The sequence below is a fragment of the Moorella humiferrea genome (genome assembly GCF_039233145.1).
Classification (GTDB): domain Bacteria; phylum Bacillota; class DSM-521; order Neomoorellales; family Neomoorellaceae; genus Neomoorella; species Neomoorella humiferrea.
Genome location: NZ_CP136419.1, coordinates 1,640,090 through 1,697,760, shown reverse-complemented (window position 1 = coordinate 1,697,760; position 57,671 = coordinate 1,640,090). Strand labels below are relative to the sequence as shown.

The following is a 57,671-nucleotide window of genomic DNA, read 5'->3' as shown; positions in this document are numbered from 1 at the left end:
AAATTGCCAAACAGCTGGGGGTAAGCCGGACACCGGTTCGGGAGGCTATTCGCAAGCTGGAGCTGGAAGGGCTGGTGGAGCATCTCCCGCGGCGGGGAGTGGTGGTTGCCCGCATGTCTGTGCGGGAGGCCTGGGAAGTTTACAGTATTCGGGCCGTTTTAGAGGGCCTGGCCGCCCGGCTGGCGGCAGAGAGAATCAATCCAATGCAATTAAAGAAGTTAAACGAGCTGGTGAGCGCCATGGAAAAGGCCTGCGATGAGGAGGATTATGTCAAACTACAGGAATTGCATCTAGAGTTTAACAGCATCATTTGCAAAGCTGCTGAAAGCCCACGCCTGCATCAGATGATTGACAACCTGGTAGATTATATAGTTGGATTTACAAAAATCGGCTACAGCGTTCCCGGGCGCACACGGGCCGCCACCAGGGAACACAGGGAGTTATTAGAAGCCCTCATGAACGGCGACGGCGAAAAGGCAGAAAAAATAGCCCGGCAGCATATAGAAAACTCCCGCCAGGCGTATTTTATGCAGCTGGCATTAAGGGATCAAAAAAATACCAATATTTAACGTAAAAGAATTTTACAACCAGCAGGAGTCTCCAAAGAAACGTCGAATAATTTAAAACGAAACCAAAAGGTATACCAAAAAGAACTTATAATCAAAACGCTTTACCTCCCAAAGTTCTATAAAATTCGACATATATTTAGTAATGACGGTGTTGCAAGAGGTTCTATTCAGCTTCCTGAAAGCATACCGTATACCATAAAAAAGGCATACCGTATACCAGAATAAAAGAACGGCGAGGGAAGCATATGCCGGTGGAAGGTATTAAACTCCGGGTTTCAGAGGGCATGGTGGAAGACGCCCGCAAAGGTATAGTCAGGGTGTTATCTGATGTAATGGAAGTATTGGAACTTCAGCCCAACGATGTAGTGGCCATAACCGGTAAAAGAACGACGGTGGCGCGGGTTATGCCTGCCTTTCAAAATGTCTGCCCGCCCGGGAATATCCAAATGGATGGAATAGTAAGGCAAAATGCCGGTGTCGGTATCGGCGAAGGCGTTACCGTTGTTAAACAGGAATGGCAGCCCGCACGTACGGTCATTCTGGCACCGGTTCTTCCGGGTTGGACACTGCCCGGAGAACACGAAATAGTTTATTTGAAAAAACACTTAATCGGCCGTCCGGTAGTGCCCGGCGATCAGGTGACCATTCCTCAATTTACCGGCGGTGATGAAGCTTTTACTGTAGAAGGGGTGGCCCCCAAAGGTGCAGTAGTCATTACGCGCGACACCGCCGTCCGTTTTAAAGGCGGTGAAGACACGGAAAGGCGGGGCCAGCGGGTTACTTATGAAGATATCGGCGGGCTGGCCAAAGAAGTACAGCGTGTTCGTGAAATAATAGAATTGCCTTTAAAATACCCGCAGCTGTTTCACCGGTTGGGCGTAGAAGCACCTAAAGGAATCTTGATGTACGGCGCGCCTGGTACGGGTAAAACCCTTATCGCCCGCGCTGTTGCTTCGGAAACTGACGCCCACTTCATCCACGTCAACGGCCCGGAAATAATGCATAAATACTACGGTGAGAGTGAAGCCCGTCTGCGGCAGGTTTTCGATGAGGCCAGGAAAAAGGCGCCGAGCATTATTTTCCTGGACGAGATCGATGCCATAGCCCCCCGCCGGGCCGACGTCCACGGCGATGTCGAAAAGCGTGTCGTTGCGCAGTTGTTAGCCTTAATGGACGGTCTGGAGTCCCGGGGCAATGTTATCGTAATTGCCGCCACCAATATTCCCGATTTAGTAGATCCTGCACTGCGGCGGCCGGGACGTTTTGACCGCGAAATCGCTATCAACGCCCCCGATCAGCGCGGCAGGAGGGAGATTTTGCAGATCCACACCCGGGGCATGTCCCTTGCTCCCGATGTTTCCCTTGATCGTTTGGCGGCTATTACCCACGGTTTTGTAGGTGCCGATCTGGCTGCTCTCTGCCGGGAAGCCGGTATGTATGCCCTCCGCCGTGGATTGGCCAATTATCAATTAAGTGAAGGTTTTGTTGACGACGATCTGCAGTTAAAAGTTACGATGCGCGACTTCCTGGATGCCCTGGCGGAAATAGAACCGTCGGCCACCCGCGAATTTGCCATGGAACTGCCGACTACCGGTTGGGACGACGTCGGCGGATTGAAAGATATTAAAGAACGCCTGCAAGCAATGGTCCAGTGGCCTTTACAGTACCCCGATCTTTTCCGCAAATTTGATCTACCAGCCCCTAAGGGTATACTCCTTTCTGGACCGCCGGGAACGGGCAAAACCCTGGTCGCCAGGGCACTGGCCCGGGAAAGCGGGATCAACTTTATTCCTGTTAACAGTTCCCTCCTCTTTTCCCACTGGTGGGGGGAGGCGGAAAAAACCTTACATGAAATTTTCCGTAAGGCGCGACAAGCCTCTCCCTGCCTGCTATTTTTTGACGAAATAGATGCTCTTCTACCTGCGCGCAGAAGCGGCGAAGGAAGTAATATGGGCAGCCGCCTGGTATCCCAGTTTTTAATGGAAATGGACGGGCTGGAAGATCTGCGCGAAGTAATCGTCCTGGGAGCAACCAATAGAATAGATATCTTAGATCCGGCGGTTTTGCGCCCGGGACGCTTTGATCAAATTCTCGAATTTCCCTACCCGGATCAAGAAGCGCGCAAAGAGATCTTTGCAATATATCTCCGTTCACGTCCGGTGGAACGAGGCGTAAATTTGGACCACTTGGCCCGGGCGGCCGAAGGCCTTGTAGGTTCGGAGATTGAGGCTGTGTGTAAAAGGGCGGCGCTGTTGGCCGTCGCCGAAATTGTGAAACATAATGGAGAAATTGAAGGAAACAACGGCGCTATTAAAGCCCGTCATTTAGAACAGGCCCTGGCGGAAATCCAGCAAGAAAAGGAGCAGTCAAGGATCGGGGCGGACAATGTGCCCAACCGTCCCGTCCGCAATAATGTTGTTTCTGGTGCAATAAGCCGAATGGGGAGGTGATATAAAAAGCGTAATACCAATAAAATACCATGGAATACGCTGGTTAAAATCAAGGGACTTTGAAAAGGCGAGAAAGGAGGAACGTCACTTGTCCACCCATGAACTTTTTGCCGAGCCCAATTTAATTCAGATTACAGTATGGGCCCGCGGCGTCGTGATGAATAAGGACGCCCGCGACATCGTGGTAGCGTTAACTGAAGCCGCCGCCAAAGAAGGTAAATATGTACAGGCATGGGAAAATTACGTCGACCTTCCCGACCGCATATACGTTCCCGTTCGCGCGTATGCCCGTATAAGCAGCGATCCTATTGAAAGCAAATATGTATACGAAAACGAAAACCCCGACATCGTCGTCGTTGTAGAAGAAACACTGGTGAAAGGCGTTCCTATTCTGAAAGGCATTAAGCCTGGAAGCACTTTGGTGGTAAATACCAGGCGCAGCATCGACACCATCTTGGAATTTTTGGGCGACACCGGCAATCTAGCCAAGATCGTGACTGTGGATGCCAACAGCATGGCCGAAGCGGTAATGACTTTATCGGGTGCTGAAGGCGCCACCGACGCCACTGGTATCGGTGCCGGGATTGCAGCGCCCATCGCCGGCGCCGTAGTCAAAGCGACCGGTATTGTTGACATTGAAAACCTATCGTCCGTCGTTAAAAATCCCACAGCCATGCGCCGGGGTTATGAAGAAGCCCAGATAAGGGAGCTGCCGGCCCATGAAGTAGTAGAAGAAGTAGCTGTAACGGCCAGGGAGCTCTTGAAGCAAATGCCCTTTGCCGGAACCGTTCCTTCGCCCCAGGTTGAAAATGAAGGGATGGTTACTGGTAACTGGCGCATCCAGCGACCCGTCCTCAACCAGGAAGCTTGTACCCAGTGTTGGACCTGCTGGATTTCTTGTCCCGATTCCTGCATTACCATGACCGACGATGGGCCGACCTTTAATCTCAAATATTGCAAGGGTTGCGGCCTGTGCACGGCGGTATGTCCCAGCGGTGCCATATCCAGGGTACCCGAATTAGATTTTAAAAATTAATCTTTTCAGGAGGTGAATAAAATGGGTAAGGTAAGAAATATTTCGGGATGTGTGGCAGTTGCCCACGGCGTTCGCCTGGCTGACGTTGACGTAATTTGTTCCTACCCCATCCGGCCATATACAGGCATCATGTCGGAATTGGCTCGTATGGTTGCCGATGGAGAACTTGATGCCGAATTCATCCACGGTGAAGGTGAGCACGCCCAGCTGAGCGTTGTTTACGGCGCTTCGGCAGCGGGAGCACGGGTATTTACCGGTAGTTCCGGTGTGGGTGTTACCTATGCCTTCGAAGTCTATTCTCCAATTTCCGGCGAGAGGTTGCCGGTGCAGATGGCCATCGCCGACCGCACCTTGGATCCTCCGGGTGACTTTGGTGAAGAACATACCGACGCGGAGTGCTGCCGGGATCAAGGATGGATCCAAGGATGGGCCTCTACACCCCAGGAAGCCCTGGACAACACCCTTATTTACTACCGGGTAGGGGAAGACCCACGGGTGCTGCTGCCTCAGTACGCCTGTCTCGACGGTTATTTCGTCAGTCATATCTTGGGACGCGTCGATATCCCCGATGAGGCCCAGGTAAAGGAATTTCTGCCGCCTTATAAGAACCATCATGTTTTAGATCCCAGGAATCCTCAGATCATCGGACCTCAAATTGAACCGGCCATGGGTCCGCCGCTACAATATCAGCGCTACCAGGCCGTTAAAAACGTACACAAAGTTTTAGAAGAAGCCTGCGATGATTTCGCCCGTATTTTTGGCCGTCGTTACGATCCTTATATTGATGAATATTTGACCGATGATGCTGAAATCATTATGTTTGGCCAGGGTGCCCACATGGAAACGGCCAAGGCCGTGGCCCGGCGCCTGCGCAACCTGGGCGAAAAGGTCGGCGTGGCAAGGCTGAGGACCTTCCGGCCCTTCCCAACGGAACAAATAAGGGAACGTCTGTCGCGCTTTAAGGCTATAGGCGTTCTTGACGTATCGGCCAACTTCGGCATCTCCTGCAGCGGCGGCGTGCTCCTGTCGGAACTCAGGGCAGCCCTGTACGACTACGGCGATAAAGTCAAGACTGTAGGCTTTGTAGCCGGACTGGGCGGCGAAGTCGTAACCCACGACGAATTCTACCGTATGTACCAGAAGCTGAAGGAAATTGCCAAGACAGGCAAGGTTGAACAAACCGCCTACTGGATCCCCTTTGAATTATAACGTTGACCTGGAAGGAGGGAAATATCTAATGCTGGAAAGGATTACATCTTTAAAAAAGGCTCCCGTTGAAGAGTATTATGTCCCCGGTCACCGGACATGCGCTGGCTGCGGTCCGGCCCTGACCTATCGTCTCGTAGCCAAAGCAGCCGGTCCCAACACCATCTTTATTGGGCCTACCGGTTGTATGTACGTGGCCAACACAAGCTACGGCTGTGGCCCCTGGCGGGTACCATGGATCCACGCCCAGATTACCAACGGCGGTGCTGTAGCTTCCGGTATTGAAGCAGCCTTTAAAGCCATGATCCGCAAGAAAAAGACCGACGCCGAATTCCCCAACATTATCGTCATGGCCGGCGACGGCGGCGCTGTGGACATCGGTTTGCAGGCCCTTTCCGCCATGCTCTACCGTGGTCATGACGTTCTCTTCATCTGTTACGACAACGAATCTTACGCCAATACCGGTATCCAGACGTCGCCAACTACGCCTTACGGCGCCCATACTACCTTTACACCGCCGGGGCCGGTAGTTCCTGAAGGTAAAAAACTATTCCCGAAGGATAACCCCAAGGTTATTGCCCACGGCCATCCGGAATTGAAGTACGTGGCCACAGCGTCTATCGGGTGGCCAGTAGATCTCATGAACAAAGTACGTAAAGGTTTGAATCAAGAGGGCCCGGCCTACATCCATATTCACGCCCCCTGTCCCAAGGGCTGGCAGTTCCCGGCCGACAAGACCATTGAAATGGCCAAACTGGCAGTACAAACGGGCATGTTCCAGCTCTACGAATATGAGAACGGCGAATACAAACTGTCGGTGAAAATCGACAAACGTAAGCCCGTCAGCGAATATTTGAAGATGCAGGGACGCTTCAGTCACTTAAAACCCGAACATATCGCCAAGATGCAAGCCTTCGTCGACGCCAGGTGCGCCGAAGTTGGTATTACGGTACCCGCAGTGGCAGGTGCTTAAAGAAGATATTATCCCGGTGTCCCATTTTACGGGACACCGGGATAATTCAAACGAGGTCGACACCAACGGAATTGCAGAAACGTTTATATATCTACAGAGCTAAATTTAGACAAATTATAAGTCAATAAATATAGCTATAATAATATCGAACATTATGGCCGCGGATGTCAGAGATATCTTCCTTGCTGCACGTAAAGAACACAATTTACCGACACCAGGAGTTATATCACCAATAAGAGCAGCCACACGTTGGTGCCCCCGTTAAAAAAATAAACCAAGGGGGAAGGAAGAATGGAAATCCCGGTCAATTTTTTTACATGGATTCTGGCTTTAACGCCAATTTTAGTTATTTTAATACTTATGGTAGGTTATAAATGGAGCGCGGCTAAAGCTGGGCCTGTTTCGTGGTTTGTGGCGCTAATTGTCAGTATTGCCGTATTTAAGGCCGATTTCAAACTACTTGCCTTTTCTAATGCCAAAGGCATGGTTATGGCTTTTTATGTGTTATACATCATCTGGGGTGCATTATTTATTTATCATGTAGTTGATGAGGTCGGCGGCATTGAAACTATAGGGGCTACTTTTATGCATATGACCCGCAATCGTGTCTTCCAGCTCATGATGATCGGCGTCGCTTTTGTAACTTTCCTTCAGGGCGTTGCTGGTTTCGGTGTACCAGTGGCCGTTGGCGCACCCCTATTAGCCAGTTTGGGATTCGATCCAGTCATCGCCGTCGCCGTACCGTTAATCGGCCATTCCTGGTCGGTAACCTTTGGCGATATGGCTTCGTCCTTTGCTTCTATCCAGAAAGCAACGGGATTGAACGGCGCTGATCTGGCGCCATGGGCGGCAACTTTCACCGGTCTTGCCGGGCTTTTCGGCGCCTTTTTTGCAGTTCATTGTTTCGGTGGATTTAAGGCCATAAAACAAAACTGGCTGGGTATCTTCATAATTGCCTTGTCCATGTCCATTACCCAATTTTTAGTCGCTTTATGGGAACCGACGCTGGCGACCTTTATTGCCGGTATTGTTGGCATGATTGTAACTGCTGTTATCGCCAAGCTGCCAATGTACAATACGCCTGAAATGCAGTATGCAGGAGAAGCGGCAACTACCGCAGAAGCGCCGGTAGGAAAAACGGTAACAGCTAAAATGGGTTTTAATTTGGCTTTTGCCGCTTATTATGCATTGATAATCATAGTTGCGGCTGTAGAATTTATTTCACCTTTAAGCCACTTTTTGAAGCGTTTACCCACTTTAGTCCTAAAATTTGACAAGTATGCTACTGGATACAATTGGGTAACTCAGGCTGGTAGTTCAACTTCTGTAGCCCTGTTTGGACATCCCGGCGCTTTGCTAATTTATGCCGGAATTGTCGGGATTATTATTTACGCTGCTGCGGGTGTTTGGAAAGGTGAACACCTGGGCAAAGTTCTCAACAAAGTTGTCAAAGATGGTGTTAATTCCAGTATAGCCACTACTTCCATGGTATTAATGGCTTTTATGATGGTAGAGTCAGGAATGACCTTCACCCTGGCCAAAGGTGTAGCTAATACATTGGGGATGATCTATCCGATTCTAACTCCCTTGGTGGGTGTGCTGGGAGCCTTTATGACCGGAAGCAATACCAACTCCAATGTAATGTTTGGCGCCTTCCAGACACAGGTGGCCAAACTCCTGGGAGTTAGCACTTTGATTATGGCTGCTGCCCAAACTGCAGGGGGTTCCATAGGCAGTATGCTGGCACCGGCGAAAGTTATTGTCGGTACTTCAACTATGGGACTAACGGGTCGAGAAGGTGAAGTTATTGGTAAGACTCTAAAATATTGTGTAATTCTAGCCCTGCTTTTGGGCATTTTAGCCTGGTTAATGCTCTTTATCTTCTTCCGCCACATTTACTAAGGGAGTGAGAAAACATGGCAGAAACCAAAGCGAGTGCCAAAAAAAGCAAAAAATTATGGTGGAACAGTACCTCACTGCTATTAATGCTTCTGGCACCGCCTGTGTTGTTGTATCCAGGTGCAAAGGGTAACCCGGGGTTAGAAATCTTAGGTTATATAATCCTGATAGGAGCGATGTTAATACCTTTGTTAAATTAAAATATTTAATCGGGCGATATTTAAATATCGCCCGATTAAATATTATCTAAAATAGGAGGAAAGCACCATGCAAATTCTAGTGGCCGGAGGCGCGGGCGATGTCGGGCGCTACCTGGTCCAGGATTTATGCTATCACGGGCATCATGTGCGGGTTCTGGACCGAGCCTTAAGTTTTCTTGATGTTCTTGCCGGAGGACAGGTAAATCTTTATGGCGGCGATCTGCGGGATAGAAACCTGGTGGCCAAGGCAGTAGAAGGTGTCGAGGCGGTTATCCACCTTGCCTGGAGTTTCAGTGACGAGCCCATGGACGTTTTTGGTGGTGACCTGGTCGGTCATATAAATTTATTGGAAGAATCCATTAAAGCAGGGGTCGGCCACTTTATCTATACCAGTACGGCTACCGTTTATGGGAGGGCTACTACCCGCCCGGTAAAAGAAGACCACCCATGCCTTATTGAAGAAGCCCGTAAACCCCTTTATGCTTTGGGAAAGTTTGCGGCTGAAAAATTGTGCCATCACTATTTTCGGGAACGAGGACTGCCGATCACAATTTTTCGCTTCTGGTGGGCATTCGGCGAGGAAATAGGAGGTCGGCATCTGCGTAACCTGGTACGGACTGCCCTGCGCGGCGAAACTATTCAGGTGCCGGCCGGGGCGGGCGGTACTTTTGTGAGCATGGCCGATCTGGCCCGGGCCTGCCGCCTGGCTATAAGCACAAAAGATTCAGCAGGACAGATATATAACCTGGGAAGTCTTTATTTGACCTGGGAAGAAATAACCGGCATGCTAGTGCAAATGGCGGGTTCCTCTTCAGAAGTACAGATAATTTCTGCAGATGAATGGACGGGACCGGCCTTTTTAAACGAAGTATGGGACCTCAGCTGGGAAAAGGCCGCCCGGGAGCTGAATTACCGGCCAAACGACACCGGAGAAAGGGGGCGACAGGCCTTTAGCAAGGCCTTGATTGCCTGTATTAACAAAGTTAGAGAAAAGGAGGGCGGCTAATTTAGAAAGGGAGGGTAAAAATTTATGTGAAGGAGTGGTATAATGGAAAGGAACGGAATGGGCATGTGGAGGCAAGGGAAAAAGTGCGCAACGAAATCGCCTTGGTTAAAAAACATTCTCTATATGATAATCTGGCCATAACACGGTATGACTATTATTTACGTTTCCTTCTTAAAGGGATTTTATCGGGCATAGTTGCCGGAATGGTAGGCGTGGCCTTCCGTCTTGTGCTGACGGAAGGGGATATGTGGCGCAACGGCCTTTTAACTTGGGCGCGAAGCGTACCCCTTTGGGGATGGCTGGTCTTACCATGGTTGGGGGCCGTTGCCGGGGCTTTTGCCGGTTGGTTGACGGGTTTGGCGCCAGAAGCTGCCGGAAGTGGTATACCCCACGTAGAAGCGGTACTTATAGGTCGAAGGGAGTTAGTATGGTGGCGGGTAATCCCGGTAAAATTTATAGCCGGGGCCCTGGCTATTGGAGCGGGACTTTCCCTGGGCCGGGAGGGGCCGACGGTACAAATGGGTGCTGCCGCCGGCCAATTGATAAGCAAATATTGCAGTCGTTCTAAAACGGAAGCACTAAATTTAATTGCCTGCGGCGCAGGGGCCGGCCTGGCGGCGGCCTTTAACGCCCCCCTGGCAGGGGTAATTTTCGTCTTGGAAGAACTGCGGCGCAATTTTTCACCATACGTACTCGGTGGGGCTTTCGCTGCCAGCATTACCGCCGATCTAATATCCCAGAAAATTCTCGGTCCCCTTCCTACCTTTCGTTTAAAGGAATTGCTGCCCGTCCCTTTAAATACACTACCGCTATTTGTGATATTGGGGATTTTGACGGGAATATTTGGCGTTTTGTTTAATCGTACCCTTAAAGGATCCCTTGCTGCGGCGGACCGGCTAAAATTGCCCCGATGGTTAAAGGCCGCTGTACTGGCTTTCATGGCGGGTATCGTTGGCTATTTTTTACCCCAGGTCCTTGGCGGCGGACATCAGCTGGCGGAAGAAGTACTCTGGGGCCGTGTCCCGGTGAATATTATTCCCCTTCTCTTTGTCGTTAAGTTTTTGCTAACTATGTTCAGTTACAGCGTTGGCGTACCGGGCGGCATCTTTCTGCCTCTTCTGGTTCTTGGGGCTTTATTAGGCTCTCTGGTGGGTCAAGTGGGCGGCCTTTTTGTTCCTTGGTACCAAGGACTAGGCCCTGCTTTCGCCGTTGTCGGCATGGCCTCTTACTTTGTAGCCATAGTTCGTTCACCTCTTACCGGTATCGTTCTTATCATTGAAATGACAGGCAGCTACCAACATATATTACCTTTACTTTTAACTTGTATGATTTCTTATTTGGTCGCTGAGGCCCTGGGATGTTTGCCGGTTTATGAAATGCTGTTGGAAAGGGATTTGGCAAAGGAAGAAGGAAAAAGCCTTGCGACAGAAAGTAAAGAGATGGTGGCCTTTGAAGTCGCCGTGGAAAGTATGGCCCGGGCCTGTGGCCTTCGGGTTAAAGACCTAAATTTACCCGATGATTGTTTGGTGGTTGCCATACGCAGGGGGAGCAGGGAACTTATACCCCGGGGCAATACCAAGCTTATTGAAGGCGATCATATAACGGTCATCGCACCGGAATATAAGGCGGCAGCGATAAACGAAGCCCTGATTAAAGCCACTCGTTGCAGGATTTAAACTAATAGAGCCGGCCTTTTACGTGAGCCGGCTTTTTTATTGCCCGAGCAGGCGGCGGATTTGGGGCAAATTGTTCCTCGTTTCTTCAACACCTGCGGCTATTAAATTGGCGAATTGGCCGACGTCCCAGGAGGCGACGGGTTTTTTAATGGGTTTAATAACCAGATCGGCATAGAGCCGGAGGGTAAGGGAAGTATTTCGCCGGCCGATAATTTCCAGACACTGAAGGAGAACTTCCCCGACATGCCGGAAATTGCGCCGGGGACTATCGCAGTCGAGATCGACGGCCACTACTATGTCGGCCCCCAGGTAGCGGGCAATATCGACCGGTACATTATCGGTCAGGCCGCCGTCGACCAATAGACGGGAGCCGATTTTATAGGGCGCAAAAAGGCCGGGGATGGAGATACTGGCCCGCACCGCCTGCCAGGCAGGCACGTCGCCGCCAATTACAATATCAGAAGGTAAAGGTTTAATCGGTCTGACAGCAGTATAGACTACTGTTTCACCGCTATTTAAATCGCAGGCTACGGCAGCCGTAAGTGGCTGGAGTTCTGAAAGTAGGCGGTTACCCAGGGCGCGTTTCAGCATTATTTCAACGGTACCGCCGTTAATCAACCCCAAGGGTAATCCGGTAAAGCGGTAGTTTTCAAATGTAAATATGTTGGCGAGGGGGAGGTTACCCATGGCAGTTACGGCGGGCAGCAGGCCCGCACCATAAAGGGCGGCGGCAATTGAACCGGCGCTGGTGCCGACGACGATGTCGGGTCTAATATTGTTTTCCTCCAGTACGCGTAAAACCCCCAGGTGGGCGGCACCCTTCAAGCCCCCTCCACCCAGGGCGAGGCCAAAACGCATATAGAAAACCTCCTCGCAAAATCCTGCAGAGTATTGTATGCTGAGAAGCCGTGTTTAGTGCCACAAAAAAGATTTAATTGATGCGGCAGGATTTCAATTTACCGCGGCGAATATTTATTATTGTAAACCATTGTTTCATAATATGAACCGGAGGTGGGTCGGTATGCAGAAGCTAAAGGTAATGCAGCGAATTATCGACTGTGGAATTGTGGCCGTAGTTCGCGCGGAAAACCCGGAACAGGCCATAAAGATTGCTGAAGCGGTAAAAGCGGGGGGAGTGGAGGCCATCGAGATCACCCTTACCGTACCGGGAGCCCTAGACGTTATTAAGGAACTGGCGGCGACGTATCGCCGGGGAGAGATTCTTATAGGCGCCGGGACGGTTCTGGATGCCGTTACGGCCAGGATGGCGATATTAGCCGGGGCCGAATTCCTTGTCAGCCCCTGTCTGGACGTGGAGATGGTGAAGACCTGCAATCGCTACCAGAAGGTCTGCATGGCAGGTGCCATGTCCGTTCGCGAAATAGTTGAAGTAATGGAAGCTGGCAGCGACTTCGTCAAACTATTCCCGGGCAGCGCCTTCGGGCCGGAAATGGTAAAAGCCATTAAAGGGCCCTTGCCCCAGGCGCCGATTATTCCTACCGGCGGAGTGAGCTTGGAAAACGTAGGCCAATGGATCAAAGCCGGCTGTGAAGCAGTAGGGGTCGGCGGTGAACTGACCAAAGGGGCCAAAACCGGCGACTACCAACTGGTAGAAGAAACGGCTCGTCAGTTCGTAGCCGCCATCCGGGCTGCCCGGCGCAATTAAATATAGAAGGGAGTTTTTCGTGTGGCAAAAGTAGTTACCTTCGGCGAGATTATGCTGCGCCTGTCGACACCGGGTTATCAGCGCATCGTCCAGGCGGATTCCTTTGACGTTACTTACGGCGGGGGGGAGGCTAACGTCGCCTGCTCCCTGGCCAATTACGGTGCGGAAGCCGTTTTCGTCACCAAAGTTCCGGCCAATCCCCTGGGTCAGGCGGCCGTCAACCACCTGCGCCGTTATGGAGTGGACACCACCCATATCCTCCGGGGCGGCGAGCGCTTGGGGATCTATTTCCTGGAAACCGGTGCCTCCCAGCGACCTTCAAAGGTGGTCTATGACCGTAAATACGCCAGCATTGCCGGGGTGCAGCCGGGCGAATTTGACTGGGCGGGGATTTTTTCCGGTGCTTCCTGGTTCCACTTTACCGGGATTACCCCCGCTTTAGGAGAAAATGTGGCCGCCGTCACCCTGGAAGCCGCCCGGACGGCGAAAGAGATGGGCCTCACCGTGAGCTGCGATCTCAATTACCGCAAGAACCTGTGGGCGCCGGAGAAGGCTCGGGAAACCATGACGCAATTAATGGATTATGTCGATATTGCCATCGGCAACGAAGAAGACGCGGAAAAGGTTTTCGGCATAAAAGCGGCAGCCTCGGACGTTACCAAAGGAGAAATCAACGAAGAAGGTTACCGGCAGGTGGCCCGGGAGCTGTTAACTCGCTTCAACCTCCAGAAGGTCGCCATAACCCTAAGGGAGAGCTTCTCCGCCTTCGACAACGGCTGGTCGGCCCTTCTCTATGACGGCCGGGAATTTTATCGCTCGCGGCGCTATCAGATCCATATCGTCGATCGTGTCGGCGGTGGCGACGCCTTTGCGGGCGGTTTAATATACGCCCTCACTGAAGGCTTCGGTCCGGGGGAAGCCCTGGAATTTGCCGTGGCCGCCTCCTGTCTGAAACATACCATCCCCGGCGACTTCAACCATGTTACCAAGGAGGAAGTAATGACCCTCATGCGCGGCGACGCCTCCGGCAGGGTGCAGCGGTGAGCAGAAATCCCTGGAGTTTTTAAAGCTCCAGGGTATGTTTTAATTTTATTTAGCTTTCAGGGGAGGAAATAAGAATGGAATTATTCCCCATTATACCGGCAGGCGGGATCCTGGCCCTGCTGGTAGCCCTCTACATGACCGGAAGTGTTTTAAAAGAAGACACCGGACCCAGGGAAATGCAGGCCATTGCCGCGGCCATCAGGGAAGGGGCCATGGCTTTCTTGAACCGCCAGTATCGCACCATTGCGGGCCTGGCCCTTATCGTAGCCGTGCTCCTGGCCCTCCTCACACGCCAGTACCACACAGCCGTCGCCTTTATTACCGGAGCCTTTGCCTCGGCCTTATCAGGTTATATCGGCATGTACGTGGCAGTCAACGCCAACCTGCGGGTGGCCGCCGGGGCGCGTAATAGCCTCAATAAAGCCCTGACTGTTGCCTTCCGCGGCGGTGCCGTTACGGGTCTGGCCGTTACCGCCCTTTCCCTCCTGGGGGTCACCTCCCTCTTCTACGCCTTTGGTGGGGCCACCAATCCCACCCGGGCTCCCCTCGATATTGTCGGCTTTGGCTTTGGTGCCAGCTTTGTCGCCCTTTTTGCCCAGCTGGGCGGTGGTATTTACACCAAGGCTGCCGACGTAGGGGCCGATTTAGTGGGTAAAGTAGAAGCCGGCATACCCGAAGACGATCCGCGCAATCCGGCCGTCATCGCTGACCTGGTGGGTGACAACGTCGGTGACTGCGCCGGCCGTGGTGCCGACCTGTTTGAATCTACGGCGGCAGAAAATATAGGAGCCATGATCCTGGGCATCGCCCTGGTGCCGGTCTTCGGGGTCAAAGGCATTATCTTTCCCCTGGTAGCCCGCGCGGCAGGGATTATTGCCTCTATAATCGGCATGTTTTTCGTCAGGGCCGAAGAAAACCAGGACCCCATGGCCGCTTTAAACCGGGGTTATATCGTTACCAGTATCCTGGCTATAATCTTTCTCTATCCTATCAGTCGCTATATGTTGAGTGGCCCGGGGGTTAACTTCATCTATTTTTACGGCGCCGGGATCATCGGAATTGTTTTGAGCTTCATCTTTGTCCTCATTACCCAGTACTATACTTCCTACGACTACCGTCCGGTCAAGGAGATCGCCCGTGCCTCTATAACCGGCCCGGCGACGAACATCATCTCCGGTGTAGCTGTGGGCTTTGAGAGTACGGCGCTGCCCGTCGTCTTTATTTCCCTGGCCATCCTGGGTGCTTACTGGCTGGGACTGAAAAGCGGCCTTCCCGGTGGCGGCCTCTATGGCACCGCCGTGGCAACCATGGGTATGCTCAGCACGGCGGCCTACATCCTGGCCATGGATACCTATGGTCCCATTACCGATAACGCCGGCGGCATTGTCGAAATGTCCGGCGCTCCGGAAGAAGTCCGGCTGCGCACCGACCGTCTGGATGCCTCCGGCAATACCACCAAGGCCCTGACCAAGGGTTATGCCATCGGCAGTGCCGCCCTGGCGACCTTCCTCCTCTTCTCGGCCTATATCGACGAAGTCAAAATAGCCCTGAATATCAAAGGCAATTTCCCCGTGGATATCGGCAAACCCGAAGTCTTTGTCGGCGCCTTCATCGCCGCCATGATGGTCCTGCTGTTCAGCTCAACCGCCATCCGTGCTGTTGGCAACGCCGCCCAGTACGTCATCCTGGAAGTCCGGCGCCAGTTTAAAGAGATTCCGGGTATTATGGAAGGTACGGCCAAGCCGGAGTATGGCGCCTGCGTGGACATAGTCACCAGGGGAGCCCTGAAGGAAATGGTCCTGCCGGGCCTGATAGTCGTCATTACTCCTATTATTGTCGGCCTGGTGCTGAAGGCCGAGGCTGCCGCTGCCTTTCTCATGGTAGGGACCATCACCGGCGTCATCGTGGCCCTCTTCCTGAACAACGGCGGCGGCGCCTGGGATAATGCCAAGAAGTACATCGAGCTGGGCAACTACGGCGGCAAGGGTTCGGAGGCCCATAAAGCTGGGGTTGTCGGCGACACCGTTGGTGATCCCTTTAAAGATACCGCTGGGCCGTCCCTGCACGTCCTGGTAAAACTTATCAGTACCATCACCCTGGTCCTGGCACGCTTGTTTATTTAAAGTTTATTTAAAGTGTGTTAATCTACCCATAAAGGAGAGAGAAAAAATGGGCACTTTTTTAAGGTTCAAGGTGAGTGAAGACCAAATATACCAGGGGATATTAGAAGATGACAGGGTATTCCCTATAGAGGGCGATATTTATACCCGTTGGACAATTGGTAAACAGGGCTTACCTCTCGATGCTATAAAAATTTTAGCACCATGTATTCCGAGTAAAGTTATCTGTGTAGGAACCAATTATCGGTCCGTTCTGGCCGCAAAAGGGCAGGCCGTTCCGCCGGAACCGGTCATTTTCCTTAAGCCCCCATCTGCTATTATCGGCCCCGGAGAAGAAATTATTTACCCTGGTGGGGTGGAAAAGCTGGGGTATGAGGTTGAATTGGCAGTGGTAATAAAAGACAAGGTAAAAGCTATACGTGCCGAAGAAGCATTAAACCATGTACTGGGTTATACAATAGCCAATGATATTACCGCTAAAGATTTTATGACTGGAGGACCATGGACCAAAGCAAAAAGTTATGATACCTTTTTGCCCCTTGGACCATGGATTGTGTCAGGGTTAGATCCGGATAATTTACACATTATGATGCGCGTTAATGGAAAAATAACTCAAGATGCCAATACCAATGATATGGTTTTTAAAGTTACCGACATTATTGCCTACGTTTCAAATATCATGACTCTGATGCCCGGCGATGTAATTATTACAGGAACACCTCCCGGAGCCGGCCTTTTGCAGCCTGGTGTTATAGTAGAGGCCAGCATTGAAGGAATCGGTACTTTGGTTAACAAAGTAGTCTTACAAAACCAAGAAAATTAAAGAGGACATGATTATATAAACAGGCCGCGACATCCTACAGGAGTGGCCTAGCTTATGGTCTGATAAATACAGCCCTGGGCATTGCTTATTAGCATTCCCGGGGCTGATGATCTAATTGAAGGCTATTTTAGTCTTTGTTAAACTTATGAACTTTGCGCGGGTATGTATGTCCTAAACTTAAAAACTTTTTAGGGTTATAGCAGGAATTATACAAAAAACGGCGAAATAGAATCTACAAACGATTGCACAATGGATTGCACAAAGGTTTGCAGCAAAGGAAGCTCGAGCATGGTCAATATCAAAGAAGTTGCCGAGAGGGCCGGGGTTTCGCCCAGCACCGTTTCCCGGGCCTTAAGCGGCCGGGTGGCGGTCAGCCCGGAAACGAAAGAAAAAGTCATGCGCGCCGTACGTGAGCTTAACTACCAGCCTAATGCCCTGGCCAAGGGTTTGAAAGAAGGGCGCTCCAGGACCATCGGCCTGATCATTCCCAATGTACGGAATTTGGTTTTCCCGGCGGCCATCAAAGGGATAACCGATGTGGCCAAAAAGTATGGCTATACCGTTATCCTGTGCAATACCGACGAAGATATAGAAACAGAGAAGGCCTATGTCGACAACCTGCGCAAGAGGCTGGTCGACGGCCTGATCTTTTCCACAGCCACGGCCGCCAGCACCCACATTTTGGAACTCAAAGAGCAGGGTTTTCCGGTAGTACTCATGATCCGCCACCTGGAAGACAAGGTGGATGCCGTCATAGTCGACAACTTCCGGGGCGGCTATGAAGCCACTAAATTCCTCATCGAGCGCGGTTACCGGCGTATCGCTTTTGTCAACGGCACTTTAGAGCTGGACCTTTACCGCCAGCGTTTCGCCGGATACCAGGCGGCCCTTGCGGAGGCCGGTATAGCCTATAACGAGGACCTGGTTGTTCACGGTACTCGGGACTGGGAAGATGGTTACCGGGCCATTCTCACTATCCTGGAGCGGGGCCAGCGGCCGGATGCCGTATTTGCCGCCAGCGATCCCAAGGCCCTGGGGGTTATCAAAGCTCTAAAGGCAAAGGGTCTGCGGGTACCGGACGATATTGCCGTCATGGGTTATGACAACCTGGACATGTCAGAACTAATGGACCCTCCCCTAACCACGATGGCCCAGCCCTTTTACGAGGTTGGCCAGAGGGCGGCGGAGCGGTTGATCAAGTTGATTAACAGCAAGCGGAAAAATAAACCTGTGGTTGAAAGGCTACCAGCCCAATTACTGGTGCGATCTTCGGTAGATTATGGACTGGCCGGCCAGGTTATTGCTACTGGCAAATAACACAGCCATCCTCTCTGTGAATGCTGGAGTATAGGTGTGGCTTTGAAAGGGGGTGTAAGTAGGGAGACAGCCAATCTGAAGGTATTTTCTCGGATAATGCATGAAAACCAAAAGCAAAAAGAAAAAAATGGAGGTACTGAAGGCATGAAAAAGTTAGTCTTGTCTTTCATGGTTCTTGTCCTGGTTTTCTTGGTGACTGCCTGCGGCCAGGGCACTTCTGCCAAGGGCAAGAGCCAGGCAGGCGGCGGAGAAAACCAGGCAAGTTCCAGTGAGGTAATTGTCATCGGCAACCTGCAGGATTTAAGTTCTACCACCTCGGTCTGGGGCAAGATGGTTACCAATGGTGCCCAGCTGGCCATCGACAAGATCAATAAAGAGGGCGGCATCAATGGTAAAAAACTGAAGCTTGTTACCTATGATACCAAAAATGACGTCCAGGAGGCAATCAACGCCTACAACCGCCTGGCTACCCAGGATAAAGCCGTGGCCATAATCGGCCCGCCGGTCAGCAATATTGGAATTGCCCTGGCACCTATTGCCGAAAACGCTAAAGTGGCTATTCTCGGAAGTTTTATTGACGAGAGGGCGACAACGAAAAACGACGGTAAACCATGGGCCTATAATTTCTTGATCCAGCCTAGTAGCGTCCAACAGGCCGAGATAGTCGCCAGTTATACCTTGGAAAAACTGAATTTGAAAAAAGTAGGGGTTCTGTACAACCAGGCCAATGCATATTCTGTATCTCTTGCCAAACCTTTTATTGACTACATTAAGAGCCATGGCGGGCAGATAGTATCCGAACAAATGTACAAGACGGGTGATAAAGATTTCAAAACCCAGCTGGCGGCAATTCAAGCGGCCGGGGCCGAAACTATTTATATCCCCAACTATATCCAGGAAGACGTCCTGGCAGTACAGCAGGCACGGCAGATAGGCATCAACGTCCCCATAACCGGCGGCCTGGATTTTGCCCCGCCCTTTGCCAGCCTGGCCGGCGAGGCCGCCAATGACATTTATTTCCCCAACAATATCGCCGCGGAAGATCCGCAGATCAAGGAGGTGGCGGCCGCTTACAAGACAGCCTATAATGACGAACCTCTGAATAAGGTTTTCATCGGCTATGACAGCATCCTGGTCATTGCCGACGCCATTAAGCGGGCCGGTGCACCTGACCCGGTCAAGGTACGGGACGCCATGGAACAGACAAAGGACGTCAAGGGAACAACGGGCAATATCAGCATATCTCCCAATACCCATCGTCCCTATGGCCTTTCTATGGTGATGATTAAAATTGAAAAGGGCCAGTATATCACCAAAGAGCGTTATATTACCAAGGAACAGCAGCAGCAATAATATGGAGGGATGCCGGGACGGGTATAGGTCTGCGGAGCCGTCCCGGCCATCCCGTAAAGGATCTTAAAGGAGCGGCAAATTATGACGGCACAATTGATAATTAACGGCATTTCCCTGGGTGCGGTATATGCTTTGATCGCCGTGGGGTTTGCCATAATATTCAATATATTGAAGTTCAGCAATTTCGCCCACGGTGGTTTCATGACCGTAACAGCCTACGTAGGTTTCCTGGCCACAAGGTTCTGGCATACATCGCTGCTCTGGACCCTGCTTATCGCTTCCCTGGCAGGGGGGATGCTGGGGATTATAGCAGAATTAGTTGCCTTCCGCCGTATTCGCAATAATAAAGGTCCTGTGATCTACTATTTCGTATCTTCTATCACCCTGGGCATGCTGCTGGAGAACCTGATGACTATCTTTTTCAGCACCAACTTTTATGCTTATCCTAATTTCTTCCCTGTGGCCACAGTGAAAGTGGGTCGGCTACTGCTGGGTGTCCCGGAACTTATCATGTTCTGCATCTCATCCTTAGCCTTGATAATCCTGGCGGTGCTGATTTACAGGACCAAGCTGGGAACCGCCCTGCGTTCCGTTTCCTATGACGTCGATACTTCCGGTTTGATGGGTATCAATGTCCTCAGAATTATCCAGCTGGCTTTTTTCCTGGCGGGTTTCCTCGGCGGAATCAGCGGCGTCTTTTTAGGCATCAGTTATACCCTCTATCCCCAACTCGGCCAATTGGTGGTCAAGGGTTTTATCGCATCAGTGATTGGTGGCCTGGGCAGTCTGCCCGGGGCGGTTATCGGCGCCTTTCTTTTAGGAATAATTGAGATTTTACTTATCCGGCTGGTCGGTTCGGGTATATCACCCGTGTTCATCTTCGTCATTATGCTACTTTTTCTCCTGGTGCGGCCGCGGGGTATTGCTGGCAGCCATATCCAGGAAAAAGCTTGATAGGGGTATGGCCATGGAACTTTTAGCTTCAGTGCTAACCTTTACAGCTATCAATGTAGTAGCCGTGACCGGCGTCTTCATTCTTACAGGGTTAACCGGCCTCTTTTCTTTGGGCCAGGGGGCTTTTATGGGTATTGGCGCCTATGTGGCCGGGTTGATGGCTGTGAAATATAATTTTTCCTTTCCTTTGGCGGCAGGCGGAGCCGTTGTTGTTGGCCTGATAGCAGCCGTGATAGTTGGCTTGCCAACCATCAGGTTACGCCGGGACTACATCTCCCTGGTAACCTTCGGCTTTGGCGAAGCCATAGCCGCCCTCCTCAACCAGTCAGTAAATATTACCGGCGGCGCCATGGGACTCTCCGGCATTCCCAAGCAGACGACGCTTCTCTTAGCAGTAACTTCAGCCGTGATCTGCCTGTTCCTGGTCTGGGGTTTTAAATGTTCGCGCTACGGCCGCCAGTGCCTGGCCTTACGAAGTGATGAACTGGCGGCCAGGTCCATGGGCATCAATGTCAACCAGGTAAAAATGGTGGCCTTCCTTTTATCGGCGGCTATTACAACCTATGCCGGCGTCCTTTATGGATTTTATACGACCTATGTCGAGCCGGTGATGTTCGGCTGGACCAAATCGGCCGAATGGATTATTATGGTGTTTTTCGGCGGCATCAACAGCCTGACCGGGGCCGTCGTCGCCAGCGCCCTGCTTACAGGTTTGCCGGAAATCTTACGGGCCGCAGCCGAGTGGCGCATCGTCGCCTACTGCGTGATTGTCTTATTAATCCTGAACTTTAAACCTACCGGTTTATTCGGTGAGTATGAAATCTCCCTCCTGTCCCTGCTACGGCGCCGGGGAAACAGGATAAGGGAGGGTGAGGGGTCGTGAATATTTTAGAAGTCAAAGGGCTTAACAAAAGGTTCGGCGGCGTCCAGGCGGTTGCGGATTTTTACCTCGACCTGCCGGAAAAGGGTATCGTAGGCATTATCGGGCCCAACGGGGCCGGCAAGACGACGATTTTTAATGTTATCTCCGGCGTTTATAAGGCCGATAGCGGCCGGGTGCTGCTGGCGGGCCGGGATATTACCAATCTGGAACAGCATAGAATAGCCGAAGCCGGGCTGGGCCGCACTTTTCAAAACATCCGCCTCTTCCGCGGCCTGAGCGTGGCGGAAAACGTCATGACAGCTATCGACCCCCTGACGAAGTATAATATTTTTTCCGCCCTCCTGTCGCTGCCGGGGAAATTTCGTGCCGAGCGGGAAGCCCGTGAAAAAGCCTTACACTACCTGGAAGTGGTGGATTTAATTGCTTACAAAGACTGGCGGCCGGAGAACCTACCTTACGGCCTCCAGCGTCGCCTGGAGATTGCCCGGGCCCTGGCGACCGGTCCCAGAGTATTGCTGTTGGATGAGCCAGCGGCAGGATTGAATCCCAAAGAAGTTATCGATCTGATTGAGCTCATCGCCAGGCTTAATAGGGATTTAGGTCTGGCCATCCTCCTGATTGAACACCGGATGGAGGTAGTAATGCAGCTCTGCCAGTACATTTATGTCCAGAATTTCGGTAGGACCCTGGCCAGCGGGCCACCGGCTGCCATTCAATGCAATGAAGAGGTCATCAAGGCCTACCTGGGGGACGAGGAATGAGATGTTGACGATTAAAAACTTGAGCGCCGGCTACGGGGCGATTATGGCCCTGCACGAGGTCAACCTTGAAGTTAAGCAGGGTCAGATTGTCAGTATAATCGGGGCCAACGGCGCCGGCAAAAGCACCCTTTTAAATACCATTGCCGGTCTGGTGCGACCGCGCCGGGGTTCGATCCTTTTTATGGGGGAAGAGTTGCCGCGGCAGCCCCACCTGGTGGTCAGGCGGGGGATAGTCCAGGTGCCGGAAGGCAGAAAAGTCTTCGCCGGCCTGACGGTGAAGGAAAACCTGCTGATGGGCGGTTACCGGCTTAACGGCCGGGAAGCGGCCAGGAATTTAGAACATATATTTACTTTGTTTCCGGTCCTCAAAGAACGCCAAAACCAGTACGCCGGCACTTTAAGCGGCGGCGAACAGCAGATGCTGGCCGTAGGGCGGGGCTTGATGTCCAACCCCAAAGTTATGCTTTTTGATGAACCTTCCCTGGGCCTGGCCCCACTGGTGGTCAACACCATTTTTAATATTATCAGCCGTATCCGGGAGGAAGGGGTTACCGTCCTGCTGGTGGAGCAAAATGCCCGCAAAGCCCTGGCCCTATGCGATCACGCCTATGTTTTAGAAAACGGCAGGATTACCATGAACGGGCCGGGCAGGGAATTGCTGGCCGATCCCCGTATTCGCAATGCTTATCTGGGCGAGCGGGTAGAGCCCCGGGTGGACAGCAAGAGGAGCAGATGAAAGAAGGGAGTAATTGTGGGTGGATTTTTTAACAGGGATAAAATTCCTTTCGTCCCTGTGGTGTATGAACATGCCGCCGCCTTAATCGGGGTAACGCCTTCAAAAATGGCCAGGAGCGCGGAACTGATCGTGAAAGGACAGCTCAGGGCTTATGAGCTGTACGGCCATGACCTGATTACGGTCGGCATAGATATCTATAACGTCGAAGCCGAAGCCCTGGGCTGCCCGGTGCAGTATTTCGACGACGAAGCCATTCCGGCCATTGCCGGCCCCATCGTTTCCTGCCCAGCCGACCTGGCCCGCCTGAGGGTACCCGATCCGGAACATGACGGTCGCCTGCCTTTACTCCTGGACGCCGCCAGCCGGGTGAGGGAGGTTATCGGCAGTGAGGTGGCCGTAGGCGCCGCTATGGTGGGACCATTTACCCTGGCCGCCCTGCTCCGGGGTTATGAAAACTTTATATTAGATTTGTTGACCGCACCGGACTTTGCCGGCGCCCTGCTGGATTTTGCCGCCGAAGTAGGCCTGGCAGTAGGCACGGCCATGATTAAACGGGGGCTAAGTATATCGATTAACGAATCCTGGATCACGCCGCCTTTGCTTTCGCCGGAACTCTACCAGCGCTTTGCTTTTCCCCGGGAAAAAGGGTTAATTGCTTCCTTAAAGGCCGCCGGGGCCGCCAGCGTTGGTTTAATTAGCGGCGGCAACACTACCCCCATTGTCGACTGGCTGGTGCAGACAGGTTCCTCCATTCTCATGGCCGACTACGGCACCGACCTGGTGGCCTATAAAGCAAAGGCCCGGGCGGCAGGTATCGTCCTGCGGGGCAGCATCCAGGCACGGGTAGTGGAAACAGGTCCCAAAGAGCTGATTGCTGCTCAGGCCAGGGAAGTCCTGGCTAAAGGAGCACCTGGCGGCGGGTTTATCCTGGGATGCGGCGTTGTCCCCTACGGAGCCCCGCCGGAAAACGTGCTCTACCTGAAACAAGTACTGGCAGCATACATGGCAGAACACGGGGGAATAGCATGAAAGCTCAAGCCTATGTTTTAGAAGCGTTTAATGAACCTCTGACGGCACGGGAAATAAACATTCCCAACCTGGAGCCGGGGCAGGTGCTGGTAAAAATAAAAGCCGCCGGTATCTGCGGCTCTGACCTGCACATCTGGCAGGGAGAGGACCCGCGCGTCAAGTTACCTATGATTTTGGGCCACGAAGGCGTTGGCGAGGTGGCCGCCATTAAAGGAAAAAAGCTAACGGTAGAAGGTGAAGAACTGAAGGAGGGCGACCTTATTTTCTGGAACCGGGGTGTTTCCTGCGGCCACTGCTACTACTGCGCCGTGTTGCGGGAACCGTCTTTATGCCCCAACCGGGTCGTCCAGGGGATTAATATTGCCACTACCGAACCGCCGTATTTAAACGGATGTTATGCCGAATATATCATTCTGCAACCCGGCGCGGACATATTCCGGGTGCCGGTGGGGGTTGACCCCGCGGTGCTGGTGGCGGCCTCCTGTTCAGGGGCTACAGCGGCCCACGGCTTCGACCTGGTGCGACCCGAACCTGGCGACACGGTGGTTGTTATCGGACCCGGGCCTTTAGGCCTGTTTGCCGTAGCCTTTGCCCGGGCCTATGGAGCAACTACAGTCATCGTGAGCGGTGGCTCTAAAACACGCCTGGAAATGGGACAGCAATTCGGGGCCACTGTTACCCTGGACCGCCATGAAGTTCAGGATGAGGAGCGGCGGCAGGTAATCCTGGACCTGACCCACGGCCGCGGCGCCGATCTGGTCGTCGAGGCTGCGGGCAATGCTGCAGCTTTGCTGGAAGCCATTACCCTGGTGCGACCTGGGGGGGCGGTCCTTAGCATGGGTTTTGGCCAGCCGGGAGGGACCTTCGCCTTTGACGGTTACCAGCACCTGGCCCGGCGCAATATCCGTTTACAGGGGGTGTGGGTCAGCGACACCCGCCATGTTTACCGGGCCATGGCCATGATCCTGGCGCAGCCTGAACTTTTTGCCCGGATGATTACCCACCGTTTCCCGCTGGCCCGGGTTAATGAAGCATTAGAGGTGATGGCCTGTAAAGAAGCCGTGAAAGCAGTACTTATGCCATAAATATTGACCTTGTAGTTAGGAGCAGGAATAAGATGGAACATTATAATTGCGATGTCCTGGTTATCGGCGGCGGCGGGGCAGCCCTGCGGGCGGCCATCGCCGCCCAGGAGTATAACCCTGATTTAAAGGTAGTCCTGGCCACAAAGGGGAGGCTGGGCAGGAGCGGGGTGACGGCCACGGCCTGCTCCGATCGCATGGCCTTCCACGCAACCTTACCCCATACCCCGCCGGGGGGGCCAGACGCGTGGCGCTACCATGCCGAAGATATTTACCGCCTCGGCGGCCTGGTCTCCGACTGGGATCTGGCCGTAACGTTAGCCCGGGAAGCTGAAGCTGCATTTAACTACCTTGATGCCCTGGGTGTTCCTTTCGTGAAAGAAGGGGGAAAGGCCCGCCAGTTTGTAACCGATGGCTCCGACTTCCCCCGGGCCTGCTATACTGGCCCCAAGACGGCTATTCATATTGAAGAAGCCCTGGTGGAGCGTTTGCGCCAGTTGCCGGTACAGGTCCTGAATTTTACCATGGTCGCCCGGTTAATTACCAGCCAGGGAAGGGTAACCGGCGCCCTGGCCCTGGATACCCGCCAGCACCATGACCCGACTGCCGCCCTGAAAGTTATCTCCGCAAGGACGGTCATCCTGGCCACCGGCGGTGCGGGCCAGGTTTACCGGACCAATGTTTTTCCCGGCGGCATGACCGGTGACGGCTACGCCCTGGCCTACGCCGCCGGCGCCGAACTTGTCAACATGGAATTTATCCAGATCGGCCTGGCCTCCCTGAAGACAAAATTAAATTGTTCGGGAAGCATGCTGCGCGCCCTGCCCCGCCTGGTTAACGACCGGGGCGAAGAATTCCTGGGACGCTATTTCCCGCCGGGTACCCCGCCCAGGGTGGTAATGAACCTGCTATTCCGCAAGGGAGCAAGCTGGCCGGTTACCTACGAGCATCCCACCCACATCATTGATGTGGCCGTCTACCAGGAAATCGCTGCCGGGCGTAGGGTCTACCTGGACTACAGCCGGAACCCGGCCGGATTCCAATGGGACGAACTGGTGGAAGAAAATCGCCGGCGTTATTATAGCGAAATTACGGTCGACCTGGGGACGGAAAGGCGCCTGGCCAGCCCTTTACAGCGCTTGAAGGAAATTAATCCCGAAAGTATCGCCTGGCTAAAGGAGCGAGGGCTGGCCCTGGAAGCCGGCGTCATGATTGAGGTGGCGCCCTGCATCCAGCACTTCCAGGGCGGGGTGAAAATCAGTCAGGCCGGCAGGACGGCTGTTGCCGGCCTGTATGCCGCCGGCGAGGTGGCCGGCGGCCAGCACGGGGCCAACAGGCCGGGGGGCAACGCCCTGCTGGACGGCCAGGTCTTCGGGCGCCTGGCCGGGGAAGAGGCTGCCAGAGAAGCCGTCAGCGTACCCCCTGTAGAAGTGCCGGCGGCCGAGATTGAGGGATTTCTTGCCCGGATGCAGAATATGCTTGATAAAGGCGACATACCGGCCGGGGAGTTGCGGCGGAGGTTGCAGGATCTGATGAACCGGGCGGCCAGCGTGGTGAGGACAGAGGAGGGGCTGCGGCTGGGCCTGGAAAAGCTATCCGCGCTGCAGAAAATGGCGCAGCGGGTCGACGAGCACGGCCTGGCCTACGCCCTGGAGAACGAAAACATGCTGCTGGTGGCGGAAATGATCCTGCGGACGGCCCTGCAGCGGGATGAGAGCCGCGGCCCCCATCTGCGTTTTCTTAAAGCAACCGATGTTACCCCGGTATCCCGCCGGGACCCGGAATGGCAGCGCTACCTGGTCATCAGCCGTAAGGACGGGCAAATGGTGTTGACAGTGCGCGAGCCAGTGCGGCCTTAGGAAAAAATTTACCCTGCTTTTGCCTGCCGGCAGGGATTCATAATTACCAGGATGTGCCATTAAATTATACTTTACTAAACTATAGTTCATAAGACGGAGTGGGATCGGAGTGGGTATGGAGATGGTCCGGTTAACTACTTAAGTCATATTTAACCGCCTCTCCAATTGTCTTTGTTTGGATCACCTGAGCGAAGCGCTTCATTATCAATGGCGGTCGCAACACGATCCTGTTCCATCCAAACGAAACAAGAAGAACCTGATTCATAATAAGGAGATGGCTTTATGGCTCCTTTCAGTAAATTTAACTTCAAAAACCTTATGCAGTTAAAAGAAAAGATAGCCGAACTAAATCTGGATATAGAACTCACCGAAGATTTGCGTCCCCTGGCCCGACGGGCAAAGATCGGCGGCCGGGAGTTGCCCAATTCCCTGGCCGTCCATCCTATGGAAGGATGTGACGGCAGCGAAGACGGCAGCCCGTCCGAACTGACATTCCGCCGCTACCGGCGCTTTGCCCGGGGGGGAGCGGGTTTACTCTGGTTCGAGGCTACCGCCGTCGTCCCAGAGGGCCGTGCCAACCCGCGGCAGCTTTATATCAACCGCAGCAACGTCCATACCTTTAAGGAGCTCCTGGAAACGGCCCGGCGGGAAGCTGGAGACAGCATGGGGGCCGGCCACCGTCCCCTGTGCATCCTGCAGTTAACCCATTCCGGCCGCTACAGCAAGCCTTACGGCAAGCCGCAGCCGGTAATCGCTTACCATGACCCTCATTTAGACGCCAGGGCCGGGGTTTCTCCTGACCAGGAAGCAATTACCGACGCTGAACTGGAACAGCTGCAGGATAAATATGTGGAAGCAGCCCTGCTGGCGCAAGAGGCCGGCTTTGACGGGGTAGACATCAAGTCCTGCCACCGCTACCTTTTGTCGGAACTGCTGGCCGCTCATACCCGCGCAGGCAGGTATGGCGGCGATTTTAACAACCGCACGCGTTTTCTCCTGGAAACAATTGAAAAGGTACGGGCCAGAACAGGCAATGACTTTATCCTGGCCGTTAGGTTAAACGCCTACGACGCCCATCCCTATCCCTACGGCTGGGGCGTTGATCCTGAAGATTATACCCGCGCCGACCTTTCCGAACCCATCCGGCTTGTGCGCCTCCTCAAGGAGAAGGGGGTAACACTGGTCAGCATTTCTGCCGGCAATCCGTATTATACAAACCCGGAAGTCACCCGCCCCTTTGATACTCCGCCCAAGGGGGCGGGCCTGCCGGCGGAGCATCCCCTGGAGAGCGTCGCTCGGCTTTTTAAGATTACCCGGGAGATACAGGAAGCCGAACCGGGACTGGCCGTGGTCGGCAGCGGCTACAGCTGGCTGCGGCAGTTTTTCGGCCACGCGGCGGCCGCCAATATCGCCCGCGGCGCGGCAACCCTGGCCGGTGCCGGCAGGCTTGCCTTTGCCTATCCCGATTTCGCCCGGGACCTGCTCACCAATGGTCAGCTGGATGAGCGCCGGGTCTGCATTGCCTGCAGCCGCTGCACCCAGATTATGCGCGACGGCGGCAGGACCGGCTGCGTCGTAAGGGATGGGGAGGTATATATGACGATTTATAAAGAATTATCTTCTGCTTCATAAATAAAGATAGGTCGAGAGCATCTATTTATATTAAAGCGGAACTGCTACCAGTTCCGCTTTTTTAATGACGGACCTTATACTCTCAAAACTGTTGGGTAAAGCTAAAAATTTTTTTAGTAAGCAGGAAAATAAAAATTAGCGTCGAACTTAATAAAACGAGTTAAAAAAGTAAGTTATAATAACAATGTATATCGGGATAATATCGGGATATAAAAGCCCAAAAATCCCTATAAAAATTAAAAAGCTTAATAAAGGCTAGGAACGAGGTACCACTTGTGAACAGAGAGACAGGCAATCTCGAGTACGTAAAAAGATTGAACCGCGTCAACGTCTTAAATATTATTCGAGAAAATAAAAGTGTTTCTCGGCAGCAGTTGGCCAAACTTACCGGTCTTACTCCTGCAGCGATTAGTGGTATCGTACGGGAACTTGTAGCAATGGGATTTATTCAAGAAACGGGTCTAGGCAAGTCCAGCGGTGGACGCCGCCCGGTTAAATTGCAGTTTAATCCAGAAGCAGGATATGTGGTGGGTGCAGAAATTACGCGTAAAAAAACTACCATGGGAATAGTTGATTTGCAGGCAAAACCGGTTGTAGTAAATGAGGCTCAAATTGATATGACTGAACCTGAAACAGGATTAGCCACTTTGGCGAAAGAAATTGAGCAGTTGATTAGAACAACAGGTATTCCGGAAGGTAAAATATTGGCAGCCGGTTTTGCCGTTCCGGGCCTTCTTGATACCCGTACCAAGATTGTTAAGCGTTCTCCCAATCTTGGTGAGCAATGGCATAATATCCCGGTACAGGCAACGTTAGAGAAATACTTCCATGTCCCGCTTTTTGTAGAACACAACTCCAATGCTGCCGCATTGGCCGAACATACTTTAGGTAGAGGGAAAAATAACCATAATTTGTTATATATTAATTTGGGCGAAGGTTTCAGTGCGGGAATCATTATGAATGGAGAGATTATTTACGGTTATAGCGGTCATGCCGGCGAGATGGGACATTTAGTGATAATGGAAGACGGACCTCTATGTAATTGTGGCAACCGGGGTTGTCTGGAAAGTTTGTATGCAGTACCGGCCATAGTGCGTAAAGCCAATAATGAACTATATCTTTGTCCAGATAAAGACCCCTTGAAACAAATTTGGCTCGAAAAAGGCGAAGTAAATATTAAAGATATAATGGCCTGCGTCCGTGAAGCTGGTTCTTATGCCTGGCAGCTAATAAGGCAGGCAGGATGGTACATCGGTATTGGTATTGCATGTGCCATAAATTTTTATAACCCAGAGGCCATTTACCTTGGTGGTATTTTGGCAGGGGCCAAAGAGGTCCTTATGGAGTCACTTTTAGAAAGTGTTTACCGCCATGCCTTTCCGGCTATAGCCCGGGCTACACGAATTGAGATATCCGACCTCGGTAGCGACGCAGCTTTTTACGGTGCCTGCCTGGGGGCAATAAAGCAATTGTTTGATGTCGAAAGGGCGGAGATATTGAACCGCTAGGGAATTGTTTTAGGATTTATCTTGTTGGAGGGGTAAATAAATGGTTGCTCATTATAACGTGCGCGCATTAGAAATCCATGATCGTGTATGGGATCAAGAACACATAAAAGAAGTCCTAAATTTTATGAGCCGTAACAATCTCAACGTTCTAGTCTTACACGCTAATAACATAATTGATGAAGTAGTATGGCCAGCTAGATATTACGGTGTTAAAACACCCGGTAACTTATATGAGAATTACAGGATAATTTTTAAAGAGTTGTATAGATATTCCGCTCGAAGACGTTATATGCCCCTTCAACGGCGTGATTTTTTACGATGGGTTATTAGTAAAGCAAAAGGAAGGGGTATCAAGGTATATCTGGAAAATAAAGAACTTTGGTTTCCGGATATTGTTGAGACAATTCATCCTGAATTAAGGAAAAAAGGTTATCTATGCTGCAGTGAAATGTTTTGGTGGGAATTCCTGCGTACTAAATATGAAGAATTATTTGCTGACCTTTCGGGGTTAGATGGTATTATTACATCTCCTGGGAGCAGAGAAAGCAAGCTATCGATAAGTAGTAATCGCTGTACATGTAAAAGATGTCAAAATCTAAACGCTTCCGAATGGTACTATAACCTTATAATGAGTATTTACGAACCTACAAAAAATGCCGGTAAAGAGCTTGTTGTTCGCGATTTTGTATTTGATCCCCAGTCTCATGCCAGTTTAGCTGAGGCGATGGAACGGTTACCGGAGGACATAATCTTTTCTTTAAAAAATACACCACATGATTTTTATCCTACATTTCCCAATAACCCCCAGTTAGGACGAATAAAGAGGCAAAAAATATGGATTGAATACGATGTAATGGGCCAGTATTTTGGCTGGGGCATAGCCCCTAGTATTATGGTACGGGATATCGCTCGAAGACTGGCTTACGGCCGGGAAAAAGGGGCCAGTGGTATTTTGATACGTACTGATTGGGAGGGTCTTCCCGGACATTCTTGTTTCGATACGGCTAACATAATTAATTTATATGCGGCAGCCATGTTTTCCGAAAATATTTCCACGAGGATCAAAGACGTATATTATCGCTGGCTAATTGATCAAGGTTTCCTAGAAGAAAAACTGTCTGCAGAACAAGAAGAGATATGTATGGATTGGATTATGGGGATTTTTGAATCAACATGGGACATTGTCCGGAAGACCCTTTTTATAAACGATTGTGTTTTTAGTGACAGCAGTACTTTTCCAGTAAGTATAGAACATGCTTTTTGGCTTGCTGAGGAAAAGAATAGCCTGCGCGATTGGGATATTACTAAAGCTGAGGCTCTAAATCCCACAAAAGAGAATGTCCAAAAAATATTAGATGAAAAAGATGAAGCTTGGAAGCAATATGAAAAGATTAAGGAACAATTGTTTCTTGCAAACAGGGGGTTGGTGAATAATATCTATGAAAAATTAAAAAGGGAGTTTGAGATTTATGGTTTGTATATAAGGGGCTTTCAACTTATGGGGAAAATCGCGATTTTAACCCGTTATCTTAGTCACCCTGGAAATAAAGATGAATTATTTTATAATCATGCCCATACTATGCTTGTTGAAAATTTGCACCAACTGAAACTCTATATTAACCAACTTATAGATTTTAATAATAGAGAAACAGTTTCTTATCCGGTTTTCGCGTTGCTTAATCCAGAAAGGGCCATTGTGTTTTTTGAAGATGTATCTTCCAGGATCAAAAATGAATACCTCATTAAAGCTCATTAAATTTAATGAAAGGTGGTGAACACATTGGTAGACACAATATTTACGATGGTAATTTTAGTGCTTAGTATAATTTATTTGTTTATGACTAGGGATTTAAAGATAGGCACATTAACCCACCCGGGGTCAGGCTTTTTACCGCTTATTGCGGGTAGTGGTGCTGCAATAACATCTTTTATTATCCTGGTATCTAGACTTAAAGAAAACCTTGCAAGAAAAGACACACATATTGACATAAATTGGAAAAAATTTGGTGCCTTTTTTGCCGGTTTAATTATTTATGTATTTGCTTTAAAGATTTTAGGTTATGAGATTGCGACATTTGCCATAATGCTGTACTTGTTTAAAGTATGCGGTGTGAAGGGATGGGTTGCACCAGTAGTTATTGCCCTGGGAATTTCTTTTGGGTTCTATTACATTTTCTCAACTTTATTAGGTGTTACTTTACCTTGATGAAGGGGGCGATATCTTGTCGACTTTATCAATGATAGCCCATGGATTCAGTGTTAGCTTGACTATCCAAAATCTCATAGCATGTATAATTGGTGTAATTATTGGCACCTTGACAGGAGTTCTTCCCGGTCTGGGAGTTACGGGTGCAATAGCTTTACTTTTGCCTCTTAGTTATGGTATGGATGCAACGTCTGCCTTAATCATGTTTGCAGGTATTTATTATGGAGCTATGTATGGAGGATCGACCACTTCTATTCTCGTTAATTTACCTGGAGAAGCAGCTTCGGTTATTACTGCTATCGATGGACATGCCATGGCGAAAAAAGGCCGGGCGGGAGCAGCTTTGGCTATTGCTGCGATTGGTTCCTTTGTGGCAGGGACTTTAGGGCTCATTGGCTTAACCCTTTTTGCCCCTCCACTAGCTAAAGCAGCTCTGGCTTTCGGACCACCTGAATTTTTTGCTATAGCAATATTAGGGCTAATAATACTTAGTAATTTAACTGGAACATCGGTTTTAAAATCTATTTTAATGGTGTTCGTAGGGATAATGCTAGGAACAATCGGGACAGATACAATTGCCGGGGTTAATCGATTTACTTTCAATATAGACGAATTACAAAGAGGAATAGACTTTGCTGTTTTAGCAATGGGCATTTTTGGAATACCGGAAGTTATTTCTGCAATTACTGAGCCATCTCAGGACGCCATCATTCAGAAAGTGAGATTTCGGGAGCTTTATCCAAATAAAGAAGAAATAAAACGCTCATTAGCTCCAATGTTCCGTGGGGGAGTAGTTGGCTTTCTTTGCGGTTTAATACCCGGACCATCAGCCACTATCTCTACCTTTCTGTCCTATGCTTTAGAAAAAAGATGGAGCAAACACCCTGAAGAATTTGGAAAAGGTGCTGTGGAAGGTGTAGCGGGACCGGAGTCTGCTAATAATGCAGCCACATCGGCTACAATGATCCCTCTTCTATCATTAGGTTTACCCTTTGCTCCTCCTTCAGCGCTATTACTGACAGGTTTTATAATTCATGGTATCACTCCAGGACCAACATTAATAACCCAATATCCATCTATATTTTGGGGTCTAATAGCAAGTATGTATATTGGCAATATCTTATTATTAATTATTAATCTGCCGTTAGTAGGTGTTTTTGCCTCACTCTTAAAGACGCCAATTCAAATATTGATGCCTGTCATTACTATAATAACTTTAACTGGTGCTTATGCTGTTAATAATAGTCTTTTTGATTTATGGCTGTTAATCCTGTTTGGAGTAACAGGATATTTTATGAAAAAAGGAGGGTATGAACCTGCACCTTTAGCAATAGGACTTGTTTTGGGACCTACTTTAGAAAGGGGGTTGACACAAGGACTAATCATGGGAGATGGTAATTTATTGTACTTCTTTATACGACCTATATCCGGTACAATTCTTGTCATCACTTTATTGATCTTGAGTTTCATTGTCGTTAGATGGCTAGGAATAACATTAAAAAAGAGAACTGCGGAGGTGAAATAAATATATGTAAACATAGCTCAACGTTATCCTCTGGAAATAGTTAAACAATAATCAATAAGGAGGTAGAACTATCAATGAAAAGAAAACTAGTTTGGGTTACATTTCTACTATTATTATCAATTATTTCCTTATTAATTGCAGGGTGTGGGCAAAAAGAAGGCAACAATGTTAATAAAGGTGCTGTTTCAGAAAAATACCCAACTAAACCTATTACCTTAATAGTACCGTTTTCTGCCGGTGGAAGTTCAGATATGATAGCCAGAGCAATGGAAAAAGTTTCTGCAAAGTATTTAGGACAGTCATTAGTAGTCGTAAATAAACCTGGTGGCTCAGCTACTATTGGATGGAATGAACTAGCTTCTTCTAAACCTGATGGCTATACCATAGGCATTACAAATATCAGTATTGTTTTACAGCCCCTTTATGGTGGAACGAAGTACAACTACCCACAAGATTTAGAACCTATTGCCCAGGCCGCTTCGATCCCAGTTGTATTAGCTGTAAGAGCTGATAGCCCGTGGAAAAATGTTAAGGAATTTATTGAGTATGCCAAAAGCCACCCTGGAGAAATAAAGTATGGCCATGCAGGAATTGGGACTTCAACGCATGTTGCTGCTGAGATGTTTGCAAAAGAAGCAGGGATTAAAATACAGCAAGTGCCTTTTCAGGGAGGTTCGGAAGCTCTTACTGCTTTTTTAGGAGGCCATGTACAAGCATTATTTGCAAATCCTCCAGAAATAAAATCATATTTTAACGACGGTAAAATAAGGATACTGGGAGTTGCTGATGAAAAAAGGTATCCAGACTTTAAGGATGTTCCTACTTTTAAAGAACAGGGATTAAATGTTGTGCTCTCAATTTGGCTGGGCGTAGGGGGACCCAAAGGCTTGCCAGAAGATGTTAAAACTAAGCTTGCGGAAGGATTTAAGAATATAATCAATGACCCGGAGTTTAAAAAGGTAGTAACTGACCAGGGTATGATCGTTGATTATTTAAGTCCTCAAGAATTTGGAGCCAAATGGAAATCCGAAAGCGAGCGTTTTGCAAAATTAATTAAAGAGACAGGTATAGGAGAACAGATAGCAAGTCAAAAGAAATAAAAGTTAAATTATGCGGCTGGACAAAAATAAAAGTCCAGCTGCATAATTTTCGTTACGATCATGAGAGATTTTCTTTTGTTTCCAGGGAGGTAATAAAAAATGTATAAGCTCCATCATGAATATGACGTCGTTGTAGCGGGTGGTGGTACGGCCGGGAGTATTGCAGCTATAGCTGCTGCCAGGACAGGGGCCTATACGTTACTGGTTGAACAATATGGAGATCTAGGAGGAATGCTAAACTGCGGCATGGGTTTTAAAGGAGTTACTGATGGTGAGGGTTATCTGGCACTTGGTGGCATAGGAGGTGAATTACTCGCAAGGCTTAAAAAAGAAGGAGCTATCACAGATTACAGCCTCGATCCCCTATTTGGTTCAATTACAACTCACGACCCTGAAATGTTACGTTATTTGCTTTTGGAAATGGCGGTAGAAGCTGGGGTTAACTTCCTGTTCCATGCCTATATTTCAGATGTACTAGTTCATGACCGCACGGTAAAAGGCCTTGTTGTACAGACAAAGTCCGGCCGCGAGATTATACCATCAAAGGTTGTAATTGATGCGACGGGGGATGCCGACGTTGCCGCTTTGGCTGGAGCTGAATTTATTAAAGGTCGCCCTGAAGACGGTAAAATGCAGCCCATGACGCGGATGTTCAGGGTTACAAATGTTGATGTTGAAAAGTTGTTTGCTTATCTGGAAGCCAACCCCGATGAAATGGGTGTTCCTGAAGGTTGGAGTGGGAGCCGCTGGACCCCAGAGCATATGCGTAAAACGCCAGGGTTTAATTTTGAGGGATTAACCAGGATAATTAGTCGGGCGCGTGAAGCAGGTGATTATACGATTCCCCGCGATCGCATAGGTATTGACACAATGAGAGGTCGCAATGAAGTCACTATCAATGTTACCAGAATACATGGTGTAGATGGTACTAATTCAGAGGATCTTTCCCGTGCGGAGGTAGAATTACAACAGCAAGTAATTCAAGCTTACCGACTTCTTGTTAAATATGTCCCCGGGTTTGAAAAAGCCAAACTTGCTAATGCTCCGTATCAGGTAGGTGTCAGGGAAACGAGGCATGTTATTGGTGAATATATCCTCAACAAGGAAGATATATTGACGGGAAGGGATTTTAAAGATGGAATTGGTCGCGGTGCCTACCCCTTGGATATTCATGATCCAGGCGCCAATGAGGTAGTGTTAAATCAAAGGGTAGGTGGTGGCGGTGTAACTTTATGGGTAATCAAAAAGTCCTACGCGATTCCCTACCGTTGTCTTGTACCAAAATATACTAATGGCCTTCTGGTAGCCGGAAGGGCTATATCTGTAACCCATGAGGCTGCTGGCTCGGTAAGAGGACAGGCAGTTTGCATGGTCACCGGACATGCTGCTGGTACTGCTGCTGCCCTAGCGACACAGAAAAAAGTTGAACCACGAAATATTGCAATTGATGAACTACAACAGCTCCTTTTAAAACAGGGAGTGGTACTTAAGCGTAATCAAAAAATTTTATAGCAAGTATTGGATTAATTTATGAAATAAAGTTCAAAATTCAAGTCTGCCTTATTTAGGATCTGGGGGAAGTTTTAATGCAGTTATATTACCCGTATGAAAAACATCACGGTTGTCAGGATATCATTAAACCGGCTGAAAAGGATATTATGGCTTTTAGTTTACTTAAATTAACAAATAAAACTATATATACCAGCCAATCAGGTGATTATGAAGTTGCCATTGTTATTTTGGGAGGCATAGCGAGTGTAAATATAGATGGATTTCAGTTTAACAACCTGGGTCAGCGGGCTGATGTTTTCTCTGGTAGGGCTACGGCGGTATATATTCCCCGGGAAAGCAGTTATGAAATTCATGCATTGAGTGATAATTTTGAGGCTGCCCTTTGTCAGGTGCGAGCTGATAAAAAGTATATACCTTTTGTTGTTCGGCCGGAGGAAGTGGTCGTCAACCACCGCGGTGCCCATCTCTGGCAACGGGAAGTCCACGATATTATTGTTGAAAATGGTGACGGAAGGGTTGACAGAATTGTTGTAGGAGAGACGTACAGTGCTTCTGGTAACTGGTCAAGTTTTCCCTCCCATAAGCATGATCGTCATCAGCCACCAGAAGAAACAGAGCTGGTGGAGATCTACCACTATCGTATAGAACCTGCCAATCTTTTTGGTGTCCAGCTACTTTATACTGAAGACGGTAAAGTAAACCAGGCCTTTATGATCAGGAATGGGGATACTTTCAAAATACCTTACGGTTATCACCCCGTTGTCGCCCCGCCGGGTGTCCGGCTTTATTATCTTTGGTTCTTGGCCGGACCCCACGGCCGGCAGATGATACCTTACGATGACCCGGCCTTTAGCGATTTAAGAAAATTGGAGACAACCTGACGCTTTTCTTAGGATAAAGATACAATAAATGAAGAGGAGGAGATGAGTTGCGAACTTTAAATAAAACCCTGCTCACCGGCCAATTCAGCTTCCCGCCCAACCTGGAGGCCGGGCCCTACCCGGATAACTTACCGGAGCGGGTCCTCCAGTTCGGGGAAGGTAACTTCCTGCGCGCCTTTGTCGACTGGATGATCCATCAGCTAAACAAAAAAGGATTGTTCCAGGGCCGGGTGGTGGTGGTGCAGCCCCTGGCCCATGGCCTGGTCGACCAATTAAACCGGCAGGACGGCCTGTATACCTTGATCCTGCGCGGCTACCAGGACGGCCAGGTTGTAGAAAAGCGGGAGATTATCACTTCCATCAGCAGGGGTATAAACCCTTACGAAGACTGGCAGGCCGTACTGCGCTGTGCCGAAGACCCGCAAATCGACATCGTCATCTCCAACACCACCGAAGCTGGCATCATTTACGACCCTGAAGACAGCATCACGGCCGCCCCGCCGCAGTCCTTCCCTGGGAAGCTCACGGCCTACCTCTACCACCGCTATAACCATTTTAAAGGCGACCCGGATAAGGGAATGCTCATTCTTTCCTGCGAACTCATCGACAGAAACGGCGACAACCTCAAAGCCATCACCTTAAGGCTGGCCGGAGAGTGGGGATTACCGGAAGGGTTCCAGCAGTGGCTAAAAGAAGCCAACCTGTTCCTTAACACCCTGGTGGACCGGGTAGTACCGGGTTACCCCCGCGAAGAAGCAGAGCAACTGGCCAGGGAGCTAGGATATGAAGACGCCCTGCTGGATACCGGCGAATTGTTCCACCTGTGGGTAATCGAAGGCCCTACGCACCTTAAAGAAAAGCTCCCCTTCCATGCAGCCGGCCTTAACGTCATCTGGACGGACGACTTAACCCCGTACCGCACCCGCAAGGTACGCATCCTAAACGGCGCCCATACCGCCACGGCAGCCCTAGCCTTCCTAAGCGGCGTCGACACGGTGCGGGAAGCGGTAGAGCATCCCCGGATCGGCCCCTTTATGGAAGAATTAATCTATAACGAAGTCATATCCGTCACCGACTTGGATAAAAGAATGCTAACCGAATTTGCCGGGGAAGTGCTACAGCGCTTCCGCAATCCCTATATCGTTCACCGCTGGCAGAGCATTTTGCTCAACACCACCTCCAAATACAAGACGCGGGTGCTGCCGTCATTACTGGACTACGCGGCAAAGAACAAGGCCGTACCGGCAAAGCTCACCTTCTCCCTGGCCGCCATGGCGGCCCTGTTTAAAGACGGTCGGGTTAACGGCCGGCAGTTCCAGGGGAAGGGGCCCCAGGGAGATTTCATTATCGAAGACGATCCTGGGGCCCTGGCCTTCTGGCAGGCAGCCTGGCAGCAGTATCAAGGAACAGCGGAGAGCGCGCAGGAAACAGCAAAGTATATCCTAGGTAACAGCGCCATCTGGGGCCGGGACTTAAACAACGTTCCCGGCCTGGCAGAGAAACTGGGAGATTATCTCCAGGACATTGTTTCCCATGGCCCGGCGGTAGCCCTGGAAAAAGTGCTGGCTTAGAAGGAGAAGGGGTATGAAAAAAGCAATACAGCTACATGAACGTGACAATGTAGCCGTTGCTTTAACGGACATAAAAGCAGGAGAAACCCTATTAATAGCCGAACGGGAGATAACCTTACAGGAAAACATCAAAGCCGGCCACAAATTTGCCCTGGCAGATTTGCCCGCCGGCCAGGAAGTAAGGAAATACGGCTATGCAATCGGGATAACCACCCAGCCGGTGAAAGCCGGGCAGTGGGTGCACAGCCACAATTTGCACAGCGGGCTGGGGAAGCTAGAAGAATACACCTATAACCCCCTCCCCATAACGCCGGTTGCCTTTGAAGGGAATACGACCTTCCGCGGCTACCGGCGACCAGACGGCCAGGTAGGAGTAAGAAACGAGCTCTGGATTATCCCCACGGTGGGCTGCGTCAACCAGCTGGCCGAGAACCTGGCCCGGAACGCCGCAAAGGAACTGGAGGGTAAAAGCGCAATAGACGGCATATACGCCCTCAAGCATCCCTACGGCTGCTCCCAGCTTGGTGACGACCACCATAACACCCAGAAGCTCCTGGCCTCCCTCTGCCGCCACCCCAACGCCGGCGGGGTCCTGGTCCTGGGTTTAGGTTGCGAAAACAATAAAATCCCGGCCTTCCGGCAGGTGCTGGGAGAGGTAGACCCAGGGAGGATTAAATTCCTGGTGGCCCAGGAAGTAGAAGACGAGATGAGCGAAGGTTTAAGGCTGATAAAAGAACTAACACAACAGGCCGCAAGCTGCGAACGCGAACCCTGCCCAATAAACGAACTAAAAATAGGGTTAAAGTGTGGCGGTTCCGACGCCTTTTCCGGCATCACCGCCAATCCCCTGGCGGGAATGGTAGCCGACCGGATAATAGCAGGGGGCGGCACGGCGGTACTCACCGAAGTACCGGAAATGTTCGGCGCCGAAACCATCCTCATGGACCGGGCCGTGGATGAAGAAGTATTTCAAAAGATAGTAAAGCTGATCAACACCTGGAAGCAATACTACCTCGACCACGGCCAGCCGGTTTACGAGAACCCCTCACCCGGCAACAAAGAAGGCGGTATAACCACCCTGGAAGAAAAGTCCCTCGGCTGTGTGCAGAAAGGCGGCACGGCGGCAGTGGTAGACGTCCTGGAATACGGCGAAAGGTGCCACAGGCAGGGGCTCAACCTCTTAAGCGCGCCCGGCAACGACCTGGTATCCGCCACGGCCTTGGCGGCGGCCGGCTGCCAGATCATCCTTTTCACCACCGGCCGGGGCACCCCCCTGGGCACCTGCGTGCCCACGTTAAAAATCGCCAGCAACACTGGCATTTTCTCTAAAAAGCCCCGGTGGTTCGACTTCAACGCCGGTAGGGTCCTGGAGGGCGAGAATATGGCGGAACTGGCAGGAGAATTACTGGAGCAGGTTCTCCGTGTAGCCTCCGGAGAACCGACCAAGGCGGAAACCCTGGGCTCCAGGGAGATTGCCATATTTAAGTCCGGGGTAACTCTTTAAATTAGAATAATGCTGCAAAATCAAGGGCTGTTCCCAAAATATTGGGGCAGCCCCTTTTTATGCCTTATTTCAGCCGCTTCAACATGAAAATTTCTTCTTCCTGTCCAGACAGGCGCTTTTCAAGTTTTTGATATCCTCCCATACCCCGTAACGCCACTCTTTTCTGATACCCATGGTAATTTTCACGATCATTGCAATGCTTCTTGGCCTTGCCCCGAATTTACAACATAGATTCTCCCTCAAGCAAAATGGTGCTACAATAATATCTATGGTGCTACAATAATATCTAAAGATGTTTTGTTTCTGGAGTGAACGGCCTTGCCACAAAATGAAGGATACGTTCTGTCCCTAGAGAAGGCACTCAAAATATTGGAAGAACTGGCGACTGTCGGTGGGGGTATAGGCTTGAGCGAACTCAGCCGCAAGCTGGGCCTCAATAAAAGTACCGTTTATAGGATGTTGACTACCTTTAAGGCCTATGGTTACGTTGACCAGGAACCGGTTACAGGGAAATACACCCTCGGCTTTAAAATCCTGGAGCTAAGTAGCAGCCTCCTGGAACGCCTCGATGTCCGGGCCGTTGCCCATCCCTACCTCAAGGAACTGGCAGAGAGTAGCCGGGAAGTGGCCCACATGGTGATCAGGGACGGCGGGGAAGCCGTTTATATTGATAAGGTAGAAGGCAACCGCACCATCCGCATGTACTCGCAGATTGGCCGCCGGGTTGCCCTCCATTCCACGGCGGTAGGCAAGGCCATACTGGCCTTCCTCCCGCCGGGGGAACTTGAAAAGATAATTGCCGGCAAGGGTTTGCCACGGTTTACTTCCCGGACGATTACCACCATGGCAGCTTTGCAGGCAGAACTGGCCGAGGTAAGGGAACGTGGGTATGCCGTAGACGACGGAGAAAACGAAGAAGGTATTCGCTGTGTTGGTACCCCCATTTTTGATTACCATGGGCAGGTGGTGGCAGCCATTAGCATTTCCGGTCCCGTCCTTAACGTTACGCCAGAGCGGGTGCCCGTCCTTGGCCGGCTCGTACGCCGGGCCGGCGAGGAGATTTCGCGCCGCCTAGGTTACAAGGGCTAATAACAGGCTTTTTCTTTTTAGGACAAACACCTATACGGCCGCGCTTCCATAAAATATAAAGAGCAACGCTATCCTACCCGGGGGGATGGATGATATGGAAGCCGGCTTTATCGCCCTACTTGCCCTTTCTGTTTTAAAGGGCATCAGCCTTCTTTTGTCTTACATTACCAGCAACGCCTTTCCCCAACCTTTAAGTGAAGAAGAAGAGCAAAAGTATCTTGAACTGTGGCGTCAAGGGGATCAAAAGGCCCGGAACATTTTGATCGAACATAACCTGCGCCTGGTGGCCCACATAACCAAAAAATTTGAAAACACCGGTGAGGATAGTGACGATTTAATCTCCATCGGTACCGTCGGCCTCATTAAGGCGATAAATACTTACAATATGAATAAAGGCACCAAACTGGCCACCTATGCCGCCCGCTGCATTGAAAATGAGATCCTTATGCACCTGCGCGCCACAAAGAAGAACCGCAGCGAAGTGTCCCTGTATGATCCCATCGGTACTGATAAAGAAGGGAATGAAATCGCTTTGATTGATGTTCTGGGGTCGGATCAGGATGTGGCGGAGATAGTGGAAAATTCTTACGAAAGGCAACGGGTTATGCAAAAAGTGAATGTATTGACGCCGCGGGAGAAAAAAGTCCTGGCCATGCGTTTCGGGCTATTCCAGGGCCTGCGGCGTACCCAGAGGGATATAGCCCGGAAAATGGGCATCTCTCGCTCCTATGTTTCCCGGATCGAGAAGTCTGCTTATATACATACAACTTCATGATACCCGCAAAAACCAAATAATTTCTCAATAAGTATCCCTGATGGCGCGGCATTACCCGCGCCTTATTTTGTGCCCCGGTATGGGTGTTAACTAGGTGGTGGAAGTCCACTGCAGGCGAGGCAGCACGAATCTGCTAGCCAAAGGCAAGGGTGCCCATCGCGAGGTGGGATCCGAAGGAAGCCGGAGGTAAAGCCACGGCCCGATGAACAAGAACCCCATAGGAGGCTAGATCATCCGGATGAGCTGGCGAAACACAGCGAAATCCCAGGGTGCCAAGGGACGGCGGAGTATATGGGGCGGGCGCGGGGCGAAGGTTAACGCTCTTACCCTCGGAGGCCTGCCGGATAAGCCAAGGAAAGCTGGTAACCCGTGTCGAAAGGCACGGCTGAACCGGCAGGAGTCAGCAGAAGGCATAGTACCCTGGAGGTAATGAACTCCAGGGGAAGGCCCGAACATCAAGTCAGAGGTGAGACCGATGTGTTCGCGAGAAGGGCGAAGACAGCAGAAAACCCCGGAAGGTGCCTGCCCGCGGGAGGAAGTGGTGAAGCCACAGGGGACCGCGGGAGGGCCGAATTCTTCTCCGGCACGAAGCGGGGCGTCACCTTGCGGAGGCCAAGATAGCGGCCAGAAGAAACAGGTGGTGGAAAGAACAACATGCTGGCCGCGCTGAAGCGCGTAGAGCAGAACGGAGGCGCATCCGGTGTGGACGACACATCCCGACGGAAGCCGATTTAAGCTTGTAACCAAATGAAAAAGTCGGATAGAAATCTGCTTATTAACTCTACCAAAAAGGAGATGACGGCAAATTGAAATTTGTTAGCAAAGGAACCGGCTCCTTTTTCCTTTTGGGAGCTATCATGGCGGCCGCCGTGGCTGGGTTCTTTGCCTTGCAGGCGGTGCGTATGGCCGCACCCACGGTGCCAGTTCTTGTGGCCAAGACGGACCTAAAAGTTGGAGAAAGGCTGACGGAGGATAAAATCGAGGTAATTAATTTGCCTCCGGCGGCAGTACCCCAAGACAGGGTGAATGCCGACAATTTCGACAAAACGGTGGGGTATCACTTGAAGACAGCCCTGGCGGCCGGAACGCCGATACGGACGAGTTATATCGCCGAACTTTCGCCTGCCGGGGGAACGCTGGCGGCCAGGTTAGCCCTTACCAGCCAGGGGAACTGGCGTGCCATAGCGCTGCCGCCTGAAGCCACCAAAGGGTTGCCGGTAGAAGTGGGCGACAGGGTGGATATTATTGGCGTAACGGGCGAAGGCCCCAACGTCACTACGGAGGTCCTGGCTGATAACGTAATGGTAGTTGAAGTACCACCACCGCCCAAAGATGACTCCGAGCCAGGGAGCGCGGTCGTGGCCGTGCCCCTGGAAAAAGCCCCGAAGGTGGTACTTGCTATTACAAAAGGGAAAGTGCTGGCGGCCCTGCGGCCGGTAGAGTAAAAAATGAAGAGGTAGATGCGGAAGGGAGAGAAGAGGAGTGTATTTTGAAGCGGACAACCTCATCCGGCTGCTGGTGGCGGATGATGACTCTGAATACAGAGACCGCATACGCCGGGCCTTTGAAGGTCACCCGCGCATACGGGTTACGGCCCTGGCTCAGTCCGGTCGCGACGCCATCGGTATGGCGCGGGACGGCGCGCCGGATGCCGCTTTGATAGACCTGGGACTGGTGGATATGAGTGGCCTGGATGTGGCTGAACAGGTAGCCAGGGTGTCGCCGGGCACGGTGGTTTTTATTGCTACTGACAATCCTTCCATGGATTTGTACCGGCGGGCCATGGCGTTGGGCGTCCGGCAGGTGTTCACGAAAAACATGACGGCCGCCGATATTGCCGGGATGATTGAGCAGGAAGTGGACGCCATAAGGGAAGAGATGCGGCGACAGGCGGAGAAGCTGCCCCTGGTGGCCCCGGGCAGCGGGCCTTTGGGCCGTTTTGGCGGCCAGGGCGCCCTTACCCAGGTGCAGAGTGTGCGCCGGGAAGTCATCGCCGTCGCTTCGCCCAAGGGCGGCGTGGGCAAAACTACGACGGCCGTGAACATGGCCTGTGCCGCGGCTGCCCAGGCCAGTTTGAAGGTGAAAGCGGCCATTGTGGATCTAAACGAGTTCGGCTGCGTTACCATCCAAATGAACATGGGCACGCCAGAAAAAGCCCTGGCTGGAGATATGGGCTACAGGAACATCCTTAACTGGCAGTATATATCTAACAACCCCTCCCCGGAGGAAGTGCAGGAGTTCATGTTCCGGCACGTTTCCGGAGTCTGGGTAGTGCCGGCTGTGCCCCTGCCGGAAAAAATAGCGGAAGTCAACCAGGCCCTGATCACTAAGGTGATAAGCATTTTACGCAATAATTTCGACCTGGTGGTAATCGATTTGCCGCCTTCGATAACGCTGGACGTCTCCTGGGCGGCGGCGGAAGCGGCGGACCATATCCTGGTGGTGGTCACGCCAGACGTGCAGGTAATACCCGGCATGAACCAGCTTAACACCACCTTGAGGGCCCTTGGGGTGGCCTCCAAGTGCTACCGCATAGTTAACCGCTACAACATCCCCGGCGGGCTGAAGATAAGCGAGCTGGACCGTTACGTTCCTTATCCTTCCCTGGGGGTTTTCCCCGACGAGCCGGGCATCATGGAGGCCATTAAGCGGGGCGAGCCCTTTGTGCTTTCCCACCCGCAGGCGGAATTCAGTTTAGCGGTAAAAAGGGCTTTAAACCAGGTTTTCCCGGTCTTTGTAGAGAGCCTACAGGGGACATCGAAAAGAAAAGGGGGGTTCCTTGGGCTGTTTAAGAAACGCTTTGCATGATTTAAGAGGTATTGGGAGGGAGAGTGCTTATGCCTTTGGGCAACCGGCCCATGAGCGGCCTGCAGGAACGGCTTTATGCCAGCAGGGAAGGGAGAGATTACCAAGAGGCTGTTGGCATTTTTAACAAAGAAGAGTTTTTCAACCAGATCCGGCCCCAGGCCCAGAAGCAGATCCAAACCAGGTTTACCCTTCAGGAACTTGCCGACCGCCATTCTCCCGTTTTGCGCCAGAAGGTGCGGGCGGTCGTTCTGGAAATGGTCGAGGGCTCCTGGATTAATCTTCCCAAGCCTACGCTTATCAACCTGGCGGAAGAACTGGTGAATGACCTTTTAGGCTACGGGCCCCTGGAGCCCTTCTTTACCGGGGAAATGGCCCAGAGGGTCACGGAAATAAAGGTGTTGCGCTGGGACCTGATCCGCATTGAAATCGACGGTAAAGAGATGATTGCCACCGATGAGAACGGCAGGCCGGTAAAATTCCGCGATGAGCAGCACTGCCGGGACGTGCTGGAGAAGATGCTGGCCCCAACGGGCCGCCGGGTAGACCTGTCTAGTCCGCGAGTGTCGGCCAGGCTGCCGGACGGCTCCAGGCTCATGGCTCACATCCCGCCAGTGGCCGTCGAGGGGACGACAATGAGCATCAGGCGGTTCCGCATGGATATGACCATGGATAAGTTCCTGGAGTACGGGACTTTAAACCGGGAAATGGCCGACTTCCTGGCCGCCTGCGTAAAGGGCAGGTTGAACATTATTGTGTCCGGCGGCACTTCTTCCGGCAAGAGCACGTTCCTCAACGTGCTGGCATCGTATATCCCGGAGGACGAAAGCATCATCACCATCGAAGACCCGGCGGAGCTGCGGCTTCAGCATTCCAACGTGCGGCGCCTTGAAGCCCGGCCGGCCAACGTCGAAGGCCAGGGGGAGATAACCCAGCGCGACCTGGTGGCCGACGCCCTGAGAATGGCGCCGAAGAGGATAATCGTCGGCGAGTGCCGCAGGGGCGAGGCCTTCGACATGATGCAGGCCATGGGGACGGGCCACGACGGTTCGATGACCACCCTGCACGCCAACAGCGCCGAAGAGGCCGTCAACCGGCGGCTGGTGAACATGATTCAGATGGCCGACATGGGTCTGCCCTACGAAGCCATTCTGGGGATGATCGCCGGGTCGGTTGACCTGGTGGTGCAGCTTTTGAAAGACAGGACCGGCAGGAGGAGGGTTGACCATATCTGCGAAGTGACCGGCCTGGAGAAAAGGGACACCGGGCTGGCGGTGGGGATCAAAAAAATCTATACCTGGAACCCAGAAAAAGGTGATTGGGAAAGGACGAAGGAGAAGTTTACCAAGACGGACCGCCTGGCTTTGTATGGGGTGGAACTGCCGCCGGGCGTGAATTGATCCGGAGTTCGATGATGAAGGGAGGGATTGGCGACGGACTTCGGTTTTTTGGTCGGCGCGGCCGTGTTTGCGGCCGTGCTGCTTTTTGCGCTGGGCATCAGGAAGGTTAAAGCACATTCCTCCTGGCTGGAAGCCAGGCTGCGTTCCCACCAGGAAGCTGGTAGAGAAGAAGGTTGGAAGAGCTCTCTCCAGAAAAAAGCGGCCCAGGCGGGATTCGATATCCCCGCGTCGCATATAGCGATTGCCGCCTTGGTGGGAGCCCTCGGAGGAGCTGTGGCGGTCCTGGCGCTGACCGGGAAGCCCCTTTTAGGTCTTTTTGGGCTGCTGGCGGGCATATATGCTCCCCGGGCCTGGGTGGAACGCCGCATCCGGGGACGCGCCCTGCTGTTCGAGGAGCAGCTGGAAATAATCCTGGGGCAGATGGCGGCTTCTCTCCGGGCCGGGCAGTCTGTCCAGCAAGCGATTGAACAGGCGGCTCTGTCCTCCGTCCCGCCGGCCAGGGAAGTCCTGGGCAAGATCGTCCACAATCTTCGCAGCGGCGACAACACTATGACCGCCATTGAAAAGGCCGGGCAGAGCATCAAGTCGCGCGACCTGGAGGTTATAGCGGCGGCCACGGGACTGCATATGCAGGTCGGCGGCGACCTGGCCCTGGTCTATGATCAGATAGCGGACGGCATCCGGGATAGGAGGGCTTTTAGAGCCCAGCTTGGCTCAATAACTTCTGAAGGGAGGCTGACGGCCAACATCCTGGCCGTCCTGCCCTTTGTCGCCGTAGGTGGTATGCGTGTCCTCCAGCCGGATTACATGGCCCCGCTTTTTAACACCACCACGGGGTTGGTGCTTCTGTTTGCCGCATCGGGTTTGATACTGGTGGGCTGGCTGGTCATTAAGAAGATAATCTCAATTGAATATTAACGTTCTGGAGGTGATGGCGATTAACGCTGCTGTACCGGCGCTGCCGGTAGGTTTTTTTACCGGCGTCGCCGTGCTGTTTTTTGCCGTTTACCTGGACCTGAAGCGCCGGGGCAGGTTTTCCATCTTCGCCGAAATGGGCCGCAGCGCGGCCGCCGGGATGGGACAGGCAGGCGTGAAGGAGCAGATAACTGGCGCCCTTTTGCCAGTCGTTTTGGCCGCTTACCCTGATGACGTGAGGGAGACGACGGAAAAAAAGCTGGTTTGGGCAGGCATTGAGAACCTCAACGCCCTGGAGTTCCTGACGGTTAAACTCGCGGTGGCTATAGGGGCTTTGGTTGGCGGCGGGGCTTTAAGCCTGCTTTTTAATATTCCTTATTTCTGGTTTCTGCTCCTGGGCGTGTTCGGGTATGTCGCCCCTGATTACTGGCTGCAGGGCAGGATTTCCACCCGCCAGAAGGAAATACGCAGGGATATGCTGGAGTTTTCCACCCTTCTGGCCACCGTTATCCGCGCGGGAGGAGGTGATGTCTACGGGGCCCTCCAGCAGGTAGGGAGATGGTTCGGCGGCGTCCTGGGCAAGGAGGTGATGCTTGCCGCCCACGATATGGCCTCCGGCTCGCGGAGGGCTGACGCCTTGCTGAAGATGGCTGAAAGGTGCGGCGTTGATGAACTGTCGCAGTTAGTTCAGGTTATTATCCAGGCTGACCGCTACGGAACGCCTATAGCCGAGGCGATCAGCGAGCATGCCGCCCAGATGCGGGTTTTGAGGCGATACGCCGCCGAAAAACAGGCAGGCGAAGCCGTGGTTAAGATGACTTTACCTTTGCTGGTGTTTATTATAGGCCCCTTGCTTTTTTTGTTGATTTTTCCGGCGGCAGTCCAATTTAGCCAGATATTACGATGACCTTAAATTTAAAAGCAAAATTTTAAGGATGGAGGTAATAGCTTATGCGAAACATCTTGAAGCGGCTGTATTTTGACCAGCGCGGCCCTACTATATTAGAATATGCTGGTATGGCAGTGCTGGTACTTCTTGCAATCTGGGGTATAACCCAGGCATTAGGTGTTAGCGTCGGCAATGTTTTCAATGATATCAAAGGTAAACTTGGGCACTGAGCGGTTTTTTTGCCCGGCGGGTCAATACTGCCGGGTTTTTCTTTTTGGTTGGAAGGGGTGTGCAGAACAGCGCAAAAGGAAGGAGAGAAAAATATTGGCAAGATGTGTTACATAAGGTAGAATACTGTTCGAGGGGAACGATAAACCGGAGAAAAAAAGGCCCTACCTGCCGGGGGATATTTTCCCGAAGGGAGGTGGGGCCGGTGATTACAGTATCCGAGATGCTTCAAATCATCGGAACTCTGCTGTCTCTTCTGACCCTGATGGTGGCTATCACCATGCTGCGGAAGTAATTGAAAACCCTTGAGGCTGTTGCCGCAGCTTCAAGGGTTGTAGATGAACCCCGGTTGGTGGGGCTCCCTGAAGGTCACTCCGGTTATTTTTGTTCCCCTTCTACTAAAGATTATCCTCAATTGGGTCATCTTAGTCAAGGATGTTTCGCAAAAATTATTGGTACGGCAGCAATCGTAGAAAGCAATCCGGTTGCAGGCCGGTTTTTTTATTTACATGGGGGGTGATGTTTTTGCAAAAAGAAGTTCTGACGTCGGAAGAAGTGGAAGAAATTTTGCGGGAAGTAAATAAAAGGTTCGGCGAGGGAACAAATATGCCCCAAAATCCATCTAAAATAACTAAAAGGAGTTGATTTCCATGTTCAAGAAGCTGGCCTTTTTTGCCGCCCTAGTGGTAATGCTGTTCTCCTTTATCGTTCCAGCCCATGCCGAGATGGAGTACCGTTTCAGCGATAAGGATACCATCACGAAAGACTTTTCCTGGGGCCAGGACGACATCATTGAAGCCATCGACTTTGAGCTTTACGCCGGTTATCCGGATCACACCCTGGGGCTCAACAACAACATGACCCGGGCGGAGTTCGCGGCCGTATTGAACCGCATAGTGGACGCGGGCGGTACTCCCGGGCCGAACTGGTACGACGGGGCCGTAGACGGCCTAGTGAAGGCCGGGGTGATCCCCGACAAAAGCGGGAATTGGGATGCCGCTATTACCCGGCTGGAGGCGGCGCAGTGGCTGGGCCGCCTGGCTAAAGTCTACCAGGTGGCGGTGAAGGACCAGGGCGCGACTTTCAGCGACACCTCCGACGCGGACGCCATTTACGCAAACAAAACCGGGCTAATGAAGGGTATCAGCCCTGGCGTCCTGGGTGCCGACCAGAACCTGCTCAGGGGCGAAGCGGCGGTCCTGCTGCTCAGGGTGGCTAAGAGCGTGGATAATAATTTGCCGAGTGACGATGAGTTGAAGCAGGCGATGATGGAAGCTATAGGAGACGTTAACGCTGATATAGCAGACTTTGAAGCCCGGCGTAATGTAGATTTGAGTTTTTATGATAAGCTGCCCTACAAACGGGTGACCAGGGCTTACTTTGAGGGCGCACGGAGGTTTATGTATGACAACCGAAATGATGGGAGGAAAAATTATCAGGGTAAAATTGACGAAACCAAAGTGGCTGAAAAACATAATGCTATCGCTTACGCCGTTTGCAAAATAGAAAATGAGAGTGGTTATAAAGGCATTATTATCGCACGTTTAAAGAAAATTGACGGTCGTTGGATGTTGACCCAAGGCGGGACGCCTGATAACAGGGATTTAAAATACCTGCGGCAAGTAGGCTATATGAAATAACTTTAAAGGAGCGGATTTCTCATGCTGCGTAAAGCCTTTTTCAGGGCTTTTTTCTTTTTGCTTCTCATGGCGGCATTGGCCAGCCCGGCTTTTGCTTTCGTTGAGGGTGAAGGATATTCTAAAGGCGCCCCTTCCGACTCCCAGGCCCCCCTCTCCAACGGCATGACCTGGTTCGTCCGCCGCGTGCCGGTGCTGCTGTATAACCCCAATTCCGTTACCGCCAGTCTGGAGGGAAATAAGGGTGAAATCAGCCTGAGCGACGTGGATCTGGTTTGGGGTGAGCTTTGGACCAAGCCGGGATGGGCGCAGGAGGGAAGCCGGTACGGCCTGAACGAGCTTTACATCCCTATTAACTCCAACATGACCCCGGCCCCGGCGTCCGGGACGAAAAAAGTCATCCTCCCCGACGCAGATTTTGACGACCCCGACGTTGTGAATTTCCTGGCGGATTATTTTGATGTGTTACCGCAAGTACGTTATATAGACAAAGGCAACGCCTGGGCCGGAGACGCTTCTTCGGGCATATTCGTGAATGTCCCCATGCCGTCACGGGAAGACTTCTTGGCACAAGAGGCGGGAATGAACGATTCTTTAGCGGCGAAGTGGAAGCCCTATTTGGCAAACAAGGCATATTCTGACGGGTTGATACCTTCCGCCGACGGGAGTACGCAATACCTGCGGGCCTTAGACGCTTTCGACCACGGCGCTACTTTTTACTACCATCTGCTTCTTAATCCCGGGCCGCAGAGTGCCAACTGGGCCGTGGCGGCAGAGACCAGCCCCAATTATGACGAAAACGCCCCGGACGGGATAGGATTTTACCGCGGCAAAGACTGGAGCGACCAGCTGAAAAACAGTCCTGCGTCGGTGCCGGGCTTCATCGGGGCGGTAACGCCGTGGGCGAACTTAAAGCTGGAGGGTCCGGTTGAAATAACCGGTGCTCCGGGAGAAGAAAAAGAAGCCCAGTACACAATTACGAATGAAAGCTCCGCTGACCTGGCGCCTGACGTGGCGGTGAAGCGTGAAGGCGGCACGTACGTCACGGCTGCGGCCGGTGTTCCGGTGAAGGCATGGGACAAAACTCAAGTAACGTTAAAGTTTAAAGTAGAGGATAAGCCGTATAAAGTACGGGTGGCGGTGAATCCCTTTGGGGAATTGCTGGAATCCACCTATAAAGACAATTACGTGGACGTTACTGTTAAACCCATCGCCCCCGATATGTACGTTAAATTGTTGGACCCCGGCGCTTCGGAAGCCGAGCCGGGTAAAGCATACACCGGGACTGTAGTCTACGGGTTGGCCGCGGACTACCCTGTGCCGGTCAAGGCGACTTTATCGTTGACTAATAACGGCTACTACGCGACGGCATCCAACGGTACGCCCTTGAACGACCAGGTGCCGGTGGAGTTCCAGCCTGGCGAAGAAAAGACCTTCACCTTCACATGGCACGGGGATGCCAACGGCAATACCCTGGTGGCAAAAATCCACCCGGTGAACCCGCCGGATGACAGGGATTGGAGTAACAACAAGAAAGAAACCTACGTGCCGCCGGCGGCGCAGTGTACGGATATAAGCGCATCTTTGACCTATTCTCCCCGCCAGCAGAGGTATGCCGGCATGAATACCGCCCTGGTTGCTACAATCAGCCGGGACAATGAAGGCCCGGCCGGGCCGGTGCAGGTAAAGGTCACCATATCCGGCAACGGCATATATGACACCAAATATATTTCCCTGAACCGGGGCGGCAGCACAACATTGAGCTGGGTGATCAGGCCCAACACGGCAGGCAGTTATACTTTTAAAGTGACTGCTGCTCCCATAGGGGTAGAAGACTGCAGGCCGGGAAACAACAGCGACACGGTAACAGTTCCCGTAGGCAGCCTGCCCGGCTTCAACCCGCCGGACAGCAAGATAAGTGTGGAGTTGATAAGCTAGGAGTTCCTTCTTTATCCGGGCCGCCACAAGGCGGCCTTTTTTGATGGGAGGGATTTTATGAGACTGCATAAAGATGAGCGCGGCAACGTGATACTGGAATTTGCTCTGGTTTTCCCTATATTTATTGCCCTGGTCCTGGGGACAATCAATTTCGCCATCCTGCTCAACAACCACATTGTGGCGGCCTCTGCCGCCAGGGATGCTGGGCGGACGGCGGCAGTCACCGGCAGGCTGGCGGACGCCTTGAGCAAAGGGCAAAAAATCCTTGAAGCGGCAGGATTGGGACAGGGGAAGGGAGATGTCCGTGTGTCTGGCCTGGGAAGCCGAAACGAAAGGGTGACGGCAACGGTTACATACAGAACTCCGGTATTTGCGCCGGGGATCGCCGCCTTTCTTGGCGGCAAAGCGATGGACAACGAAATCACCCTGGAGCAGCAGAGCAGCTATTATGTGGAGTACCGCAACCGGACGGAGCCAGATCGTACCAGGCCCGTTTGCGTGGGATGCTCCTGCAGTGGAGAGTGCTGGTAAAATGCTGAAGCGTCTTTATAAAGACTGCCGGGGTCCCGTGATGCTGGAGTTTGTTCTTTCCTGTATCCTCCTTATCGTCATTTTGATGGGTATGGTAAACGTTTCTCTCCTGCTAAAAGACAAGCTGGGGGCGGTGGCGGCGGCCAGGGAAGCTGGGCGTACTTATGCCGTGACGTTGAATGCAAATAAGGCCTCCCAGGTGGGGTATGAAGTTTTAAGCGCGGCGGGGATAAGCCCGGCCAGGGCGCAGGTGGTTCTTACGCCTAACTCTCCCGGGCAAAACCTGGTGACCGCCGAAGTTGCCTGCGATTCTCCAGTTTTCCTGCCCGGGATAACGGCGCTTTTAGGAGGTGCTCCATGGGAAAAGAGCATAAAGGTAAGCGGGTCCGCAGTATTCAGATACGAACCCTGAAGAACGATGAGCGCGGCGTGGTGCTGCTGATGACCGTGATGATCATAGCCCTTCTTCTTCTCCTGGCGGGACTGGCTACTGATTTTGCCAGGCTTTACGTGGCCAGGGAAGATCTGCAGACGGCGGTGGACGCGGCGGCCCTGGCGGGGTCCACCCAGGGGGTGCGCTATGTGACCATTACCGTGGGATATGGCCATTGTGAGACATGCTGCGGTCTTGATGGGTGTTCCTGCTGCTGCGTGTGCGATCCCCCGGTGACCCTCACCGGGCCGGAAAAGAAGCTGGTTGAGGAAGGCGGCTGGAGACGCGGCACTTGCTGTGACCGTTTTTTAGGATACGAAGCCAGGTGGATCGAATATCCATCTAATACCACCGCAGTTGCCAATTCAGTCCTGGATATAAACTGGCCGCGCTTTATGAGCCCGGAATACGGCGGTAGCAAGCTTGATAGCAAAATAGATGTTTACAGCAGCGGCCCTTATTACCCTTCGGTTGTGGTCAGGGCTGCCGGTATGATTAAAACGACGTTTCTCAAGCTGGCCGGTATTCAGGATGTAAGTTCAAGCCGCTGCGGGCAGGCGGGAACTTTTTATTCGGTTATAAGGAACGGTTGGCTCCTGGGCAGGAACAGCGCTCCCCAGGATGCCTGCTGGTGATTTTAACTACCATAGGTTTTTTGTAGAAACCTTATTATACTACGCGCTGTAGGAAATAGCATTGGTGTCGAAGAAGCGTAAGACAGATATGAATCCTTTGTCTCCCCGTCTGCAAGGAGCGTTTCTTCTAGCATTGCCCTTTGAATAGCCCAGAATACTGTGGGGGTGGTTAGCAATAGCCCAATAAATACCCTGCCCGTAGTAAGGCTCATTCCAAGATGAAGCAATATGTATGCAAGATAAATAGGGTGCCGTACTAATTGATATGGTCCATCGGATACTATGGTTTGTCGCTCTAATATCGCTGGTTCAGCATGGAACATTTGTTTAAGGGTAAGGAGAGAATGTAAATGCAAAAGCAATCCGACGTTTATCAGCCAGAAAGAAAAGCGAAGTATATTTCCCCTGTAGATAATTCCTTTGCAGGTTGCAAAGAACAACCCCAAAGTACATATCAGGCCCAAAGTAAATATGGTAGATACCCACCATTTTACATCCGTGCGTTTAAGAAAAACCTTTTTTTGATGACTATAACGAAACATTATTATAGGACTAATAATGATCAAAATCGTGAGCACCAAGAGGACAATAGGCATAGGAACGATCAAGGGGATTATGACCACAAAAGGCCACAAAATCTTAAACAATTATCAAAACGCCTCCTTGAATGGATATCAGTATATGACATTTTGATAGGATGGGCACTTCTTTGCGCGGGTGTTTCTTTTATTATCTTGGTTTACTGTTACTATCTTCTTAAAGCAATGTTATAGAGCAGATAAGAAACTTTTTTATTTTTAATACTCCTATTAAGACCTTTTTCCTGCCAAAATTAGGGGGAATACAAAATGCTTTCTGGATTAATTTACCTGCTTTTAACTCTGGGTTCTTTTTGCTTATGGTCAATCGGTTTTAACCCTTATAGTTGCCCATCCTCGGCCTGCAGTGCCGTAAGCTATATCTTCGGCCGCCCCCTGCTTCTCTGGGGGGCGGCTTATTATTCCCTCTCCGCCGTCCTCTGCTTCGGCGGTTTTACTGCGACTAAAAAGAAGGCCGCACTTGCAATTATCTACGGTGGGGCGGCCGCCCATGCCTTACTTCTTTTCCTGGCCTGGCGGGGGACGGGGGAGCTCTGCCCTGTCTGTCTGAAATTCCTGCTGGTAGAAGTCCTTCTGGCTGTTTATGTTACGATTTACCCTCCCAGGCGCGTTTTTCTGGTGCCTGCCGTTCTTGCTGGGGCCGGGCTGATAATGGTTGCAGGCCTTTTGGCTTTTAATCCCCGGGTGGTCCCTGCCGCGGCCGCGCCTGCTGTGCCGCCGGAGAAAGTCATTTCTTCCGTACCGGCTGAAAAAGAGGAGACGGCTAGTCTGCCAAAGCAGGACTTTGTAGAAAAAAAGATATCAACAGGCTCAAAAAGCCTTCCATCCAGCGTTAAAACTGATACAAATAAGCATCCCGGCCTTGTGGTCACAACAATGGATAACAGGCCGGTAACCCTGGACCTTGCCGCGCGCCCGGCTCTCTTTGTCGCCTGGTGGTGCCCACACTGCGACGAGGCCCTTCAGGAGATGGCGCAGCTGCCGGAAGACAGGCAGCCTTACCTGGTGTTTACTTACCTGCGGGGAAATGATCAGGGGGATATTAAGGCGAAGCTTAAAAGAAACGGATTAGAAGGGGCAACGGTGTACCTGGCTTCAGAGCCTCCTGAAGGTGTTAAGGGGGTTCCCGCCCTGGTGTTCCTGGATAACGGCCAGGTAAGCCACGTCGAGGGCGTTAAAGCTGTTGAGGAGAAATTTGATTGAGGGTAAAGCCGATAGATGAAAAATTATGATGCAGGAAAATATGCTGATTTGCCTTGGTGGCGCGTCGGGTTTTTACTTCCAAAAATAGACCTCTGATGGAGGGGATGTTATTCAAAGGTTTCTATATATGACCCATGCTTGATTTGTTGAAACAAGAATCTGGAAAAGTGAAATAGCTACCAGGATTATTGGTAGTTGCGTTTGTTCGTTAATACTAACTAATATAAGGGGAAAAAGGATTAATGGCATTAAAAATACGATATAGTGGGAAATCCTTCTTTTTTTTATTGTAACTAATGCGAGCATAGAGGCCAGATTAAACAATAGGGGTTGAACATATATAAGTAGTTTGGTGGTTTGAGGATTTAAAACTGCTAGCAAGCTGAGTATGGTGGGGGAAAAGAGGTTTGTAAACATAAATGAAAAAGGAGTGCTTGTGTTTTCTTTAATCTTATCCGGATTTTTAAAGTGAAAAGAGAAAGCCACAAAAGCCAGTCCAGTAAGCGTGGCGGATATTTGTGAAATAGCAATTAACAATGTATTTACGATAGTATCCATTATGTGTTACCACCCCTTTTTATAAAAATAACATATTTCGGGAGGGGATAAATAATGTTTTTTAAATCGTTAAAAAGATTTCTGGCTAAAGTTCCCTTATGGAAAGAAGCGGTGAAAGAGGATGATGAATTTATGTTTAGTTTATTCATGTTAGCTGTCGTGATTGGCTTTACCTGGATAATATTTCAAGCGATTAGATAGAAGATTAGAAGGCGCGACGGTGTACCTGGCTTCAGAGCCTCCTAAAGGTGTTAAGGGGGTTCCCGCCCTGGTGTTCCTGGATAACGGCCAGGTAAGCCACGTCGAGGGGGCTAAAGCCATTGAGGAAAAATGATTGGTTAGGGTGACATCCTCCCCACCCCTGAATAGGGGAGGATGTAAGTTGGGGGTACAAAATAGGTTGCCAAGGAGGGGTTTTATTTGATGCCAAAATACGGTTACAAAGAGCATAAAAGCTACCGGGAGTTTGTAAGGGACCAGGGCGTATGGATCCTCTTGTTATGGCTTTTTTTTATGCCTATCTTTTTGCTGGCATTGCCTTGGCCGGAAGCTGCTATCGATTGGCGTTCGTTTCTTTTGCGTATTTTTTTACATATTTTAGGTGTAGCGATATTGGTGGCTTTACTGGCGCTGGCTATTGTGGTGGTCGCCTGTGCTGTAATATGGTTTACTGTAGTAACACATAATATGGCAGGAATTCCCGGAGCCAAAACGAAAATTCATAAATTGACTTTAAGGGAAAGATTGGGAAGGTATATTGATTTTAGGGGGTTTGGTTGATTGATGGAGGGTTTAACGCTGTCGTTAGCTTTATCCTTTCTTTTTGTATTAATTCCGGGATATGCGGGATTGTGGGCGGAGGGCAAATTAGAAGAAGCGCGACAGAGGTTTTATCCAGCGCTATATAAAGGGGTAATAAATTTTGGTTTGGTTACTCTTGTAGTCTTGATATTTTTCCCTGAAAAGTACAGGACCCTTTTAAATATTTTATCGGGAGAATTGGCGGAATTGACTTGGTTACGATTGATAGGGTGGATGGCTGTCTTCTATCTTCCTGCTGTATTTACAGGATTAGCGAACCATTTGGGTTATTTGCGTTTTGTCTTCTCTTTGAAGGCCAGCCGTGCGTGGTGGCGTTTTCTGATGGGCGATGCTGTTATTGAGGTTTCTCCCCGAGAAGACATGTTCTGGGATATGTTTTTGTGTTATCGCGCGATAGGTAAAAGGCCGATAATCAGCGTTACGCTGGATGGAGGCGAGAACGCTTCAGGTTCAATAGACGGAGAAGTGCTGAAAGTAAGCTGCGGGATAAAGCCAGGCATTCTTTTGGCCGACATGGATTTTCCCCAAACCGTGACTTGGGTCTCTTTGCACCATGTCAAAGCAGTAACGTTTAAAAATCCTGGTGTGCCATCTGATTGCGGGTTGATTGACTCTAAGGTGAGAGAATTGCTCAACCTTATGCATCCTGGATATGGAGACGAAGTTGAAGAAAAATACACTAAAGCTCGCGATTTGTGAACTACCCTCTCCCTAACCCCTCCGGGTTAGGGAGAGGATTCGGTATAGCTTCCTGCTTCATCGTAACCCCAACGTAAAAAGATAATATGATTTTCTTCTGCGTATGCTAGAAATTCTCTTCTGTTGATAGGAAGAAAAATCATATTTTGGGGGTGGATCAATTGACCTGGCCGGCATGGCTATTTTTTTTAGCAGTCACGCTAGTCGGCGTAACCGACTTTATTAGCCACTACGTCCCTAACTACATTACCCTGCCCTTACTGGGGGCGGGGTTTCTTTATCATGTATGGGCGGGCAACTGGGTTGCAAGCCTTATTGGCGCATCAGCTTGCTTTCTCCTGGGCCTGGTTATGTTTGCTCTGGGCGGCATGGGAGGGGGTGATGTCAAGCTCATGGCCGCCATTGGGGCCTGGCTTGGATTACACGGCGCCCTG

54 protein-coding genes (2 of these 54 running past the window's edge) are annotated in these 57,671 nt (G+C 51.2%); 51 read left to right on the top strand and 3 right to left on the bottom strand.

Going from position 1 to position 57,671, the window contains the following annotated elements; translation table 11 throughout:
- The 9 genes from MHFGQ_RS08850 to clcA all read left to right on the top strand — a co-directional run.
- Nucleotides 1-569: the 3' portion of a GntR family transcriptional regulator gene (locus MHFGQ_RS08850; protein ID WP_106005145.1), read on the top strand. 127 nt of this gene lie to the left of the window's left edge; 569 of the gene's 696 nt are visible here — the last part of the coding sequence; its start codon lies beyond the left edge, outside the window; the stop codon is at nt 567-569.
- Nucleotides 570-814: 245 nt separating this feature from the next.
- Nucleotides 815-3,019, top strand: coding sequence for a CDC48 family AAA ATPase (locus MHFGQ_RS08845; RefSeq protein ID WP_106005144.1), 2,205 nt, complete (start codon nt 815-817; stop codon nt 3,017-3,019).
- 88 nt (nt 3,020-3,107) lie between these two features.
- Complete coding sequence (locus MHFGQ_RS08840) at nt 3,108-4,055, top strand: oxalate oxidoreductase subunit delta (protein ID WP_106005143.1); 948 nt, start codon at nt 3,108-3,110, stop codon at nt 4,053-4,055.
- Between the two features lie 21 nt (nt 4,056-4,076).
- Nucleotides 4,077-5,264 carry an oxalate oxidoreductase subunit alpha gene (locus tag MHFGQ_RS08835; protein WP_106005142.1) on the top strand — a complete coding sequence of 396 codons (1,188 nt, stop codon included), beginning with the start codon at nt 4,077-4,079 and terminating at the stop codon, nt 5,262-5,264.
- A 28-nt stretch (nt 5,265-5,292) separates the two neighbouring features.
- Nucleotides 5,293-6,234, top strand: a complete 942-nt coding sequence (locus tag MHFGQ_RS08830; protein WP_106005141.1) for an oxalate oxidoreductase subunit beta — start codon at nt 5,293-5,295, stop codon at nt 6,232-6,234.
- Nucleotides 6,235-6,525: 291 nt separating this feature from the next.
- Nucleotides 6,526-8,136, top strand: coding sequence for an L-lactate permease (locus tag MHFGQ_RS08825; protein ID WP_106005140.1), 1,611 nt, complete (start codon nt 6,526-6,528; stop codon nt 8,134-8,136).
- Between the two features lie 14 nt (nt 8,137-8,150).
- Nucleotides 8,151-8,333: a hypothetical protein gene (locus tag MHFGQ_RS08820; protein WP_106005139.1), complete on the top strand. Its 183-nt coding sequence runs from the start codon at nt 8,151-8,153 to the stop codon at nt 8,331-8,333.
- Nucleotides 8,334-8,400: 67 nt separating this feature from the next.
- Nucleotides 8,401-9,339, top strand: a complete 939-nt coding sequence (locus tag MHFGQ_RS08815) for an NAD-dependent epimerase/dehydratase family protein (RefSeq protein WP_106005138.1) — start codon at nt 8,401-8,403, stop codon at nt 9,337-9,339.
- A 26-nt stretch (nt 9,340-9,365) separates the two neighbouring features.
- Nucleotides 9,366-11,015 (top strand): H(+)/Cl(-) exchange transporter ClcA, encoded by a 1,650-nt coding sequence (gene clcA / locus MHFGQ_RS08810; protein ID WP_170066229.1) that lies wholly within the window; start codon nt 9,366-9,368, stop codon nt 11,013-11,015.
- Nucleotides 11,016-11,051: 36 nt separating this feature from the next.
- Here the strand turns inward: clcA and MHFGQ_RS08805 are convergent, their stop codons facing one another.
- Nucleotides 11,052-11,873 carry a patatin-like phospholipase family protein gene (locus MHFGQ_RS08805; RefSeq protein WP_106005137.1) on the bottom strand — a complete coding sequence of 274 codons (822 nt, stop codon included), beginning with the start codon at nt 11,871-11,873 and terminating at the stop codon, nt 11,052-11,054.
- Nucleotides 11,874-12,036: 163 nt separating this feature from the next.
- On the opposite strand from MHFGQ_RS08805, the gene MHFGQ_RS08800 reads away from it, so the two are divergent.
- The 36 genes from MHFGQ_RS08800 (at nt 12,037) to MHFGQ_RS08625 (ending at nt 53,356) form a co-directional block, all read left to right on the top strand.
- Nucleotides 12,037-12,681: a bifunctional 4-hydroxy-2-oxoglutarate aldolase/2-dehydro-3-deoxy-phosphogluconate aldolase gene (locus MHFGQ_RS08800; protein ID WP_106005136.1), complete on the top strand. Its 645-nt coding sequence runs from the start codon at nt 12,037-12,039 to the stop codon at nt 12,679-12,681.
- Nucleotides 12,682-12,702: 21 nt separating this feature from the next.
- The gene (locus MHFGQ_RS08795) at nt 12,703-13,725 is read left to right on the top strand and encodes a sugar kinase (RefSeq protein WP_106005135.1); all 1,023 of its coding nucleotides are present in this window, start codon (nt 12,703-12,705) and stop codon (nt 13,723-13,725) included.
- A gap of 74 nt (nt 13,726-13,799) precedes the next feature.
- Nucleotides 13,800-15,848 carry a sodium-translocating pyrophosphatase gene (locus MHFGQ_RS08790; protein ID WP_106005134.1) on the top strand — a complete coding sequence of 683 codons (2,049 nt, stop codon included), beginning with the start codon at nt 13,800-13,802 and terminating at the stop codon, nt 15,846-15,848.
- A 46-nt stretch (nt 15,849-15,894) separates the two neighbouring features.
- The gene (locus MHFGQ_RS08785; RefSeq protein ID WP_106005133.1) at nt 15,895-16,668 is read left to right on the top strand and encodes a fumarylacetoacetate hydrolase family protein; all 774 of its coding nucleotides are present in this window, start codon (nt 15,895-15,897) and stop codon (nt 16,666-16,668) included.
- A 288-nt stretch (nt 16,669-16,956) separates the two neighbouring features.
- Nucleotides 16,957-17,985, top strand: a complete 1,029-nt coding sequence (locus MHFGQ_RS08780; protein ID WP_106005132.1) for a LacI family DNA-binding transcriptional regulator — start codon at nt 16,957-16,959, stop codon at nt 17,983-17,985.
- A 144-nt stretch (nt 17,986-18,129) separates the two neighbouring features.
- The gene (locus MHFGQ_RS08775) at nt 18,130-19,338 is read left to right on the top strand and encodes an ABC transporter substrate-binding protein (RefSeq protein WP_170066228.1); all 1,209 of its coding nucleotides are present in this window, start codon (nt 18,130-18,132) and stop codon (nt 19,336-19,338) included.
- An 81-nt stretch (nt 19,339-19,419) separates the two neighbouring features.
- The gene (locus tag MHFGQ_RS08770; RefSeq protein WP_106005130.1) at nt 19,420-20,292 is read left to right on the top strand and encodes a branched-chain amino acid ABC transporter permease; all 873 of its coding nucleotides are present in this window, start codon (nt 19,420-19,422) and stop codon (nt 20,290-20,292) included.
- Between the two features lie 13 nt (nt 20,293-20,305).
- Entirely contained in the window at nt 20,306-21,175 is an 870-nt protein-coding gene (locus MHFGQ_RS08765) for a branched-chain amino acid ABC transporter permease (RefSeq protein ID WP_170066227.1), read from the top strand.
- Nucleotides 21,172-21,936 carry an ABC transporter ATP-binding protein gene (locus MHFGQ_RS08760; RefSeq protein ID WP_106005128.1) on the top strand — a complete coding sequence of 255 codons (765 nt, stop codon included), beginning with the start codon at nt 21,172-21,174 and terminating at the stop codon, nt 21,934-21,936. Before MHFGQ_RS08765 ends, MHFGQ_RS08760 begins: the two co-directional genes overlap by 4 nt.
- 1 nt (nt 21,937) lies before the next feature.
- Nucleotides 21,938-22,672 carry an ABC transporter ATP-binding protein gene (locus MHFGQ_RS08755; protein WP_106005127.1) on the top strand — a complete coding sequence of 245 codons (735 nt, stop codon included), beginning with the start codon at nt 21,938-21,940 and terminating at the stop codon, nt 22,670-22,672.
- 15 nt (nt 22,673-22,687) lie between these two features.
- Entirely contained in the window at nt 22,688-23,701 is a 1,014-nt protein-coding gene (locus MHFGQ_RS08750; RefSeq protein ID WP_170066226.1) for a uroporphyrinogen decarboxylase family protein, read from the top strand.
- Nucleotides 23,698-24,786, top strand: coding sequence for a zinc-binding dehydrogenase (locus MHFGQ_RS08745; protein WP_106005125.1), 1,089 nt, complete (start codon nt 23,698-23,700; stop codon nt 24,784-24,786). Before MHFGQ_RS08750 ends, MHFGQ_RS08745 begins: the two co-directional genes overlap by 4 nt.
- A gap of 32 nt (nt 24,787-24,818) precedes the next feature.
- Nucleotides 24,819-26,642 carry an FAD-binding protein gene (locus MHFGQ_RS08740; RefSeq protein WP_106005124.1) on the top strand — a complete coding sequence of 608 codons (1,824 nt, stop codon included), beginning with the start codon at nt 24,819-24,821 and terminating at the stop codon, nt 26,640-26,642.
- 282 nt (nt 26,643-26,924) lie between these two features.
- Nucleotides 26,925-28,274 (top strand): NADH:flavin oxidoreductase, encoded by a 1,350-nt coding sequence (locus MHFGQ_RS08735; protein WP_106005123.1) that lies wholly within the window; start codon nt 26,925-26,927, stop codon nt 28,272-28,274.
- Nucleotides 28,275-28,549: 275 nt separating this feature from the next.
- Entirely contained in the window at nt 28,550-29,782 is a 1,233-nt protein-coding gene (locus tag MHFGQ_RS08730; protein WP_106005122.1) for an ROK family transcriptional regulator, read from the top strand.
- Nucleotides 29,783-29,822: 40 nt separating this feature from the next.
- Nucleotides 29,823-31,538, top strand: coding sequence for a hypothetical protein (locus tag MHFGQ_RS08725; protein WP_106005121.1), 1,716 nt, complete (start codon nt 29,823-29,825; stop codon nt 31,536-31,538).
- A 24-nt stretch (nt 31,539-31,562) separates the two neighbouring features.
- Nucleotides 31,563-31,988, top strand: a complete 426-nt coding sequence (locus MHFGQ_RS08720; protein WP_106005120.1) for a tripartite tricarboxylate transporter TctB family protein — start codon at nt 31,563-31,565, stop codon at nt 31,986-31,988.
- A 16-nt stretch (nt 31,989-32,004) separates the two neighbouring features.
- Nucleotides 32,005-33,513 (top strand): tripartite tricarboxylate transporter permease, encoded by a 1,509-nt coding sequence (locus MHFGQ_RS08715; RefSeq protein WP_106005119.1) that lies wholly within the window; start codon nt 32,005-32,007, stop codon nt 33,511-33,513.
- A 74-nt stretch (nt 33,514-33,587) separates the two neighbouring features.
- Complete coding sequence (locus MHFGQ_RS08710) at nt 33,588-34,613, top strand: Bug family tripartite tricarboxylate transporter substrate binding protein (protein ID WP_106005118.1); 1,026 nt, start codon at nt 33,588-33,590, stop codon at nt 34,611-34,613.
- 99 nt (nt 34,614-34,712) lie between these two features.
- Complete coding sequence (locus MHFGQ_RS08705) at nt 34,713-36,125, top strand: FAD-dependent oxidoreductase (RefSeq protein ID WP_106005117.1); 1,413 nt, start codon at nt 34,713-34,715, stop codon at nt 36,123-36,125.
- A gap of 74 nt (nt 36,126-36,199) precedes the next feature.
- A complete protein-coding gene (iolB, locus tag MHFGQ_RS08700) occupies nt 36,200-37,006 on the top strand; it encodes a 5-deoxy-glucuronate isomerase (RefSeq protein WP_106005116.1) in 807 nt (268 codons plus the stop codon).
- Nucleotides 37,007-37,053: 47 nt separating this feature from the next.
- Nucleotides 37,054-38,577, top strand: coding sequence for a tagaturonate reductase (locus tag MHFGQ_RS08695; protein WP_106005115.1), 1,524 nt, complete (start codon nt 37,054-37,056; stop codon nt 38,575-38,577).
- Nucleotides 38,578-38,590: 13 nt separating this feature from the next.
- Nucleotides 38,591-40,081: a UxaA family hydrolase gene (locus MHFGQ_RS08690; protein ID WP_106005114.1), complete on the top strand. Its 1,491-nt coding sequence runs from the start codon at nt 38,591-38,593 to the stop codon at nt 40,079-40,081.
- A 318-nt stretch (nt 40,082-40,399) separates the two neighbouring features.
- Nucleotides 40,400-41,170 carry an IclR family transcriptional regulator gene (locus MHFGQ_RS08685; RefSeq protein WP_106005113.1) on the top strand — a complete coding sequence of 257 codons (771 nt, stop codon included), beginning with the start codon at nt 40,400-40,402 and terminating at the stop codon, nt 41,168-41,170.
- A 94-nt stretch (nt 41,171-41,264) separates the two neighbouring features.
- Complete coding sequence (gene sigK, locus MHFGQ_RS08680) at nt 41,265-41,945, top strand: RNA polymerase sporulation sigma factor SigK (protein WP_106005112.1); 681 nt, start codon at nt 41,265-41,267, stop codon at nt 41,943-41,945.
- Between the two features lie 806 nt (nt 41,946-42,751).
- Complete coding sequence (cpaB, locus tag MHFGQ_RS08675) at nt 42,752-43,390, top strand: Flp pilus assembly protein CpaB (RefSeq protein ID WP_106005544.1); 639 nt, start codon at nt 42,752-42,754, stop codon at nt 43,388-43,390.
- A gap of 37 nt (nt 43,391-43,427) precedes the next feature.
- Nucleotides 43,428-44,753, top strand: a complete 1,326-nt coding sequence (locus tag MHFGQ_RS08670) for an AAA family ATPase (protein WP_106005543.1) — start codon at nt 43,428-43,430, stop codon at nt 44,751-44,753.
- A gap of 29 nt (nt 44,754-44,782) precedes the next feature.
- Complete coding sequence (locus MHFGQ_RS08665) at nt 44,783-46,150, top strand: CpaF family protein (RefSeq protein ID WP_106005542.1); 1,368 nt, start codon at nt 44,783-44,785, stop codon at nt 46,148-46,150.
- A 27-nt stretch (nt 46,151-46,177) separates the two neighbouring features.
- Nucleotides 46,178-47,068, top strand: a complete 891-nt coding sequence (locus MHFGQ_RS08660) for a type II secretion system F family protein (RefSeq protein WP_106005541.1) — start codon at nt 46,178-46,180, stop codon at nt 47,066-47,068.
- A complete protein-coding gene (locus tag MHFGQ_RS08655) occupies nt 47,058-47,972 on the top strand; it encodes a type II secretion system F family protein (protein WP_106005540.1) in 915 nt (304 codons plus the stop codon). Before MHFGQ_RS08660 ends, MHFGQ_RS08655 begins: the two co-directional genes overlap by 11 nt.
- Nucleotides 47,973-48,016: 44 nt before the next feature.
- Nucleotides 48,017-48,184 carry a Flp family type IVb pilin gene (locus MHFGQ_RS08650; RefSeq protein ID WP_170066281.1) on the top strand — a complete coding sequence of 56 codons (168 nt, stop codon included), beginning with the start codon at nt 48,017-48,019 and terminating at the stop codon, nt 48,182-48,184.
- A gap of 648 nt (nt 48,185-48,832) precedes the next feature.
- Nucleotides 48,833-49,822 (top strand): S-layer homology domain-containing protein, encoded by a 990-nt coding sequence (locus MHFGQ_RS08645; RefSeq protein WP_106005539.1) that lies wholly within the window; start codon nt 48,833-48,835, stop codon nt 49,820-49,822.
- A 21-nt stretch (nt 49,823-49,843) separates the two neighbouring features.
- Entirely contained in the window at nt 49,844-51,757 is a 1,914-nt protein-coding gene (locus MHFGQ_RS08640; RefSeq protein WP_106005538.1) for a hypothetical protein, read from the top strand.
- A 57-nt stretch (nt 51,758-51,814) separates the two neighbouring features.
- The gene (locus MHFGQ_RS08635; protein ID WP_106005537.1) at nt 51,815-52,288 is read left to right on the top strand and encodes a TadE/TadG family type IV pilus assembly protein; all 474 of its coding nucleotides are present in this window, start codon (nt 51,815-51,817) and stop codon (nt 52,286-52,288) included.
- Between the two features lies 1 nt (nt 52,289).
- On the top strand, nt 52,290-52,700 hold the full coding sequence (locus tag MHFGQ_RS08630; RefSeq protein ID WP_106005536.1) for a TadE/TadG family type IV pilus assembly protein: 411 nt from the start codon (nt 52,290-52,292) through the stop codon (nt 52,698-52,700).
- On the top strand, nt 52,646-53,356 hold the full coding sequence (locus MHFGQ_RS08625) for a pilus assembly protein TadG-related protein (RefSeq protein WP_106005535.1): 711 nt from the start codon (nt 52,646-52,648) through the stop codon (nt 53,354-53,356). The genes MHFGQ_RS08630 and MHFGQ_RS08625 overlap by 55 nt, the downstream gene beginning before the upstream one ends.
- A gap of 2 nt (nt 53,357-53,358) precedes the next feature.
- Here MHFGQ_RS08625 and MHFGQ_RS13990 read toward each other — a convergent pair whose 3' ends face one another.
- Nucleotides 53,359-53,679 (bottom strand): methyltransferase family protein, encoded by a 321-nt coding sequence (locus MHFGQ_RS13990; RefSeq protein ID WP_373995951.1) that lies wholly within the window; start codon nt 53,677-53,679, stop codon nt 53,359-53,361.
- A 27-nt stretch (nt 53,680-53,706) separates the two neighbouring features.
- On the opposite strand from MHFGQ_RS13990, the gene MHFGQ_RS08620 reads away from it, so the two are divergent.
- Entirely contained in the window at nt 53,707-54,129 is a 423-nt protein-coding gene (locus tag MHFGQ_RS08620; RefSeq protein WP_245907840.1) for a hypothetical protein, read from the top strand.
- A 75-nt stretch (nt 54,130-54,204) separates the two neighbouring features.
- Entirely contained in the window at nt 54,205-55,158 is a 954-nt protein-coding gene (locus MHFGQ_RS08615) for a TlpA family protein disulfide reductase (protein ID WP_106005533.1), read from the top strand.
- Between the two features lie 111 nt (nt 55,159-55,269).
- On the opposite strand, the gene MHFGQ_RS08610 is transcribed toward MHFGQ_RS08615, so the two are convergent.
- A complete protein-coding gene (locus MHFGQ_RS08610; protein ID WP_106005532.1) occupies nt 55,270-55,716 on the bottom strand; it encodes a hypothetical protein in 447 nt (148 codons plus the stop codon).
- A 54-nt stretch (nt 55,717-55,770) separates the two neighbouring features.
- Here MHFGQ_RS08610 and MHFGQ_RS08605 point away from each other — a divergent pair, with 54 nt between their 5' ends.
- The 4 genes from MHFGQ_RS08605 to MHFGQ_RS08590 form a co-directional block, all read left to right on the top strand.
- Nucleotides 55,771-55,917 (top strand): hypothetical protein, encoded by a 147-nt coding sequence (locus MHFGQ_RS08605; RefSeq protein ID WP_170066280.1) that lies wholly within the window; start codon nt 55,771-55,773, stop codon nt 55,915-55,917.
- A 219-nt stretch (nt 55,918-56,136) separates the two neighbouring features.
- The gene (locus MHFGQ_RS08600) at nt 56,137-56,496 is read left to right on the top strand and encodes a hypothetical protein (protein ID WP_106005531.1); all 360 of its coding nucleotides are present in this window, start codon (nt 56,137-56,139) and stop codon (nt 56,494-56,496) included.
- Nucleotides 56,497-57,237: a hypothetical protein gene (locus MHFGQ_RS08595; RefSeq protein WP_106005530.1), complete on the top strand. Its 741-nt coding sequence runs from the start codon at nt 56,497-56,499 to the stop codon at nt 57,235-57,237.
- Between the two features lie 161 nt (nt 57,238-57,398).
- Nucleotides 57,399-57,671, top strand: partial view of a prepilin peptidase gene (locus MHFGQ_RS08590; RefSeq protein WP_106005529.1) — the 5' portion only. 255 nt of this gene lie beyond the right edge of the window; 273 of the gene's 528 nt are visible here — the first part of the coding sequence; it begins with the start codon at nt 57,399-57,401; its stop codon lies off the right edge, out of view.

Excerpts from the sequence above, each read along its gene's own strand:
- MHFGQ_RS08735 (WP_106005123.1), top strand. The coding sequence starts at position 26,925 with ATGGCTCCTTTCAGTAAATTTAACTTCAAAAACCTTATGCAGTTAAAA.
- MHFGQ_RS08610 (WP_106005532.1), bottom strand. The coding sequence starts at position 55,716 with ATGGATACTATCGTAAATACATTGTTAATTGCTATTTCACAAATATCC.
- MHFGQ_RS08775 (WP_170066228.1), top strand. The coding sequence starts at position 18,130 with ATGAAAAAGTTAGTCTTGTCTTTCATGGTTCTTGTCCTGGTTTTCTTG.
- MHFGQ_RS08755 (WP_106005127.1), top strand. The coding sequence starts at position 21,938 with ATGTTGACGATTAAAAACTTGAGCGCCGGCTACGGGGCGATTATGGCC.
- MHFGQ_RS08820 (WP_106005139.1), top strand. The coding sequence starts at position 8,151 with ATGGCAGAAACCAAAGCGAGTGCCAAAAAAAGCAAAAAATTATGGTGG.
- MHFGQ_RS08690 (WP_106005114.1), top strand. The coding sequence starts at position 38,591 with ATGAAAAAAGCAATACAGCTACATGAACGTGACAATGTAGCCGTTGCT.
- MHFGQ_RS08825 (WP_106005140.1), top strand. The coding sequence starts at position 6,526 with ATGGAAATCCCGGTCAATTTTTTTACATGGATTCTGGCTTTAACGCCA.
- MHFGQ_RS13990 (WP_373995951.1), bottom strand. The coding sequence starts at position 53,679 with ATGTTCCATGCTGAACCAGCGATATTAGAGCGACAAACCATAGTATCC.
- MHFGQ_RS08815 (WP_106005138.1), top strand. The coding sequence starts at position 8,401 with ATGCAAATTCTAGTGGCCGGAGGCGCGGGCGATGTCGGGCGCTACCTG.
- MHFGQ_RS08800 (WP_106005136.1), top strand. The coding sequence starts at position 12,037 with ATGCAGAAGCTAAAGGTAATGCAGCGAATTATCGACTGTGGAATTGTG.
- MHFGQ_RS08625 (WP_106005535.1), top strand. The coding sequence starts at position 52,646 with ATGGGAAAAGAGCATAAAGGTAAGCGGGTCCGCAGTATTCAGATACGA.
- iolB (WP_106005116.1), top strand. The coding sequence starts at position 36,200 with ATGCAGTTATATTACCCGTATGAAAAACATCACGGTTGTCAGGATATC.
- MHFGQ_RS08620 (WP_245907840.1), top strand. The coding sequence starts at position 53,707 with ATGCAAAAGCAATCCGACGTTTATCAGCCAGAAAGAAAAGCGAAGTAT.
- MHFGQ_RS08770 (WP_106005130.1), top strand. The coding sequence starts at position 19,420 with ATGACGGCACAATTGATAATTAACGGCATTTCCCTGGGTGCGGTATAT.
- MHFGQ_RS08780 (WP_106005132.1), top strand. The coding sequence starts at position 16,957 with ATGGTCAATATCAAAGAAGTTGCCGAGAGGGCCGGGGTTTCGCCCAGC.
- MHFGQ_RS08650 (WP_170066281.1), top strand. The coding sequence starts at position 48,017 with ATGCGAAACATCTTGAAGCGGCTGTATTTTGACCAGCGCGGCCCTACT.
- MHFGQ_RS08710 (WP_106005118.1), top strand. The coding sequence starts at position 33,588 with ATGAAAAGAAAACTAGTTTGGGTTACATTTCTACTATTATTATCAATT.
- MHFGQ_RS08765 (WP_170066227.1), top strand. The coding sequence starts at position 20,306 with ATGGAACTTTTAGCTTCAGTGCTAACCTTTACAGCTATCAATGTAGTA.
- MHFGQ_RS08665 (WP_106005542.1), top strand. The coding sequence starts at position 44,783 with ATGCCTTTGGGCAACCGGCCCATGAGCGGCCTGCAGGAACGGCTTTAT.
- MHFGQ_RS08785 (WP_106005133.1), top strand. The coding sequence starts at position 15,895 with ATGGGCACTTTTTTAAGGTTCAAGGTGAGTGAAGACCAAATATACCAG.
- MHFGQ_RS08635 (WP_106005537.1), top strand. The coding sequence starts at position 51,815 with ATGAGACTGCATAAAGATGAGCGCGGCAACGTGATACTGGAATTTGCT.
- MHFGQ_RS08630 (WP_106005536.1), top strand. The coding sequence starts at position 52,290 with ATGCTGAAGCGTCTTTATAAAGACTGCCGGGGTCCCGTGATGCTGGAG.
- MHFGQ_RS08790 (WP_106005134.1), top strand. The coding sequence starts at position 13,800 with ATGGAATTATTCCCCATTATACCGGCAGGCGGGATCCTGGCCCTGCTG.
- MHFGQ_RS08725 (WP_106005121.1), top strand. The coding sequence starts at position 29,823 with ATGGTTGCTCATTATAACGTGCGCGCATTAGAAATCCATGATCGTGTA.
- MHFGQ_RS08605 (WP_170066280.1), top strand. The coding sequence starts at position 55,771 with ATGTTTTTTAAATCGTTAAAAAGATTTCTGGCTAAAGTTCCCTTATGG.
- MHFGQ_RS08615 (WP_106005533.1), top strand. The coding sequence starts at position 54,205 with ATGCTTTCTGGATTAATTTACCTGCTTTTAACTCTGGGTTCTTTTTGC.
- MHFGQ_RS08745 (WP_106005125.1), top strand. The coding sequence starts at position 23,698 with ATGAAAGCTCAAGCCTATGTTTTAGAAGCGTTTAATGAACCTCTGACG.
- MHFGQ_RS08845 (WP_106005144.1), top strand. The coding sequence starts at position 815 with ATGCCGGTGGAAGGTATTAAACTCCGGGTTTCAGAGGGCATGGTGGAA.
- MHFGQ_RS08835 (WP_106005142.1), top strand. The coding sequence starts at position 4,077 with ATGGGTAAGGTAAGAAATATTTCGGGATGTGTGGCAGTTGCCCACGGC.
- MHFGQ_RS08805 (WP_106005137.1), bottom strand. The coding sequence starts at position 11,873 with ATGCGTTTTGGCCTCGCCCTGGGTGGAGGGGGCTTGAAGGGTGCCGCC.
- MHFGQ_RS08645 (WP_106005539.1), top strand. The coding sequence starts at position 48,833 with ATGTTCAAGAAGCTGGCCTTTTTTGCCGCCCTAGTGGTAATGCTGTTC.
- sigK (WP_106005112.1), top strand. The coding sequence starts at position 41,265 with ATGGAAGCCGGCTTTATCGCCCTACTTGCCCTTTCTGTTTTAAAGGGC.
- MHFGQ_RS08830 (WP_106005141.1), top strand. The coding sequence starts at position 5,293 with ATGCTGGAAAGGATTACATCTTTAAAAAAGGCTCCCGTTGAAGAGTAT.
- MHFGQ_RS08705 (WP_106005117.1), top strand. The coding sequence starts at position 34,713 with ATGTATAAGCTCCATCATGAATATGACGTCGTTGTAGCGGGTGGTGGT.
- MHFGQ_RS08640 (WP_106005538.1), top strand. The coding sequence starts at position 49,844 with ATGCTGCGTAAAGCCTTTTTCAGGGCTTTTTTCTTTTTGCTTCTCATG.
- MHFGQ_RS08740 (WP_106005124.1), top strand. The coding sequence starts at position 24,819 with ATGGAACATTATAATTGCGATGTCCTGGTTATCGGCGGCGGCGGGGCA.